The organism is Agrobacterium sp. NPDC090283 (genome assembly GCF_044769685.1).
Classification (GTDB): domain Bacteria; phylum Pseudomonadota; class Alphaproteobacteria; order Rhizobiales; family Rhizobiaceae; genus Agrobacterium.
In genome coordinates, this window is record NZ_JBIVYG010000023.1 from 1 (window position 1) to 55,532 (window position 55,532).

A 55,532-nucleotide genomic window follows, 5' to 3' on the forward strand; every position below is an offset into this window, starting at 1 on the left:
CAGCTCTTGGTGCAATCATGCGCCACATCATCGTCATCGCAAACGCAAGATTGAAAGAATATCAAAATGAGCAAATACGACTGACTTGATGAGGGTGGAGAGGTGCGTCCTGCGCTCCCCCGGAACACCAAGGCTGCCGCATAAGGCCGTTCCCCTTTTGCGGCAACCTATCTTACGAAAATGCCGCCCGATAAACCGCCGGCGTCACGCCGAATTGCCGCACGAAAACGCGGTTGAGATGGCTCTGGTCGGCAAAACCGGCGGTGAAGGCCGCCTCGGCGGGCGGTGTGCCGCCAGCCAGCGCGTGGCGCGCCAGATGCACGCGACGCTGGAGAAGGTAACTGTGCGGCGTGAGCCCCGTCACCTTGGCGAAGGCCCGCAGGAAGCGGAACTGGCTCATGCCGGCTTCGCTCGCCAGATCGGTGAGGCGGAACGGCCGGGCGGGGTCGTCATCGATGCTGCTTTTCGCCCGCCGTATGTGGTCGGGCACAGCCATGACAGGCGGTTTCGCCGTTGTCTCCATCGCATCCGCCAGAAGCATCAGCAGGGTCTCGTCGCCATGCAGCGTTTCCCCTCGCCGTTCTTTTGCCGTCATCGCCGAAAAAACGGCGTTGAATCGCTGCACCAGCGGTCTTGTGTCGACGGGATAGGCGAATTCAAAAGAGCCGTGATCCTTCTCACGGACATCGGCAATGGCATCGCGGACGATCTCGATGTCGAGATAGAGCATCCGCCAGGCGCGACCGCCTTCTCCGAGCGGAATGCCATCATGCACCTCGCCCGGATTGACGGTAATGACATGGCCCGCGCCGGCCTCCACCATGCCGCGGCCGGAAAGCGATTTCTGTGCGCCGCGATGGATGAGACCGATGCCGAACTGGTCATGCATGTGGCGCGGGAAGGAACGGTCGCTATCCGCCACCACGGCGGCGACGCCGGGCAGAACGGTTTTCGGCATCAGGAACTGGCCTTGGCCCATGAAAGCGCGCGCTCCGCGGATAAGAGCGCGACGCTATCACAGGATGTCCGGTCGCGACAGACGCAGCCCCTTTTACGGATGCATATGGTTGATCATGGCAAAGACCTGATCGAAATTGCCGTTCTGCGCGGCAAAACGCAAAGGCTTGCAGCGTTCCACCACCACTTCCTTCTCATCCGGGCGGTTCTTGAGAATATCCATCACCTCCGAAATGAAGGCCTCGAGCGGCATGGCTCTTTCATCATTGGCCTGCCCCTCGCCCATCAGCGTCGTCTGCACATAGGGCGGCACGATTTCGATGACCTCCACCGGCGTCTCCTTCAATTGCTCGCGCAGGGTGACGGAATAGGCATGGATGGCCGATTTGGTGGCGCTGTAGGTGGGGGTCAGCACCATGGGCACGAAAGCGAGACCGGAGGAAACCGTCAGCACGGTGGCTGCGGGTTGCTTGAGGAAATGCGGCAAAAGCGCCGCCGTCAGGCGGATGGGTGCGAGGAGATTGGTGGCGATGGTTTCTTCGGCCGTGTCCAGATAGTCAGGCGCGGCGGCGATATCTTCCGGCCGCATGATGCCGGCATTGTTGATGACGGCGTTGAGGCTCGGATGGGCCTTCACCAGAGCTTCGGCGAAAGCGCGGATGCCCGCGGCATCCGTCGCGTCCATCACCATCGAAGCCATGCCGGGATTGGCGGCCGTCACCTCGTCCAGCACGCTCTGGCGGCGGCCGGAAATGATGACACTGTTGCCGGCCTGATGAAACGCTTCCGCCAGCGCCCGGCCGATGCCGGAACCGCCACCGGTGATGAGAATGGTATTGCCCGAGATTTTCATGGGAGCATCCTTTGCTTGTTGGCTGAAAGGAAGTTAGCTATGATACTCTCCAATCGAAAGTAGGCACCCAAAAGATTTATACTTACCCAATGGAGAGTGTTAGATGAAACGGCACGCGGCCGATCCGGCCATCGAGAACCGACGCAAGGTTCCGCCACCCACGGATACCGATCCGGTAATAGAGGCGCTGGTTCAGGATATCATCGCCAAGGTGGCGGACAAATGGACGATGCTTATTCTGGAAGTGCTGGAAGAGCACGGCACGCTACGCTTCACGCAGATCGGCAAACATGTGGGCAACATCAGCCAGAAGATGCTGACGAAAACGCTGCGGCAGATGGAAAGCGACGGGCTGGTGCGGCGCACCGTGCACCCCGTCATTCCGCCGCATGTGGATTACGGCCTGACGAACCTCGGCCGGACGCTTGGCAGCGCCTTTTGCGGCGTGTGGATCTGGGCGGAGACGCACCATGCCGAAATAGAAGAGGCGCGGCGGCGGTTCAATGAACAGCCGCCGCGCCCTGCGATGGAGTAAATGCCTTAGTGCGTAAAGCGCACCGCTTCACACGGCACAAAGGGTGGGTGTGCCAGCGCTTCCCTCTCACCCTCATTCCTGTTCCCCGGAACAAGCCCGAGGATGTCACCGGAATCCAGCCGACGCGCGTTTACGCGGCGGGAAGAACCCTTTCAGCCCAAGGACTTAGGCTGGCTGGATCCCTGTGACGAGCACAGGGATGAGGGAGTGGTAGACCCTGCGGTAAACGCCACTACGCACCCTTTGCCGGCGCGCCTCAAGCGAACTGGCTGAGGCCCGGAACCGAGGCGATCACCTGATCGACAACCTCATCGCCCGCATGCTGACGGGCAACGGCGATGGTTTCCTTGGCGAGCGTGGAAATCTCGCTCATGCCGAGGCCCTGGCTCATCAGCTGCTGGCCCAGCCCCATGATGCCGCCGCCGCCGAGCGCGCTCATCAGGCCGCCGAGCAGACCGCCGCCGCCACCGGTGCCTTCGCCATTATACTGGGCAACCAGATCGCTGGCGCCGGGAATGGCTTCGATCATCCGGGCGATCGGGCCGTCTTCCGCCTCGCGCTGGAGAAAACCGAGAATCATGCCAATGGCCTTTTCAGCCAGTTCAGGGTCGATCCCCGCCTTAACGGCGATCTGATCCACGACTTCGTTCATTCTTGCCTCCTGTTGAAAAACGACGCCAACATCGAATAACTGACGTTAACGTCAACGTAAAACAATCTCATGCCGCATTCAAGCGGCCATGAATGGCGCGGCAACTTTCATCAAGCGGTTTTTCTTCATCGCCATCAAGCAGTTGTTGCGCCTTGAAACTGTCCTTATAAGATCATCACAACCAAACTATGAAAAGGCCGCTTTCGCGAGGAACGGTCAAAGCATGCCAGCTACGCTTTAATTCGGACATGACTTTCTGCAAAATCCGCCGCGATTTTAAGGGTCATGCATCAGCCGCAGGAGAAAATGGTCGATGTTGCAGGACGGACAGCTCTATATCGGGACCAGCCGCAACCCGGATGACAGCCTGAACAAGGGCGAATATCTGGAACTGAAATTCGGCAACCGCCACGGCCTCATCACCGGCGCGACCGGCACGGGCAAGACCGTGACCCTGCAGGTTCTCGCCGAAGGTTTTTCCAAGGCCGGCGTGCCGGTTTTCTGCGCCGATATCAAGGGCGACCTTTCCGGCATCGCGGCGCAGGGCGAAGCGAAAGACTGGGTGCAGAAACGCGCCGAACAGATCGGTTTCACCGATTTTGCCTATGGCAAATCGCCCGTCATCTTCTGGGATCTCTATGGTGAAAAAGGCCATCGCGTGCGCGCCACCATCGCCGAGATGGGGCCGCTGCTGCTCGCCCGGCTGATGGATGCCTCGGAAGCGCAGGAAGGCGTGCTCAACATCGCCTTCAAGATCGCCGATCAGGGCGGGCTGCCGCTGCTCGATCTCAAAGACCTACAATCGCTCCTGAACTACATGGGCGAAAATGCGACCGAGCTTTCCAACCAGTTCGGCCTGATTTCCAAGGCCTCGGTGGGTTCGCTGCAGCGCGGGCTGCTGGTTCTCGAACAGCAGGGGGCGGCGAATTTCTTCGGCGAACCGGCGCTGAAGATCGCCGACATCATGCGTGTGGGCACGGATGGGGTTGGCACGATTTCGGTTCTCGCCGCCGACCGGCTGATGATGAACCCGCGCCTTTACGCCACCTTCCTGCTCTGGATGCTTTCCGAACTCTTCGAGGAATTGCCGGAAGTGGGCGATCCGGAAAAGCCGCGTCTGGTGTTCTTCTTCGACGAAGCGCACCTGCTGTTCAACGATGCGCCGCGCGTGCTGGTGGAACGCGTCGAACAGGTGGTGCGGCTGATCCGCTCCAAGGGCGTCGGCGTCTATTTCGTGACGCAGAACCCGCTCGATGTGCCGGAAACCGTTCTCGCCCAGCTCGGCAACCGCGTGCAGCACGCGCTTCGCGCCTATACGCCGCGCGAGCAGAAGGCGGTGCGCACCGCAGCCGACACCTTCCGCCAGAACCCGGCCTTCAACACCGCCGACACCATCACCACGCTCGGCACCGGTGAAGCGCTGATTTCCACCCTGCACGACAAGGGCGCGCCTTCCATCGTCGAGCGCACGCTGGTGCGCCCGCCATCGGGCCGCGTCGGGCCGCTCACCGATGCGGAACGCAAGTCTTTGATCGATGTAAGCCCCGTCGCCGGGCAATATGACAAGGATATCGACCGGGAATCGGCCTTCGAAATCCTCGCCGCCCGCGCCCAGAAGGCCGCCGATGCGGAAGCCGCCAGACGTGCGGAGGAAGAAAACGCCCAAAACCAGTCCGACAACGCCGCCGGCCGCTGGCGCCTGCCCGGCTTTGGTGACGACGAACCCGCCCAGACCAACAATGGCTCGCGCAATGGCGGCGCGCGCAAGACCGGATACCAGCGCGAAACGGTGATCGAGGCGGCGATGAAAAGCGCTGCCCGCTCGGTTGCCACCTCCGTCGGCCGCGCCATCGTGCGCGGGATACTGGGTAGTTTGAAGCGATAGAACAGAGACGCCGCCTGCCCTCGATGGGGCGGGCGGCGCTTTATTGGCGTCACGGTTACTTCTGGCGATGGAAGATCATGCCGCCGTGATAAAGCACATCGTCGACGAATTCGCCGTCGGCGGTGAAGCCGGTATCGTCCCAATAGTCGATGTGGTTTCCCTTCACCTCATACCGCCCCTGATAGGCGCTTTTGCGGTTGCCACGCGCCTCGTCATACCGGCCATTGGGCAGAAGTTCCTGACGAATATGGCCATCGCCGGTGACCCACATGCCGATATAGGGGTGGCTTCGGGTTTGAGCCGTTTCAGTCATGTTCACATCCATGGCGTTGCTCACCTTGCGGGAACCCGTATCGGCGGAAGCCGTTGCGAGCAGAAGCGCAACCGATGTCGAAACAATGTTCATGTCCCGATCCTCCCTATGCAGCGGTGGGCCGGACGACGATTTCGTTGACGTCGACATCGTCGGGCTGCTCGATGGCGTAACGCACCGCGCGGCCGATGGCATCGGGTTTCAGGGCGATGGCCCGGTAGCTCTGCATCAACTCCGCGGCGGCCGGATCGGTGATGGTGTGGGCAAGTTCGCTTTCCACCACGCCGGGATGGATGCAGGTGACGCGCAGGTCGCGATTTTCCTGCCGCAGCCCGTCCGAAATGGCGCGCACCGCAAATTTCGTCGCGCAATAGACGGCAGCCGTCGGCGAAACGGCAAGCGCACCGATGGACGCGATGTTGATGATATGGCCCGAAGCGCGGGCGGTCATCTCGGGCAGGACGGCGGCGACGCCATAAAGCACGCCCTTGATGTTGACGTCGATCATGCGGTCCCATTCATCGACCTTCAGGGACGACATCAGCGATAGCGGCATGATACCGGCATTGTTGACGATGACGTCGACCTGTCCGAAAGCCTTGCGCCCGGCCTCCGCAAAAGCCTCGACGCTCTGTCTTTCCGTAACATTCAGCGGCTGAATGACGACCTCGGCGCCCTTCCCGCGCAATTCTTCGGCAAGCGCCTGCAAGCGGTCCATGCGGCGCGCGCCCAGCACCAGCTTCGCCCCGGCACTCGCGAGCTCCCTTGCGATGCCCTCACCGATCCCGCTCGATGCACCCGTAATGAGAACGACTTTGTTCAATGTCATGGCTTTCTCCTTGGTGTGACGGCTAAGCTTTTTCTGGAAGCGGCCGTTGCGGACAAGATAAAGCTTGGGCATTGTCGTGATAACCGCCTCAATCTTAACCTCAGTGGGTAGAATTTCTAACCAATGAACATCGACCTCAACGCGCTTTCGACATTCTGCATGGTTGCCGAGGAACGCAACTTCCGGGCCGTGGCGGACAGGCTTGGCGTAACCCGCTCAGCCGTCAGCCAGGCCATCCGCAAGCTTGAAGAAACGATGGGCATAGCGCTCGTGCAGCGAACAACACGCAGTGTCAGCCTGACGGAAGCGGGACAGCAGCTTTATGCGGATGTGTCGCCATCCATCGGCAACCTCGTTCAGGCGGCAAATGCCGCTTCCTCCCTGAGCGGTGCGGTGCGCGGACAATTGCGGCTTGCGGTCTCCTCGATAGCCGAGCGTTTTTTATCCGGGCCATTGCTGGCTGCCTTTGCCGAAATACATCCGGAGGTACAGCTCGATATCGTCGTGACGGACGAGGAATTCGATATCGTCGCCGAACATTACGATGCCGGCGTGCGTCTTGGAGAACTGATCGCGCAGGATATGATTGCCGTTCCGGTTTCCGCTCCGCAGCGGCAGCTCGCCGTCTGTTCCCCGCACTATCGGGACCGCTTCGGCCTGCCGGCGCTGCCCCGCGAGTTGATCCATCACCGCTGCATCGGCTGGCGGCCCCGACCGGGCGTTGCGCCATACAGGTGGGAGTTTGCCGAAAACGGTCGCGAATTTGCGGTGGCGGTGGAGCCGGACTTCACCACCAACGACATGCAGCTGATGATCAAGCTGGCCTGCGCCGGCGCCGGCATCACATTCGGCATGGAAGAGACGTTTCGCCCTCATCTGGAAAGCGGAGACCTCGTTTCGATGCTGGAAGACTATTCCCCGAGTTTTGCGGGATTTTATCTCTATTATCCGAGCCGTCGCAATCTCGCGCCAAAGCTGCGCGCCTTTATCGATCACGTCCGCCTGTCGAGAGAGCGGTGATCTGCCGGAGCGGGCTCCGGCAGATGGCAGGTGAAGCAAAAATGGCTATTTCTTCTGCGATACCAGCGAGAAATAGGCGCCCTGCGGATCGACGCAGTTGACGATCCAGCTTTCGCCGGGCACTTCCATCGGGCCGTTGACGACCTTGCCGCCGCCGGTGCTGACACGGGTGATCGCATCATCGATGCCGTCGACATTGAAGTAATAACCCCAATGACAGACCGGTACCTGCGGCATGCGTTTCATCATGCCGCCAACGGCCTTGCCCTTATGGGCGAAGATGCGGTACGGGCCCATCTCGCCCATGTCGAAATCATGGTCCTTGGTCCAGCCGAACACATCGCCGTAAAAGGCCATTGCCTCATCGACATTGTCGGTGAAGAGTTCGTACCAGCCGACATGGCCCTGTTTTTCCTGCGTATCCTCCGGGAAACCGCCGGTTTCCATCGGCTGCGGGGTCATGATGCAGAGCACGGCGCCGAAGGGATCGGCGACCACGGCAAAACGGCCGATTTCGGGAATATCCTGCGGCGGGCGTCTGATTGCGCCGCCCTTGTCGGCGAAAAGTTTCGCCGTCGCGTCGACATCGTCGACATCCACATAGGCGGTCCAGTTCGGGGGGATTCCCTGACCCTTGTGCTCTTCCGTCAGTTCCATGACGCCGCCCATGCCTTTGCCATCGGCCTCCAGCACCAGATAGGGCATTTCCGGCGAACCGAAATCCTTGGTCTGCCAGCCGACGACATGACCATAAAAGCGGGCCGCCGCCTCCATGTCGGGCGTCATCAATTCGACCCAGATGAATTTTCCATGTGTATCGGACATTGTCGTCTCCTCTGGAGATTGGGTGCGTGTGGTGGGTGCCCGCCGCAGCGTGCGGCGGCGCTTGTCGTGCAGGCAGAACCCGGCGCGGCCTATGCCTTGCGCCGGAACTCCGATGTCATGAAGGTCTTGAAGGTGCCGTCCGGCTGCTTGACGCTGCCGGAAAAGCTGCGGTGATTGTCGTCATGCAGCACCAGCACGTCATGATAGGTGGCGGTGCCTCCGGAACCGTCAAAGGCCGGGCCTTCCGCCTCCAGCGTCAGGGTCTTGCCGTCCTCTTCCAGCCAGCCCTTGTAGACCCAGAGATTGGTCATCATCGAGCCTACCCAGGTGCCGACGAAATTGCCCTTGGCGGGGTCGAAGCCGACCGTGATCACGGCCGTCATATCCGTGCCATCGGGCATCTTGCCGCTGCCGTTGCCGACGATCCACAAACCGCCGATGGAGCGGACGCTCTCGGTGTATTGCTGCGACGGGTCGTCGGCATTGTAGTCCTCATGCCCGGAACTGGAGGTCATGACCCAGTCTCCGACGATCCTGTTCAGGAACGCGTGTTCCTTCTGCGGCTTGGCGATTTCCATTTCCATTTTCGTTTCCTCCTCGTCTGTCAATTTTCAGTGGCAGCAGGATGCAACCTTCGGCGCGTCCTCATACTGGTCGTGGCGCCGCACCCAATCCATTACCTCCTCTTCGTTACGGCCTTTTGGCACCAGATCGAGCAGCATCAACGTGCCGAGCGTCTGCTCCGCGCCGCGGGCATAGGTGGAATAGGTGTGATAGATCTTGCCGTCGTCGCCCTTGGCGAAAACGCTGATGCCGTGCAGGTCCTTCAGATCGCCCCAGGGCGCCATGTCACGGTAATTATAGGTGATTTCGCCTTTGGCCATATCCTCGTCGCGGAACGAGGCCTGATAGTCATAGTTGAAATCGGTGCCCTCGGCCGAAACCCACGGGAATTTCCAGCCCATGCGTTTTTTATAGCCTTCGATCTTTTCAAGCGGCGCGCGCGAAACCGCGACAAAACCCGCATCGCCATGTTTGAGGTGGACCAGCGCGCCATCGACATGATCGGCAAAGAAGGAGCACCCGACGCAGCCCTCCTCCCAGTCCGGTGCCAGCATGAAGTGATAAACGATGAGCTGGCTGCAATCGCCGAACAGTTCCTTCAGCGATCTGGGGCCGGAGGGCGCGTCGAAGATATAATCCTTCGTCACCTCCTCCCAGGGTAATGCGCGCCGGGCCTCGTTCAGCCTGTCACGGGCGCGGGTCAGTTCCTTTTCCTTCACCAGCAGATCGCGGCGGGCCGCAAGCCACTCGTCTTTCGAAACGACGGGATGAGACATGATCTTTCCTCCTTGGATCCGTCTTTCACCACGGCACCGCTCCGCTCCACCGGTGGGCACCGCTTATTTCTGTGTTGAAAGGCAATAAACAGTCTGCGGAGCATCAAGTTCCGCTTGACTAATTAGGTTGATATCAACATATTTACCCCATGTCAAACGCCAGCGTGATTCCTTTTTCGACAACTCTTTTCGTGCGGGACGCCTGTCTCTGCCTGCATGCGCAGCGTGCGGCGCGGGCCTTGGCGCGGCTATTCGACAATGCGCTGAAACCCATCGGCATCAACAATGGACAATTTTCGCTGCTGATGTCGCTCAACCGACCGGAGCCGCCGCCGATGGGTCCCGTCGCCCATCTTCTGGCCATGGACCGCACGACGCTGACGGCGGCGCTGAAGCCGTTGGAGCGGCGCGGGCTGGTCAGCATCGAGCAGGACCCGAAGGACAAACGCGGCAAGCGGCTGCGGCTGACGGCCGATGGCATGGCCGTTCTCGCTGCGGCCTTCCCCATCTGGCAGGAGACTCACGCCGAAGTCGAAGCGCGTATCGGCAGTGGCGACCCCGACCGGCTGCGCCGCGATCTCATCGACCTCGGCTGACGGGATGGCGCCACTTTTATCGGCAAGAATGTCATCCGGCCGTCGCGCCGGGGAGCGAAACTACGAAGAAAGCGCAATCAAGGAGGAATGATCATGCGTGCAATCGTTTTTGTAAAAGCCACCAAGAGCAGCGAAGATGGCGTCATGCCCACGACCGAACTCATGGAGGCCATGGGAAAATTCAACGAGGAACTGGTCAATGCCGGCATCATGCAGTCCGGCGACGGCCTGCACCCTTCCTCAAAGGGCAAGAGGGTGGTCTTCGACGGCGACAGCCGCACCGTCGTCGACGGCCCCTTCCCCCATACCAACGAGCTGGTCGCCGGTTTCTGGATCTGGAACGTGAAGGACATGGACGAGGCCGTGGAATGGGTGAAGCGCTGCCCGAACCCGATGCTGGAGAAAAGCGAGATCGAAATCCGCCCGATGTTCGAAATGGAGGATTTCGGCGATGCGGTGACGCCTGAAATCGCCGCGCATGTCGAGGAACTGCGCGCGCGTGTGGGCAAGCAGTAGAGCCGCCCGGGTTAGGACCACATGGAAACGGGAGGGTGCGGCCTGCCGCATTCTCCAGAGCATTTCCAGTCGGTGCGCCGGCTACAAAGCTCGCTGTTTTGTCGTGCGCTCTCCTTCCCTCATCTCTGTTCCCCGGAGCCCGAGGACGTCACAGAGATCCAGCCAGCCCAAGTCTTTGGGCTGAAAGGACGTTCTCTCGCCGCGCAGACGCGCGTCGGCTGGATTCCTGTGACATCCTCGGACTTGTTCCGGGGAACAGGAATGAGGTTGAGGGGACGCCTCAACACAAAAAACCCCGTGTCGTGTACCATGAATTCGTTCAAACAGGATTTGCTCTGGCACGACCTCCCACTCCAAAAGCTATTGCCTCGGACAGCCGCCGCTGTTAATCAAGGAGCGGTTCAACCGTTTTCAAGAAAGGAGGCTTCGCATGGATATTTCCTGCTTCTGGCGCAATCGTCAGCTCTGCCACCTTTTTGCCCTGCGGACACGTTTGCAGGGCTGACCGGAACACCCACACTCTGGTTTGCCTAAAAGGCCGCGCAGGACGCAGTTTGTCTGCCATTGCGCATATTTTCACGACGGATCACCGCGAACCGAAACCGATCCTGCACGCGCAGACAACGGTTCGGGTCCGTCCTGCCAGAGACGACTTCATGACCATCATCACGCTTCGAAACCTCGGAATCATTCTGGGTAAGCCGCTTTTCTCCAATCTCAGCCTCACCGTGAATGCGGGAGACCGCATCGGCATCGTTGCGGCCAACGGCTGCGGCAAATCCACCCTGCTCAACTGCCTTGCGGGAGACATGGAGCCCACCAGCGGCGACCTGACCCGGCTGCGCGGGCTGACGCAGTCGATCGTCCACCAGAATCTGCCTTCCGCGCTGATGGACCACACGATGCGGGACGCCGTGCTTTCCGCCCTGCCGGCGGATACGATCGACAGCGAAAGCTGGCGCGCCGACATCATCTTCGACGCCATGCTGGTGCCTGAACCGTTCCGCGAGCGCCGCCTGAAGGAACTGAGCGGCGGCTGGCAAAGGCTTGCCATGCTGGCCAAAGCATGGATCACCGAACCTGACGTGCTGCTGCTCGACGAGCCGACCAACCATCTCGATCTCGAAAAGATCAACGTGCTGGAAAGCTGGCTCGGTGAATTGCCGCGCGATACCGCCGTCATCATCGTCAGCCATGACCGCGCCTTTCTCGACAACGTCACACGGACGACGCTGTTTTTGCGGCCGGAAAATTCGGCGCTGTTCCGCCTGCCCTATGGCCATGCGCGCGCGGCGCTGGAGGAGGAGGATGCCGCCGATGAGCGGCGTTTCCAGCGCGACATGAAAACCGCGCAGCAATTGCGCCGGCAGGCGGCCAAGCTCAACAATATCGGCATCAATTCCGGCAGCGATCTCCTGACCATCAAGACCAAGCAATTGCGTGAGCGTGCGGAAAAAATCGAGGATAAAGCGCGGCCCGCCCATATCGAGCGATCCGCCGGCAAGATCCAGCTCGCCAATCGCGGCACCCATGCCAAGGTTCTCATCACGCTGGAGGACGTGCCGGTCTCGACGCCGGATGGAACAGTGCTGTTTCGCACCGGCCGGCAATTTATCCGCCAGGGCGACCGCATCGTCATTCTCGGCCGTAATGGCGTCGGCAAGACGCGGCTGATGTCGCTGCTGCAGGCGGCGGTGACGGGTGCCGGCCAGATACAGGACGGCATAAAGGCGACGCCATCGCTGGTGGCCGGTTATGTCGACCAGTCGCTGGCCGAAATCGACGATGACAGCACGCCGGCGGCGCTGCTGTCGCGCCGTTTCGACATTGGCGACCAGCGCATCCACGGCCTGCTCGCCGGCGCCGGCATCGACATGGAAATGCAGAAACGCCGCATCGCAAAGTTGTCCGGCGGGCAGAAGGCGCGGCTTGCCATGCTGGCACTGCGGCTGGCGGAGCCGAATTTCTACCTGCTGGACGAACCCACCAACCATCTTGATATAGACGGCCAGGAAACGCTGGAGGCGGAAATCATCAGCCGTGAGGCCAGCTGCGTGCTTGTCTCGCACGACCGGAGTTTCGTGCGGACGGTCGGAACCCGCTTCTGGCTGATCGAAAAGCGCAAGCTGGTGGAAGTCGATGATCCCGAAGCGTTTTTCGCCTCGGCATGATACTGCCGATAATAACGCCTCGTCAGCCAAGCAGGCTGGCGAGGCGTGGATCGTCGGCGAAATCCGAGACCGCGAAACCGGTTCTGCGCATCGGAAATTCGCACAATGCCTGAACGCCCGTCTTCGACAGGCGGATGCGCCAGCTCATCCGTTCCACCGGCGCTTTTTCGGCAAAGGCTTTGGGAGAAAGGATCGCGATGTTGAGGCCAGCGGCGGGATCGCGCACCGAACGGTAGAGGATCGCCTCCACCTTCGCCAGACGCGCCTGCTCGGCCAGCGCCTGGCATGGCTCGTAATTGGTGAGATCGGTCCAGTGCGCCTCGTCGCGGTTCAGTTTGGGTTGCGTGAGGTCAAGTGCCGCATCGGTGGCGATACGGGCGGCAAAGGCGGAATAATCGGCGGGATTGGCCGGCAGCGGCGTGCCGGGGGATTCGGCATAAAACAGCAGCCGGTAAAAGGCCATTTCGGCGAGCGCCGTTTCCACCTTCGCGGCGGCATAATAGACGCCTTCGGTATAACCCGCGCGGCGGAAACGCGAACCATGCGGATAAGCGGCGCCATATCGGAAAGGCGTGGCGAGAAGATAATCGAAACCGGCGCAATCAGGCGGAAACGGCCTTTTGCTCGTCTCCAGAATATCTTCCAGCAGGGATTGCTCCTCCACCGTATCCACCAGCTTCATGGTGGAAACCTGATGCTGCGCTTCCACCAGCCGCCAGTATTTTCCCGATGCGGCGCGTTTTTCAGACAGGAGCGCGTCGGGCGTCCAGATAGGAGAGGACATCGATCAATCCGGTAATGGTGGTGAGCCTTTCGGCAGGCACGGCATCCAGCGCCGTATTGTGATTGCGCAGCCAGTTTTTGGCCACCGCCTCGTCGCCGCCGGTAATGGCATCCAGCGAGCGGAAAACCCGGATCAGCAACACCGCAAGCTCGAAGGACTTGGCGCCCGGCTCCAGGAGGAAATCGAGCCGCTTCATGCGCGAGACCGTTGGCGCGGAGACACCCAGAATATCGGCCGTGCGGGCAGCGTTCAGGCCCAGCCGCTCGGCGGCGGCGATGACGGCCTTGGTGACGACCCTGCCCTGCGATGCGGGATCCATGGCGGTCTTGGCGTGAATATTCATGGCACACATCCTTTCCTTGGAAAGAATATAGCATTTTTCTTTCTGAAAACAAGAAGGCCGGGATGAACCCGGCCCCAAGAGTGACGATCCAGCGCTTTATCAGGCCACCGAGACCGGCACTTCCGTGGAGGTGCGCATGGCGTGGCTATAGGGGCAGACGATGTGTGCGGCCGCAACCAGCTTTTCGGCGACTTCGCGCTCGACACCCGGAATATTGGCCTTCAGCGACACTTCGATGCCGAAACCGCCGCCGTCTTCGCGCGGGCCGATGCCGACCGTTGCCGTCACAGTGGTGTCTTCAGGAATCTTTACCTTTTCCTTGCCGGCGACGAATTTCAACGCACCAAGGAAGCAGGCGGAATAACCGGCCGCGAAAAGCTGTTCCGGATTGGTGCCACGGGCGCCATCGCCGCCCAGTTCCTTCGGAACGGTAAGCGTGACGTCGAGAACGCCGTCTTCCGACTTGGCGTTGCCGGCGCGGCCACCGGTGGCGGATGCTTTGGTCGTGTAGAGAATGGGCATGGCATTTACTCCTTCGGGTTGGTGTTGAGCATCTTATAACGCACAATTAAATTGTGCGCAATATAGTTTTGCACATTGAATGAAGATTTGTTTTTTGCGATAATTTTCACGAAATTTCGCCGCGCATCCATGTGGCAGGAACCGAAAGCGGGGGCTGATTGTTCCCTCCCCGGTTGATTTTGGAGCAGGAAAATGGACGCAGAGGGCAACAAGAAGACAATGGAAAGCCTGCTGAGGCTGGACCAGCAGATATGTTTTGCCCTTTATGGTGCGGCGCATGCCTTCACACGCGCCTATAAACCGCTGCTGGACCCGATCGGGCTGACCTATCCGCAATATCTGGTCATGATGGCGCTTTGGGAAAAGGAGACATCCACCGTCAAGGCGCTCGGCGAAATGCTGGGCCTCGATTCGGGCACGCTGTCGCCTCTTCTCAAGAGGCTGGAGCATGCCGGGCTGATCACCCGCAAGCGTGGAACGGTGGATGAGCGGCAGGTACTGGTGGCGCTGACGAAAAAAGGGGCCGACCTTAAAAAAGAAGGCGTGAAAATCATGGCGGCAATCGGCAATGCCACCGGCTGCGGTCTGGAGGAGCTGGTGCAGATTCGCGACCGGGTGAATGCGCTGAAGGACAGTCTCAGCCGCCCCTAATCCTCCAGCAAATCACGAGGGCTGATAATTTCTCTTCCGTCATGCTCGGGCCTGTCCCGAGCATCTGTTACGTGTCGATTTAACGCGACGCGATTAGATCCTCGGGACGAGCCCGAGGATGGCGCCGAGTATGGAAGCAGGCTTCCTTAAAGGCGGCACAAGACCGCCTTTTTATAGAGAAGCGCTTGGGCTTACTGCCAAACCACCACGCGCGCCTTCTGCGGCACGCGGTCGTAAAGGTCGATGACGTCCTGGTTCATCAGGCGCACGCAGCCGGAGGAGACGGCCTTGCCGATGGAGTTCCATTCCGGCGAGCCGTGCAGGCGGTAAAGCGTGTCCTTGCCGTTCTGGAAGATATAGAGCGCGCGGGCGCCAAGCGGGTTCTTCAGGCCCGGCGGCATGCCGCCGTTCTTGGAGGAATATTTGACCAGTTCCGGCTGACGGGCGACCATTTCGTCCGGCGGGGTCCATTTCGGCCATTTCTGACGCCACTGGATGACGCCCTCGCCCGACCAGGCGAAACCATCACGGCCGATGCCGACGCCGTAACGCATGGCGCTGCCGCCCTGCTCCACGACATAAAGGAAGCGCGAGCGCGTATCGACGACAACGGTGCCGGGACGCTCGCCGGTCGGGTCGACAACCCGCTGGCGGTAATAACGGCGGTCGATTTTCTGATAGGGCACGGCGGGAATGACGTAACCGCCATCCTCGACCGAACCGTACATGACGGCCAGTTCCGCATCGCTGACGCCCGGCGAGAACATCTGCCGGAAATCGCTGCCGATGGCGCTCGCCTGCTGGCGGATGGCGTCTCCCGTGCCCGAGGAGGCACAGCCTGCGAGAAGCGAAGCGGAAGAGAGGCCAAGGAGGGAAAGGAAGGTGCGTCTGGAAAGATCTGTGTCGGTGCTTGTCATAAGGCCGGTTTGTCCCACATTTCGAACGGCTATATCGCCGTTGTACGTCATTTGTTCCGTGTCATGCGTATTGCGAAAATAGTTAACCGACCGCTAAAAGCCAGTCACAAGGCGCTGGCGGAATGGGTCCAATATCTCTTTCTTTTAGAACGTGTTCAGATAACCACAATCTGCGCCCCTTGCGGCACGCGCTCGTAGAGATCGATCACATCCTGATTGAGCATGCGCACGCAGCCGGAGGATGTCGCCTTGCCGACGGACTGCCAGTCCGGCGTGCCATGGACGCGGTAAAGCGTATCCTTGCCATCCTTGAAGATATAAAGCGCGCGTGCCCCGAGCGGATTGTTGAGACCGGGCGTCATGCCGCCATTGGCGGCGGAGATGGAGGCGAGTTCCGGCTGGCGTTTAACCATTTCATCGGGCGGCGTCCAGCGCGGCCATTTCGCCTTCCACTGGATCTTGCCGCGGCCCGACCAGGCATAACCATCACGCCCCAGCCCAACGCCATAACGGATCGCCTTGCCACCGGACTGCACGAGATAAAGGAAATGCTGTCTGGTATCGACGATAATGGTACCAGGCGCTTCCGCCGTCTGGTAGCTGACTTCCTGCCGGAGATAACGCGGATCTATGCGGCCATAGGGAATGGCCGGCAGCGAGCGGTCCTCATCGCGGATCGGACCGTACATGACCCGGTGCAGCGGATTGGAGACAGGCAGGCCATAGGCCATCGTCTGACCCATCGTCTGACCCTGCGGCTGCGACGCGTTAGACCCCTGCACCTGCGGGGCTTGCAGCCCCTGCCCGCGCACCGGCGGACCGTATTCCTGATGGAAGCGGGTTCTGAACAGATCCGGCGGGCGCGTCGAAAGCTGACCCGGCTGCGGCGGCAGTTCCGGCTGGCGATTGGAGCTGACGGAGTTGAAATTGAATACCGGCGCCGTTTCCCTGACGAAAACATCCGGGTCCATCCGGGTCGTATCCGTCACGAAAAGGCAGCCGCTCATGAGAGGCAGCAGGGCAAGCCCCGCCAGAGAGGCCGCCCGGCGACCGTTTTTCAAAAGGAGTGCTATCATCTGAACCGCTTCATGGAATCCAATCTGACGGCATGATGAACCGTGCGGCTGGCGCGAAGCTGGCGTCGGTTTTTCAAAAAAAATCGAAAAACCGCATTTTTGCTCTTGAAGCTCTAGTTGCTAGAGGTGCCAGATTGGCTGTCGACTGGAATTCAGGAGCGGAAACCATGAATATTTCGACAGGCATGAACATCAAGGGCAAAGACGGCGAGCAACTGACCTTCTCCGTTGGCGGCATGGATTGCGGCAGCTGCGCAGCGAAAATCGAAACCGCGCTTTCCCGCCTGCCGGGCGTTGCCGATGTCAAGGTTTCCGTTGCGCGGGAAAGGCTGAACCTTTCGCTGGCCGAAAGCAAAACCTCGGTCGAAAAAATCGAAGACACGCTGCGCAAGCTCGGTTTCAAACCCGCTTTGCTGCCGCAGGAAAAAGTCTCCCACGCAAAAGTCGAGGCAGATCATCGCGGCCACGACCATGATGACCACGATCATTCATCCTGCGGCGGCCATCATGCCGATGCCGGGACGAGCGCCGACAAAAGCAATGCGCTGACTTTTTCAGTCGGCGGCATGGATTGCGGCAGCTGCGCGGCCAAGATCGAGACCGCGCTTTCCCGCCTGCCGGGTGTTGCCGACGTTAAGGTCTCCGTTGCGCGCGAAAGGCTGAATCTCTCGCTCGCCGAGAGCAAAACCCCGGTCGAAAAAATCGAGGACACGCTGCGCAAGCTCGGTTTCAAACCGGCCCTGTTGCCGCAGGAAAAGACCGCACGCGAAAAAGTCGCGGATCACGACCATGACCATGGGTCGTGCAGCGGCCATCACCACGACCACGATCATTCAGATCATGACCATTCGGGGCATGACCATTCCGCACACGATCACGCGTCCTGCAGCGGGCATGATCATGACCACTCCAAGCATGACCATTCTGGCCACGATCATTCCGGTCACGACCACGCAAAACATTCGCATGGTTCTGCACCGGCGGCTGCGGCGCAGAGCGCGGAAGTGGGACATGCCCATGGCGCGGATGAAAAAGGCGCGTGGTGGCGCACTTCAAAGGCGCGCAACACCTTCACCGGCACCATTCTGGTTGCCATCGCCTATGCGGCGGAGCTCACCTTCCCGGCATGGGGCGGTTACGCCTTCATCATCGCCACGCTGGTCACGCTCTTCCCCATCGCGAAGAACGCCTTCAACGCCGCCCGTTTCGGCGCGGTCTTCACCATCGAAATGCTGATGACGATTGCCGCCATCGGCGCGATCATCATCGGCGAAGCGGAAGAGGCGGCCATTGTCGTGCTGCTTTTCTCCGTCGGCGAATTGCTGGAAGGTTTCGCCGCCGCCCGCGCCCGTTCGGGCATCAAGGCGCTCGGCTCGCTGCTGCCAAAAACGGCGCTGGTGGAGGAAAACGGTGCGCTTCGGCAGATCGCGGCCGATCAGGTGCGCATCGGCCAGGTGGTCGTGGCGCGTCCCGGCGACCGCATCGCCGCCGACGGCATTGTCATGGAAGGCCAGTCCAGCGTCGATGAATCGCCGATGACCGGCGAAAGCATTCCCGTCGCCAAGGAGAAGGGTGCGCGCGTCTTTGCCGGCTCGATCAACCATGACGGCTCGCTGCGCATCCGCGTCGACCGCGCGCCGGAAGACAACACCATTGCCCGCATCATCACGCTTGTCGAGGAAGCGCAGGATGCGCGTGCACCGACGGAACGCTTCATCCAGAGCTTCTCGCGTTATTACATGCCGCTGATCGTGGCGATTTCGGTGCTGACCATCATCGTGCCGCCGCTTGTCGGCCTCGGCGACTGGGATACCTGGATTTATCGCGGTCTCGCCCTGCTGCTGATCGGTTGCCCCTGCGCGCTGGTCATCTCGGTTCCCGCGGCCATCGCCTCCAGCCTTTCGGCTGCGGCACGCCACGGCATGCTGGTGAAGGGCGGCGCGGTCATCGAAATGCTCGCACGCACCGAAACCGTCGCCTTCGACAAGACCGGCACGCTGACGCTCGGCGAACCCGTCGTGACCGATGTGGTGGCGCTTGACGGCAACGAAGCCGTGCTGATTGCGCAAGCCGCGACCATCGAGCACGAATCGAGCCATCCGCTCGCCCGCGCCATCGTCAATCATGCCGAAAAACTGGGCGTGAAGCCCCTGCCCGGCTCCAACATCAAGGCGATCTCCGGTCGCGGCATGCAGGGCAATGTCGGCGGGAAAGACCTGTTCATCGGCGCGCCTCGCTTTGCAACTGAGGTCGGCACCCTTTCGAAGGACCTTTCCGATCGCATTTCCGCACTGGAAAGCGAAGGCAAGACGGTGGCCGTCGTGATAGTCGGCGGGGCGGCAAGCGGTCTCTTCGCCATGCGTGACGAGCCGCGCAAGGATGCGGCTGATGGCGTCAAAGCGCTGAAGGAGATGGGCATTTCCTCGCTGATGCTGTCGGGTGACAATGCCCGCACGGCGCGTGCCATCGGCAACAAGCTGGGCCTTGAGGCGCGCGGCGAACTCTTGCCGCAGAACAAGGTCGAGGAAATCCGCAAGCTTGCCGAAAAGAAGACCGTGGTGATGGTGGGCGACGGCATCAACGATGCGCCCGCCCTTGCGGCGGCCAGCGTCGGGGTCGCCATCGGTTCCGGCACCGATGTGGCGATGGAAGCGGCGGATGCGGCGCTGATGCGCAACAATGTCGGCGACGCTGCCCGCCTGATCGGCCTGTCGCGCGCCACCATGAGCAATATCCGCCAGAACGTGACCATCGCGCTCGGTCTGAAGGCGGTGTTCCTTGTCACCACCGTCACCGGCCTTTCCGGCCTGTGGCTCGCCGTTTTCGCCGATACCGGCGCGACGGTTCTGGTCACCGCCAATGCCATGCGGCTGCTCGGCTATTTCAACCGTAACAAGGGCTGATATTCCATTCGCAGACAAGACGGCCGGGCCTCGTCAATCGAGGTCCGGCCGTCTCATTTACGGCATATTGACAAACTAATTGCGTCCAATAAATACCGCGTACCGCCGTTTCCACGCGCGCGACAAACGATTCCACGCGCAGGAGCGCTGAACTTGGCAAAGCATGGCTATAACCGCATCGCGTACCGCGCGATCAAGATCGGTGGAAACATCGCCAAGGTCATTTTTTCCATCGATCTGTTCATCCGGCCCGGCAGAAGAAAAACGCTTCCCGAATGTCAGCCCGCCAGACGCAGCCCGAAGACGGAAAAGGCCATTCCCCGCATCATCTGGCAGACGAATTACTCCAATAGGGTAACCACGCCGATCTATGCGAATTTCCTGTTCAACCGCTGGCTGACGCCGGAATTCGAATATCGCTACCATGATGACGAGGCGTGCCTGGCCTATATCGACCGGCATTTTCCCGGACGTTATGCGGATGCCTTCCGCCGGCTGCAGGTGGGCGCCGCCAAGGCGGATTTCTGGCGTATTCTGGTGCTTCTGCAGGAAGGCGGCATCTATCTCGATATCGATTCCAATTTCGCGGCCCGCCCGGAAGATGTGATCGGACCCGATGAAGAGGCTGTCTTCATCGCCATGAAAAGCGGCGAGATCACAAATTACTTCATGGCCTCCAGGCCCGGTCACCCGGCGCTCAGGCTGATGGCCGATCGTATTTCCCAGAATATCGAAGACGGAACGCTCGCCAGCGTCTACGACATGACCGGCCCGACTGTGGTGCATGCCGTCGTCAAGGAATTGGGGCTGCCGGTCCGCAATTACCGCGAGATGTGCACCCAGGGGCAGTTCACCAACAAGCGCGCCCAATATGCCGACAAAAAAGACGGCGCATGGTGGGCGGAGCAGGCCAAGACGTCCATCGTCAAGAGCTAGGACCGCACGCGTCCCCAAGCACCGCCACAGTATCGCATTTCAGATGAAGGCGTTGAAAAGGCGGATGCTTTCCTCGACGGCATGCGGCACCACGCCGTTATGGGTGCCGGGCAACAGCTTCTTGTCGACCTTGAAGCCGGATGTCAGGGCGCGATCCACGAAAAGCTGGTGATCGGCATCGAAAGGCCGTTCCTCCGTGCCTCGCAGAAGCAGCGCCGGACATTTGAGGCTGGGGCCGAAGCAGACGGAGGAGCGCATGATGAATTCGCGCTCGTCGGTCTCGTCGAAACAGATCTCGTCGCTATAGCGGTTGAAATAACGCCAGGAATTGACGCCGGCGGAGATGGGTGCCGCGGCGCGGAACCGGCGGCTCATGGCGGCCAGAAGCGTCAGCGTGCCGCCATTGGAATGGCCGGCGATGAAGAAACGATTTCTGTCGATGCCGGGAAGGTTTTCCAGATAGGTGGCCGCCGCCAGCGCATCCGCCGTTTCGTCGTAAAAGCCGGAATAATTGCCGCTCTGGCCGTTTTCACCCCGGAAGGACGGCAGAAGCACGACATAACCCGCTTCCCAATAGGGTTTCATCAGCGCCCAATGGCCGTCTCCGGTGGCGTTGCCGCCATGGAGGAAAAGTACGGCGGGCTTCAGCGTTTTTGACGGCTGGTAGTGGGAGAGCCAGGCGACAAGTTCGATGGAACCATCCGGCCCGCCGAGATAGGTGACACGTTCCGCCCCGGGCGGCGTGCCGAGCACCGAGGATTTTTCCGGCGCAGCCATCTTTCGCAGGAGATGGGTGTGGAACCGTTTGCGCGCCTCCGCATAATCCTGCCGTTCCAGCGGCAGCACCTCGGGCGCAGCAATGCCCGCTTTCGCACGGAGCGGTAAAAATGCGATCGCTGACAGCCCCATGGCGCCGGCCAGCAGGCTTCGCCGCGTCAGGCTCGGCAAGATCGTGCCGCTCTCTTCCTGTCCGAAGGCTGAGGAAAGAAAGCGTTTGTCTGCCATATGGTCACCTGAGGAGGATGGTTGTACCAGCAGTTCAGCACTGCGGCGAGAGGCTGTCCAATCACGGATTCGCGAATGACAACAATGTATTCGCAGCCATCATGGCAATTTCTGGACGCGGCGATGTTTCCTGCGTCGCCGTCCCCCTTCTCCGTCATACCGGCCTCAAGCCGGAATGACGGAAGCGCGCAAATTCCGAGGCTGCCGCAGGCCAAGGCGCCGTTGCTCTACCCTTCCACACCGTCGATCATGGCCACCAGCGTCGAGAGCCTGTCGGCCTCCGCCGGCAGCTTGTCGGCGCGAAGTCGCGCAATACGCGGGAAGCGCATGGCGACGCCCGATTTGTGGCGGGTGGAACGGTTGATACCCTCGAAGGCCACCTCCAGCACGAAACCGAAATCCGGCGTGGCGCGCACCGCCCGCACCGGGCCGAAACGCTCGACCGTATTGTCGCGCACGAACTTGTCCAGTACCTCCAGCTCCGCATCGGTGAAGCCGAAATAGGCCTTTCCGACAGGCACCAGCTGCTCGCCATCCTCGCCTTCCGCCCAGACGCCGAAGGTGAAATCGGAATAATAGCTCGACCTTTTGCCGTGGCCGCGCTGCGCATACATCATGACAGCGTCGATATTGTAAGGATCGCGTTTCCACTTGAACCACGGCCCCTTGGCGCGGCCGGCCTGATAGGCGCTGTCGCGGCGCTTGATCATCACCCCCTCGATCACCGGATCGGGCGGGGCGGCACGCAGCGTGTCGAGTTCCTGCCAGCTGGAAAAGCCGATCAGCGGCGAGAGGTCGAAACGGTCATGCGGTGCGTGCTCGATAATATCCGAAAGGCGGCCGCGGCGCTCCAGATAAGTCTGCGCGCGAATATCGCTCTCGCCATCGAACAGCAGGTCATAGGCGCGAATGAAGGCGGGATAATCATCCAGCATCTTCGCTGTCACCGTCTTGCGGTTCAGCCGCTGCTGCAGGTCGGAAAAGGTGCGGGTGAGATTGTTGGAGCGCACTGTGCCGCCAATCAGCAATTCGCCATCCATCACGCCTTCGAAATCGATCGCCTCCAGAACATCGGGAAAGGCGCCGGAAATATCGTCGCCGGAGCGGGAATAGAGTTTTCGCGTCCCGCCGGCGCGGGACAATTGCACGCGAATACCGTCCCATTTCCATTCGGCGGCGTAATCGGCCGGGTCCAGCCCATCGAGATCGCCGTCGGCCACCGGCGTCGCCAGCATGACCGAATGGAAGATGGCGGGCGTGGCCAGTACCGGCCGCTCGGACCTCCCCTCAAGCCATGCGAAAAGCGACGTATAAGGCGGTGTCAGCCCGTGCCAGAGGGTTTCGATTTCGGTGATGTCCTTCCCCGCAAAATCCGCCAGCGCCTGCCGTGCCAACCGCGCCGAAACGCCGATGCGCAGGCTGCCGGTGGCGAGTTTGAGGAAAGCGAAACGCGAGGATGTATCCAGCCGGTCGAGCAGATCGCGCACCGCGCCGCGCACCTCGGTGCGCCCCAGCGAATTCATCAATGTGACGACGTCGCCGAGGCGCGGGTCCTGCGCCTCGGAATCGTCAGCACCACCGATATTGCCCCAGACCAGCGAAATGGTTTCGGCGAGATCGCCGACATAATCATAGGAATAACGGAACAGCACCTCATCCATGCGCTCCAGCACCAGTTCGCGCAGCATGGCGGGTTTGACGCTTTTGAGGTCCAGCGTGCCGGCAATCGCCGCCAGTCCGTAACCCCGGTCAGGATCGGGCGTATCGCGAAAATAATCGGTCAGCAGCTTCAGCTTGCCGTTGCGCGAGGGGGTGAGAACGAGACGGTCGAGGAGCGTGGCGAAGGCTTTCATTTCAATCCCCCTCATCCTCGTAACCGACAAGATGCAGCGGCTTTGCGGCAATGCCCTGCAATTCGCACCAGCGCACCAGCGCCTCCTCACGGCCATGGGTGACCCAGACGGCCTGCGGGCCGATTTCCTTGATCGTCTCGAGAAGTTCCGGCCAGTCGCAATGATCTGATATCACCAGCGGCAGTTCCACGCCGCCCTGCTTCGCCCGCTGCCGCACCATCATCCAGCCGGAGGCGAAGGCGATGAGCGGTTCGTTGAAGCGCCGCGCCCAGCGTTCCTGAAAGGCCGAGGGCGGGCCGACGACGATCGCGCCCTTGAAGGCGGAAGGATCGCTTTTTTCCAGCGTCGCGGGGCGCAGATCGCCGAGATCGATGCCCTGCGAGACATAATAATCGCAAAGCCGCGCAAGCGCACCGTGAATATAGATGGGATCGGCATAACCATTGTCGCGCAATAGCCGGATAACGCGTTGCGCCTTGCCGAGCGAATAGGCCCCGACGAGATGCGTGCGTTCCGAAAACTGCCGGATGGAGGTCAGCAGCTTGCCGATTTCAACACGCGGCAGCGGATGGTGAAATACCGGCAATCCAAACGTGGCCTCGGTGATGAAGACATCGCAGGGAACGGTCTCGAAAGGCGCGCAGGTGGGGTCGACGCCGCGCTTGTAATCGCCAGATGCGACGATGCGCATGCCGTTCATTTCCACCGAGATTTGCGCCGAACCCAGCACATGGCCGGCGGGATGGAAACCGACGGTGACGCCGTTCACCTCCACCGTCTCACCGAATGCGACCGCCTGCTCGCTGCCGCAGAAATCCTCGCCATAACGGATGCGCATGATATCGAGCGTCTGGCGCGTGGCCAGCACCGCGCCATGGCCGGCACGGGCGTGATCGGAATGGCCATGGGTGATGAGCGCCCGCGCCACCGGGCGCACGGGATCGATATAAAAATCGCCCGCCGGACAATAAAGGCCCTTGGGCGTGGAATTCAGGAGCTGTTCCGGCTTCATATTCATTGAGATAGGGCCACCCGCGCGAATGTAAAGTGCTGCGAGCATAACGCGGAACGGGCGTTAAATTTCCAGTGAGGGCATTTTTGTTTTGCCGTCGCTTGAGATGTCGTCATGGCCCATACGCCGGAGGCGTATGACAGAATTATCCAACAAACTCGACGTCATCCTCGGGCTTGACCCGAGGATCCATGGTGACGCCGCTGGTGGATCCTCGGGTCAAGCCCGAGGATGACGGAGAAGAGGCCAGAGGCGGGGTTTGAATACGCGATCCGGCGGCGACCTTCGTTGCAACTTATTCCCCCGCCGCTTCCGCCGGCTTCGCTTCAACCGCCGCCGGCAGGCGCACCGGCTTCAGCATCAGCGCCGCGGCAAGGCCGATGGCTGCGGTTGCGGCAGCCGCAAAGAAGAGCGGCGTAAACGCATCCGAATAGAGCGAGGCGACGGCGGCCTGGGAGGTGGCGGGGAGTTCCGAGAGCATTTTCGGCGTCAGCTCCTCGATCTTGCCGACGCCGGGAATATCGACTGCGACACCTTTCAGACTCGATGACACGATGGCGCCATAGACCGAAATGGCAATGGCAGCACCACCCATGCGGGTCAGCGTCACCGCGCCGCTGGCAGCACCGATATCCGCCTTGGGAGCGGAATTCTGCACACCGATGATCGGCGCCTGCTGGCCGAGACCAACGGCGAAACCCTGCGCCAGCATCAGCAAGGCGATCAGGGGAAGCGGCGTTCCGGCATGCATCTGCGTGAAGAGCAGCATGGCGATGAGGTTGATGGAGAGACCCGCCACCGAGAAGGGCTTGTAGACGCCGGTGATCGAAATCAACCGTCCCGCCGAAAGCGAGCCCATGACGATGCCGCCGGTGACGGCGATGAAGAACAGGCCGGCATGGGAGGGCGAAAGCCCGGTCGTGGTTTGCAGGAACAGGGCATAATAATTGACCATGCCGATGCCGATGCCGCCGCTGGTCAGCGAAACGATCATCAACAGCGGAAAGGTACTGTCCTTGAAGAGACGCAACGGCACGACGGGTTCCGGCGCCCGGCGCTCCACCTGCACCCAGAGGAAAGCGGCAATGACGGCGAAGGCGATGATACCGAGGCTTGGGGCCGCGATCAGCGAACCGAACAATTCGCTGCTATCGGCCCAGAAGACCACGCTCGCAATGGTGGCCGCAAGCAGCACCGCACCGAGATAATCGATCTTCGGCTGGCGTGCAGGACGGCGATAGGGCAGCATCAGTGCCAGGCCTGCAATGACGATAATGCCGAGCGGCAGATTGATGAGGAAGATCGACCGCCAGCCGAAGAGATCGCTCATGGTGCCGCCAAGGATCGGGCCGACGCTGCCCGACGCCATGATGGTGAGGCTGGAATAGCTCTGGTAGCGGGCGCGTTCGCGCGGTTCGAACAAATCCGCATTGACGGAGAAGATCGATACCATGATGCCGCCGCCGCCAAGCCCCTGCAGAACGCGGGCCGCAATCAGCGAGTCCATCGACCATGCCAGGCCGCAGGCGAGCGAGCCGAGCGTGAAGATGACGACCGCCGCGATCATCACATATTTGCGCCCGAAGAGATCGCCGAGCTTGCCATAAACGGGCATGACCGCGCTGGTCGCCAGCAGATAGGCCGAGCCGATCCAGCCGAAACGCTCCAGCGCGCCGAACTCGCCGACGATGGTGGGAAGTGCTGTCGACACGATCTGGTTATCGAGGGTCGCCATGAACATGGCCAGCATCAGAAACAGAAAGACGATGAGCCTGCGCCGGTGATCCGACACAAGCGGCGCCACGGGGGCTGCGGACATATTCATGAAAAATCTCGTTGAGTTCCGGCACGTTTGCTGCGACAATTTGTGTGCTATCAGCACATATATGTCAATGGCAAGTTTTTGACATCTCTGCTATTCGCGCTAGATGTGATCGCAAACCGGCAAGGAAGGAACGGCAAAGCGTGGCGACTGAGGAAAACTGGAACGAGGATTTGCCCGAGGACATCAAGCGGATCGGCAATACGATGACGCGCATGCGCATCATGATTGGCCGCCGCATCATCGGCCGCATGGCGCTTGCCAAGCTCGCTCCAGGTCTTGAACTCTCGCATATCGACGTTCTCGATATTCTGCGCCGGGCGGAAGGCGATGTTACCGTGGGGGCGATTGCCGAGGGCATGCGCATCGATCCTTCCCGTGGCAGCCGGGTTGTGGCCGACATGGTGGGGCGCGGCCTGCTGAAACGCGGTGTTTCCCAGGAAGACGGCCGCCGCAGCATCGTCGAGATCACGCCGCTCGGCACCAGCCTTTTGCAGGAAATGCGCCGGACCAAGATGAGCGTCATCGAGGATGTGATGGATGGATGGCCGGCGGAAGATGTGGAGACATTCGCCCGCCTGTTCGAACGCTTCATCGACCGGTTCGAATATCGGCTGTCGCCGGATACGGACTTCTTCACGGATCAGAAAAAATCATAATTGGCCCGGGGGTCTGCAACTTCACTTTAAAGCGACGAAACCGTAACGTGCGGCGCATCGAACTGGTCAAGGGGTAACTTCGATGTTGACGATCTACGGTGTCTACCGTTCCCGTGCCACGCGCACGCTGTGGCTTGCGGGTGAACTGGGCATAGAATTCAGGCACGTACCTGTGATACAGGCCCGCCGCCTTGCCGATCCGCTGGCAGCGGATGCGCCGCTCAACACGCTGTCGCCCGCCTTTCTCGCCGTCAACCCGATGGGCACCATTCCCTGCATCGAGGATGACGGCATGGTGCTTTACGAATCCATGGCCATCAATCTTTACCTTGCCCGCAAATATGGCGGACCACTCGCGCCCGTCGATCTGAAGGAAGATGCGGCGATGCTGCAATGGTCCTTCTTCGCCGCCACCGAAATCGAGACCAATTCGCTGAAGATTTCCTCCGCCATCGCCGAAGGCCTGTCGGAAAGCGATAGCGGCAAGGCCGTGATCGATGTCGCCGCCCGCCTGCTGAAGCGCCCCTTCCGGGTGCTGGAGCAGCATCTTTCCAGCCATGACTATCTTGTCGGCGACCGTTTCACCGTGGCCGATCTCAACGCGGCGGAAATCGTTCGTTACGCACAGGGCCACAAGCCGCTGTTCGATGCCCATCCGGCGCTGAAATCCTGGCTGGATCGCTGCCAGGCCCGCACGGCGTTCAAGACGATGTGGGATACGCGCGCGGCCGAGGCGGCCTGAGCGGGAGAGCACTCCGCGATCTTGCTTTCTCCACCCTCATTCCTGTTCCCCGGAACAAGCCCGAGGATGTCACAGGAATCCAGCCGACGCGCGTCTGCGCGGCGGAAAGACTCCTTTCAGCCCAAGGACTTGGGCTGGCTGGATCCCTGTGACAAGCACAGGGATGAGGGAGCGCCACAAAACCGAGTTGGAGCCACTCAGCCCCTCTCGCCCGCGAGCGCCCGCTGCACCGCCGGCCGGTCGTTCATGCGGCGGAAGTGGTCGTGTACCCTAGGGAAGCGGGCAATATCCACACCATCGCTTTCCAGCCAGCCGGACATGACGAAAAGATAGGGATCGGCAACCGAATAGGCCGTGCCCAGAACCCATGGGCCGTGCAGCATGCCGTGTTCGATCAGCTCGAAGCACTCGCCCATGGTCTGCGGCACCTTGGCTTTCATATCCGCAAACGAGCTATCCTCATTCGCCCAGCGGCTGCCGCGCCGGCCATGCGCGTGGGCGACATGAACGGTGGAGGAAATGAAGGCATTGAAGGACTGCATCAGCGCAAATTCGAAGGGATCGTCGAGCGGCGCGAGTTTTTTCTCAGGCGCCATCTGGGCGATGAAGGCGAGGATGGCGGGCGTCTCCGTCAGCACGCCGCTTGCGGTGGCGAGTGCCGGCACGCGGCCCTTGGGATTGATCTTTAAAAATGCCTCGGAGCGTTGCTCACCCTCCGCGAAATTGACGCGGTGGGCCTTGTAAGGCAGGCCGGATTCCTCAAGCACGATATGGCTGGCGCGGGAGCAGGAACCGGGGGAGAAGAACAGTGTGAACATGGATATGCGACCTCCAAAGCAATGAAGCGCCCGCCTGTTCCTCATGCGGACGCCGGCCCTTGGCTGGCGGCCGTGAAATGGCCATGACGCGCAAGTGGCACGCCATCATCACGCCCGCCTTCGGCCGCGTCAAAGGTTTTATAGTGATTTACAGACCGACGACTCTGACATCGCCGACGTGAATGCCGTTCCAGTTGCGCATCTGCCGGTTCGCCATGCCGCTCAGCGCCTGCTGCTCGGCGCTGCCTTCATCGAAATAGCGGGCGAGCAATGCCGCGACCATGGCTTCCGCCGCACGCGTCGTGCCGTCTTCGCATTTCACCGCCATGGCAATGCCCTTTTCCGGCAGGGCGGCGACAAAAACGCCCTCCGCGCCGGTCTTTGCGAAGATTTTTCCCGGCGCGATATGCATCAGTTTCGTGCAGGCGCGGCCGGTGCCCGCCACGTAAAAGGGCTCCGCCATGCAGGCCTCGACGAGACGGCGCGAAGCTTTCGCACGGCCCGCTTCCAGCCCCCTGCCCGTCGCCATCTTCGCGAAACCATGCGCCAGCCCTTTGAGCGGTATGGCATAGGTGGGGATGGAGCAGCCATCCACGCCGCAATTGTCCTGACCAAGAGCAGCCCCCGTCAGACTTGCCATCGTCGCGCGGATTTCCCGCTGCAGCGGATGATCGTAACCGACATAACCCTTCGGTTCCGTGCCGGTATGGCAGCAGGCGCAGATGAAGCCGGAATGTTTGCCGGAGCAATTATTGTGAAGCGCCGTCGGCTTTTCCAGCGTGCGGGCCTGATGGATGATGGTTTTCTGATCGGAAGACCAATGCGCGCCGCATTCCAGCGTATCCACATCCCTGCCCGCCTTCGCAAGCATTGAAGCAGCAAGCTCCACATGCGCGTCCTCACCGGAATGCGAAGAGCAGGCGAGTGCGAGTTCGCGGTTGCCGAATTGATAGGCATCCGCAGCACCGCTTTCCACCAGCGGCAGCGCCTGCATGGCCTTGCAGGCGGAACGCGGGAAGATGCCGCGCTCGATATCACCGGCCGAAAACAGCACGCCGCCATCGCCGTCCACCACCACGGCAAGGCCATGATGGCGACTTTCCACGAGGTTGCCGCGGGTGATTTCGACGGTAACGGAATTGTTCATTTTCGCAGCCTCAAAAAATTCTGATTTCATGTGGTTGATACCGCAATTGATTTTTCGATGCACGGGGCTATCGGTGAAATTTGCAAAACGTCTGCTGCTGGCGATAACCGTTATCTACCTGCTACCCGCGCTGGCATCTGCCGGGCTGTGGGCCATGAAGGACCATCCGCGCGGCTGGAACGCCGCAAGATGGTCGTCATCCGGCATGCTGCCGGCCGCGTCCAGCAACGGCGAAGCCGCCATCTATGTCTTTTCCGCCATGACAGGCGGTTTCAAGGGCTCGGTCGCCAGCCATGCCTGGGTGGTGCTGAAAAAGCCCGGTGCCGCGAGCTATGACCGTTATGACAAGGTGGGCTGGGGCACGCCGATCCGCCACAATGGTTATGCGGCGGATGCCTACTGGTATTCCAACATGCCGCGCCAGGTTGTGGCCATTCACGGCGCGGAAGCGGAAAAACTGATCCCGAAGATCGAAAAGGCGATTGCCGATTACCCCTATGGCCGGCCCGGTGGCTACCGCATCTATCCCGGCCCCAACTCCAACACCTTCGTCGCCCATGTGCTGCGCAGCGTGCCGGAACTCGGCGTCGTGCTGCCGCCGGATGCGGTCGGTCGCGATTATCTGCCGGACGGCGCATTTTACCACATCGCCGATGACTGGAAGGATGCGAGCCTTTCGCTCGGCGGCCTGTTCGGCGTTTCGGCGGGTGCGCGCAGCGGTTTCGAGATCAATTTTCTCGGCCTCGTCGCCGGCATCGATTTCGGCCGGCCCGGCGTGAAGATACCGGGGCTGGGTTACTTCGGGGTGGCGGATATCCGAGCTTAAACGGTTACGTTTCGCTGGCCTGAGCGGCGCGCCGGGCGCGGATGCTCTGGGCGATGAAGACCCTGGACAGGCCGTGATAAAGCGGCTCGCGGGAGAAAAGCCGCGAGGTCAGATATCCCAGCATCGATGCGGCCATGATGGGCATGACGCCTTCATGATTGCCGGTCATTTCGAGGATGATGACGAAGGCCGTCATAGGCGCCTGCACCACGCCGGCAAAATAACCCGCCATGCCGACGATTGCGCCAAGGCCGATGCTGGTGCCGAGCAGGCTTGCCATGGTGCTGCCGAAACCCGCACCCACCGACAGCGACGGCGCGAAGATGCCGCCGGGAATGCCCGACATCATGGCAAGGAACGTCGCCGCCAGTTTTTCGATGAAGAAGAATGCCGGTGCGGCCTCGCCCTCGATTGCCGCGCGCGCCTGTTCGTAACCGGTTCCGAAGGTCGCGCCACCCGTTGCGATGCCGAGGACGGCGGAAGCAAGGCCGCAGGCGGCGGCGACCGCCAGCATCCGCTTCAGCGGCATGGTCTGCGCGAAGCGCCGGATGCGGGCAGACAGTCGCAAAGCCCCGGCGCTGAACAGCGCGCCAAACGCGCCGCCGCCGATGCCGCAGACCAGAACCAGCAGCCAGTCCATCGTCGTTTTCGCCATCACCGAACTGGTGCCGAAATAGGTATAGCTGCCGACCATCGCCAGCGAGGCGAGGCCGGACAGGATGACGGCGGTGAGAACGAGGCCATTGGCACGGGATTCATAGGTCTTGCTCATTTCCTCGATGGCGAAGACGATGCCCGCCAGCGGCGTATTGAAAGCCGCTGCGATGCCTGCCGCCGAGCCAGCGAGAATGAGACCCTTCGCCTGCGCCATGCCGCCCCAGCGGGCGGCCTGCAGCATGATCGAGGCGCCAACCTGAACGGTCGGGCCTTCACGGCCAATGGAAGCTCCGGACAAAAGCCCGGCCACCGTCAGCACCACCTTGCCGAAAGCGAGTTTCAGCGACAGAAGCCGCGAACGGTCCGCATCATCGCGCAGGTGCCGCGCGGCGATCGCCTGCGGAATGCCGCTGCCGCCAGCATTGGGGAAAACCGTGATCGCGAGCCAGGCACAGAGCGTGAAGCCGAGCGGCGTGATGATGAGCGGCAGCAGAAAGGCCCATTCACCCGACGAGGTTGCCGAAAAGAAAAGGTACTGGGCGCGATCGGCCGCCCAGGCGAAACCGACGCTGATAAGGCCGACGGCAATCGCGCCGATCCAGAAAACCGCCCTCGGCCTCCACACCCGCCACGAACCCCACACGACGCGGGAACGGCGGAGCATCTTCAGCTTTTTGTAGTCGACGGGCATGGCGGTCCAGATCGGTGATTTCGGTGGAGGCGGGTCGGACGGCCTTTTATCTGCCAGCCCACCCACCTTTGCAAGTTTTGCATTTGACTCTTTTCAAGAGGTGGGAGAAGATTCGCATCGCAAATGCGACGCATGGAGAGACGAGATGAAAACCGCAACATTGCCTTCACTGCGTGTTACCGCCGATTTTCGTGAAGCTGCAGAAAGTGTGCTGAAGGATGGTGAAACGCTGTCGTCCTTCGTTGAAAACTCTGTAAGGCGGGAAGTTGAAATCCGTAAATCGCAGGCGGAGTTCATTGCGCGTGGGCTGGCGTCACTTGAGGAATCCAAACGCACGGGGATTTTTTACTCGGCTGAGGAAGTGCATGCGGAATTGCGCGCTATGCTGGCGGCCAAAAAAGCAGAGCGCAACGGATGACATTCAAGCTCAGGTACACGATTGCAGCCAGAGCAGACATAACAAGACTATATAATTTTCTACTGGAGAAGGATTTTTCGACGGCGGAGAAAGCTGTCGATCGGATTATTGCCACCGTTGAAGGACTGAGTGAGTTTCCCTTCGCCTCACGCAAGGCACCTGGTGAGAACGCGCTCCTACGGGAACTGCTCATTCCGTTCGGATCCTCGGGTTACATCGTCCTCATTCAAATCGAAGATGCTGAAACGGTCTCCATCCTCGCAATCCGCCACCAGCGCGAGGACGATTACCATTGATCCTCACCGGTCGCTGACGGCCGCGCGTGGGTTCACCCACGGTTCCTGATTGGAACGCGGCAGCGGGGTTTTGCCGAGAATATGATCGGCCGCCTTTTCGCCGGTCATGATCGATGGGCCGTTGAGGTTGCCATAGGTCACATGCGGGAAGATCGAGCTGTCGGCGACCCGCAAACCCTCTACCCCGATCACCCGGCATTCGGGATCGACGACGGCCATCGGGTCGTCCCTGTCGCCCATCCGGCAGGTGCCGCAGGGGTGATAGGCGCTTTCCAGATGTTCCCGCAAAAAGGCGTCGATCTCATCGTCGCTCGCCACTTTTTCACCCGGCTGGATTTCCGGCCCGCGAAAATCGTCAAAGGCTTTCTGGCTGAAGATGTCACGCGTCAGGCGCACGCAATGGCGGAATTTTTCCCAGTCTTCCGGGTGGCTCATATAGTTGAAGCGGATGACGGGGTCGTCCTTCGGATCGGCCGAGCGGAGCGTGACGTTGCCGCGCGATTTCGACAGGTTGTAACCGACATGCACCTGAAAACCATGGCTTTTCGCCGCCGCCTTGCCGTCATAGGAAATGGCGACCGGCAGGAAATGATACTGGATATCAGGCTGCTTCAGACCGGGCGCGGAGCGCAGGAAAGCGCAGGCCTCGAACTGGTTGGAGGCACCGAGCCCGCCTTTCGACAGCAGCCATTGCGCACCCGCTACCCCCTGCCAGAACCACGGCAACCAGGAATAAAGCGACACCGGCTTGGTGGAGACCTGCTGGAAATAAAACTCCATATGGTCCTGAAGGTTCTCACCCACACCCGGGCGATCCGCCTTCACCTCGATGCCCATTTTTTGCAGATGGGCGGCAGGCCCGATGCCCGACAACATCAGCAGCTTCGGCGAATTGAAGGAGGATGCCGAGACGATGACCTCGCGATTGGCCGCGATCGTTTCCACCACGCCCTTGCGCTCGATCTCGACGCCAACCGCGCGGCCGTTCTCGATGACGACCTTGCGGGCGAAACCGTTGACCAGCGTGACATTGCCGCGCTTCAGCGCCGGTTTCAGATAGGCATTGGCGGCGGACCAGCGGCGGCCATTGTGGATGGTCTGCTCCATCAGGCCGAAACCCTCCTGCTTGGAGCCGTTATAATCATCCGTCAGCTCGAAGCCGGCCTCAGCGCCCGCCTGAATGAAGGCGTGGAACAGCGGATTGTTGACCGGGCCGCGCTGCACATGCAGCGGCCCATCCGTGCCGCGCCAGCCCTCCTCGCCGCCATGGCTGTGTTCCATGCGCTTGAAGTAGGGCAGCACATCCGCATAGGCCCAGCCATGCGCCCCAAGCTCTTCCCAGCGGTTGAAATCCTCGGCATGGCCGCGGACGTAAACAAGGCCGTTGATGGAGGACGAACCGCCGATGACTTTTCCGCGCGGCGCCGTAATCCTGCGGTTGTCGAGGTTCGGCTCGGGCTCGGAGAGATAACCCCAATTATAGCGCTTCATGCTCATCGGCCATGCGAGTGCGGCCGGCATCTGGATGAAGGGGCCGAAATCCGAACCGCCGGCCTCGATGACGATGACAGAATAACGACCGTCTTCCGACAGGCGGTAGGCAATGGCGGAACCTGCGGAACCCGAACCGACGATGACGTAATCTGCTTGCATGATCTGCTCTCTCCGATGAGCGTTGGTTCCGATTGATTGCTGGCGGGTGGGGCTTACCCCCCTCTGCCCTGCCGGGCATCTCCCCCTCAAGGGGGGAGATCATCAAGCGGCACTACCACCGCTTCATTCGCTGACATTGAGATGGGCGCGACCTCGCCGCAGATCGATCTCCCCCCTTGTGGGGGAGATGCCCGGCAGGGCAGAGGGGGGTGCGCCCCACGCACCACCCGTCAATAAGGCGCGTCCACCTTCCCCGTGCTCACATAAACCGTCTTCAACTCGCTATAATGCTCCAGCGCCGCCGCCGAATTCTCCCGCCCGAAGCCGGACTGCTTGGAGCCGCCGAAGGGGATTTCCACCGGGCAGAGATTATAGGTGTTGATCCACAACGTGCCCGCCTCCAACTGATCGACCACGCGATGGGCGCGGGCGAGATCGGCGGTGAAGACGCCGCCGGCCAGCCCGAATTCGGTGGCGTTGGCGCGGGCGAGAACCTCGTCCTCATCCTCGAAATCCAGCACGCACATGACCGGCCCGAAGATTTCCTCACGGGCGATGGTCATCCCGTCCGTTACATCCGCAAAAACGGTCGGCTGCACATAGGCGCCCTCACCCGAAACATTGTTGGGAATACCGCCGCCGGTCACCAGCGTCGCACCCTCCGCCTTGCCCTTTTCGATATAGGCAAGAACCTTCTCCTGCTGGGCCTTGGAGACCAGCGGGCCGAGATGGGTGGCGTAGTCGAGCGGATCGCCAAGGATCATCGCCTCGGTGCGGCGCTTCAGGTTTTCGAGGAAACGGTCCTTGGCCTTTTTCTGCACGAAAACCCGGGTGCCGTTGGAGCAGACCTGACCGGAGGAATAGAAGTTGCCGAGCATGGCCCCGCCGACAGCGCTTTCGATATCCGCATCGTCGAAGACGATCAGCGGCGACTTGCCGCCGAGTTCCATCGTCACATGCTTCAGATGCCCGGCAGCGGCAGCGGCCACCTTGCGGCCGGTCGGGACTGAGCCGGTAAGCGAGACCTTCGCCACATCCGGGTGATTGACGAGCAGCGGCCCGGTATCGCGATCACCCTGAATGACGTTGAACAGGCCCTTCGGCAGGCCGGCCTGGATGAGGATTTCGGCGATCTTCAAGGCGCCGAGCGGGGTGTTTTCCGAGGGCTTGAACACCATGGCATTGCCGGCGACCAGCGCGGGTGCCGCCTTCCAGCAGGCGATCTGCTGCGGATAGTTCCACGCGCCGATGCCGACGCAGACACCGAGCGGCACGCGCTTGGTATAGGCGAAATCGCCGCCAAGCGGGATGTAATCGCCGTTCAAAGCCGAAGGCGCGATGCCGCCGAAAAATTCGAAGGCATCCGCGCCTGATGTCGGGTCGGCGACGATGGTTTCCTGAATGGGCTTGCCGGTGTCCAGCGTTTCCAGCGTCGAAAGCGCATCGTTGCGCTCGCGCATGATATCGGCGGCGCGTTTGAGGATGCGCCCGCGCGCCATGGGGCTCATCGCCGCCCATTCCTTCTGGGCACGCCTGGCCGAGGCGATGGCGCGCTCGACGATGGCGGGCGTTGCCGCGTGCAGCCTTGCGATCACCTCGCCGGTGGCCGGGAAAATGCTTTCGAACGGCGTGCCGGCGGTGTCTTCGACATACACCCCGTCGATGAAATGCGAGGCTTTCGGCTGCGCCTTGAGCGTGGTCATGTCGAAGTCTCCTTAAAGAACGCGGATGGACGGCTTTTGGCGCTGTCCATCGGGAAAAGATTTGAGCTGCATGTCGAAATAATCCTCGACAAGCGCCGGTGCGGAGGCAAGGCCGAGCGGCGCCGAGCGCAGGCTGTGCCTGATATAAAGCCCGTCGATCAGGGCCGCGGCCCCTTCCGCGATGCGTGCGGCATCATCGGGCGGGCAAAGCCGGTTGAGGCTCGCCATGAGGTTGGATCTGAGGCGGCGGGAATAAAGTACGAGCAGACGCCGGGTTTCTTCCGAGCGCTGCGCCTCGACATAAAAGGCAAGCCATGCCGCCACCGTTTCGGGCGTGAACTGGTCGCTCTGGAAGGAGACATGCACGATGGCGCTCAGCCTTTCGCGCGGGCCGGAAGCGCGGGTCAAAGCCGCCACCGCATCGCGCCTGAGATCGCGCAGCAGGCTGCGGATGGTTTCCAGCAGAAGCTGCTGCTTGCTGCCGAAATAATGATGCGCGAGGGCCGCCGACACACCCGCTTCCCGGGCGATATCGGACATTGTCACATTCAGCGAACCATGGTGACCTATGGTGCGTAGCGCCGCATCCACCAGCGCCTTGCGGCGCAACGGCTCCATTCCGATTTTGGGCATAGGGGTCTCCTTGATGCCGGGCAAAATATTCTTGATTGATTGATCAATCAATAAAAAACGCGCCATTTTATGTCGCGGATCGGCCTCTTCGCGGCAGGGGAGAAAACTGAAGCGGTTTTCCCGTCTTCCGGCTCATGATCTGGATCAAATCTTCGACAGGCGCATTGCGCTACGGTGCAATCGTGATAGCGTTACCCCGACCATTCAGGGAGACAGCGACATGACGCAGAGTCTCAATGCATCTGGATTTTCACCGCTGAAAGCAAAGTGGGGCTGGCTGCTCGCCCTTGGCCTCGTTCTCCTGGCCTTTGGCATCATCGCGCTCGGCAATATTCTGGTCGCCACCGTCGCCTCGGTCTTTTATGTCGGCGTCATGATGTTGATGGGCGGGGTGCTGCAGCTTTTTCATGCCTTTCAGGTGAAGGGCTGGGAAAGCGCGCTGTTCTGGACACTGAGCGGCCTGCTTTACGCCATTGCCGGCGTCATCGCTTTCCAGAACCCCGATCTGACGGCGGCCGTGCTGACCTTGCTGATGGCAATTTCGCTCATTGTCGCCGGCATTTTCCGCCTCGTCGTCGGCTTCCGGCTGAAACCGGCGACGGGCTGGGGCTGGGTTGCCGTGGCGGGTGCGGTGACGGCGCTGGCGGGTCTGGTGATTGCCGCCGGCTGGCCGGTCAACAGCCTCTGGGTGCTGGGCCTGTTTCTGGCGATAGACCTTATCATGCAGGGTTTTGCAACGATCGCTCTGGCCATGGCCATGCGTGGATAGGGGGAGTGTGCGGCCCCCGTATCGGATCCATGCCGATCGGGGAAAAACTAAACCCCTATATACTGCAAATTGGGTATGGAACGCGTTTCGTGGTAAGATAAGCAATGATACCAATTTCGCTGGGTGCGGCGCCCAGACGAAAGCTCTTAAAAACGACCGCCCATAAAAGACCGCCCCCGCCCCGTCCGTGAAACGGGCATTCATCGGGTTCGCGTGGCGGCCATGGAAAGAAGGGAGTGATATCATGCCAATGGTGACAGTATCGATTTCCCCGGAGCAGGCAGCAAGAATGCGCGAAGCCGTGAATTGCGGCGCTTACGCATCCGGCAGCGAGGTCGTCAGGGCAGCGCTGAGACTATGGGCGGCCTCTGCCGAACATGGCGTGGGCGCGAAGTCCACGGAGCCTGTCGAAGCGGACCGGGAACGCATGAACGTTGCGGAACTTTATGCCGCACATACCGGGCATATCCGCCGGGCATAAGGCCCGGCGCAAACAACCCTGCATGCTGATAGGGTTGTAACAAAACGTTCATCAAAGCTTCACAGTCGTGAAAGCTTTTGTTGACCTGTCATCTGCGATTGTTCACCGCAAAAGAGACGGGTTCCTGATGGCGCATTCCATTACGGCGCGCCACAAAAAGGACCGGCAATAGCGGAGAACAGAGATGCAGGCCGTCACCCTGGAGAACGATGTCGTCAGGCGTTTTGCCTCCGGGCACATGTTTCCCATGGCGAAGCTTGTGCTCGAAACGGCGTTTCAGCCGATTGTCGAGGCGACGACGGGCACGATCTTCGGTTATGAATCGCTGATGCGCGGCCATGACCGGCTCGGTTTTTCCAATCCGCTGGCGCTTCTCGACCAGGCTGCCGCGGATGGCGAGTTGAAGGCCTTCGAGCAGATGCTGGCGAGCCGGGCGCTGGCGAAATTCTCCACCCTGCCCGACTTTTCCTCCGCCACGCTTTTCCTCAATCTGGATGTGCGGCTGATCCCGCATGGCGACGCCATTCTCGACAAACTCGTCGGCCATCTGGCGCGGGCGGGCATTCCGGCCTCTTCCATCTGCTTTGAACTTTCCGAACGTTTCGACAATACCAGCGTGCCGGAATTCACGGCGCTGATCGCCCGCATGCGCAAGGAAGGTTTCAAGCTGGCGATTGACGATTTCGGCGCCGGGCATGGCGAGATGAAGCTGCTCTGCGATTTCCCGCTGGATTACCTGAAGATCGACCGGCATTTCATCACCGGCGTCGACCAATTGCCGCGCAAGCAGCATCTTGTGCGCAACATCGTCAACATCGCCCATGTTCTCGGTGTGCGGGTCATTGCGGAAGGCATCGAAACGGAAGCGGAATTCCTGACCTGCCGCGAATTCGGCGTCGATCTGGTGCAGGGCTGGCTGATCGCGAGGCCCACGGTCTTCACCAGCGAATTGCCGGAGAGCTTTCCCCACATCAACCGCATCGGCGTGGCGCGGCGCAGCAGCCAGACGCTGGATGAAATTCTCATCCGCCGGGAAATAGAGCGCCTTCCGACCGTCTTCGAGCATGACAGCGTCGACAGCGTCTTCGAACTTTTCCGCCGAAATCCGCAGCAGGCGTTTTTCCCGGTTCTCAACGCCAATGGCGAACCGCGCGGCGTCATCAACGAATATCATCTCAAGGAATATATCTATCGGCCCTTCGGCCGCGATCTGCTCAAGAACAAGATCTATGAGCGCACCATTGCCCATTTCGTCGATCCCGCCCCGATTGTCGGTCTCGATGCGGATGCCGACCAGCTGATGAACATGTTTGCCAGCATGGGCGGCAGCGCCTGCATCATCCTGACCGAAAACATGCGTTACGCCGGCATCGTCTCGGCCGCTTCGCTGATCAAGGTCATCAATGAAAAACAGCTCAAGATGGCGCAGGACCAGAACCCGCTGACGGCGCTGCCCGGCAACCGCGCGATTGGCGGCTTCATTGCCGACCGCTGCAGCGATGGCGATGAGACGCGTTTCTTCTGCTATTGCGACTTCGATAATTTCAAACCCTTCAACGACAAATACGGCTTCAACGCCGGCGATCACGCCATCACCCTGTTTTCGGCGCTGATGCGCCGTTATTTCTTTGCCGGTGACTGCTTCCTCGGCCATATCGGTGGCGACGATTTCTTCATCGGCGTACGCGACTGGACGGTGGAAGAACTGACGGAAATCCTGGAGCGGCTGCTCAGCGATTTTCACGACGATGTCGCCGAACTCTATTCGGATGAGGACCGCGCCGCCGGATGCATGAAAGGCCAGGACCGCCACGGCAATGAGCGGGACTTCGCGCTGTTGCGCTGCTCCATCGGTGTCCTCACCCTGCCGAAGGGGCTGATCATCGCCAATCCCGAGCGGATCGGCAGCGAGATCGCCGGTGTGAAGGCGGCTGCGAAGGAAAATGAAGGCGGTCTCGTCGTGCGGGTCTTCGGCGAGACAAATTGACACCAGTGACAAACGGCCTCCTTCCCTAAGCAGCGCATCTGACCTACATCTTCAGGCGACGCCGACACGTGAGGAGTTGCCCCTGACCATGCCAGACACCAAGATCCTGCCCGAACAAATGCGCTTCATCGACCTTCCCTCGCATGGCGGTCCGGAGGTGATGCGCCTTTCGCAAACGCCTTTGCCGAAGCCCGCGAAAGGCGAGATTCTGGTGAAGGTCGAGGCGGCGGGCGTCAACCGCCCCGATGTCGCGCAGCGGCAGGGCACCTATCCGCCGCCAAGGGATGCAAGCCCGATCCTCGGCCTCGAAATCGCCGGCGAGGTGGTTGCGCTGGGCGAAGGCGTGGATGAATTCAAATTGGGCGACCAGGTCTGCGCGCTCGCCAATGGCGGCGGTTATGCGCAATATTGCACCGTGCCGGCCGGGCAGGCCCTGCCCTTCCCCAAGGGATACGACGCCGTCAAAGCCGCCGCTTTGCCGGAAACCTTCTTCACCGTCTGGGCCAATCTCTTCCAGATGGCGGGCCTCACCGAAGGCGAAAGCGTGCTCATCCACGGCGGCACCAGCGGCATCGGCACGACGGCGATCCAGCTTGCCAAAGCCTTTGGCGCGGAAGTCTATGCCACGGCGGGCTCAGCGGAAAAATGCGAGGCCTGCGTGAAGCTCGGCGCCAAGCGCGCGATCAATTACCGCGAGGAGGATTTCGCCACCGTCATCAAGACCGAAACCGGCGGCAAGGGTGTGGATGTGGTTCTCGACATGATCGGTGCGGCCTATTTCGAAAAGAACCTTGCGGCACTCGCCAAGGACGGTTGCCTGTCGATCATCGCCTTTCTGGGCGGAGCCGTGGCCGAGAAGGTCAACCTCACCCCCATCATGGTCAAACGCCTCACCGTCACCGGCTCCACCATGCGCCCCCGCACGGCGGACGAAAAACGCGCCATCCGCGACGATCTTGTCGAACAGGTCTGGCCGCTGATCGAAAGCGGTCAGCTCGCACCGGTTATCAACCGGGTCTTCACGCTGGATGAGGTCGTGGAGGCCCATCGGCTGATGGAAAGCAGCAATCATATCGGCAAGATCGTGATGCGGGTGGCGTGACGTCCTGAGCGGGATCGTTGTTTTCATTGACAACACACTAAACTGTTGTCAAAAATAACAACATGAAGGCTATTCTGCTCGAAAAGACGCGCAAAGTGATCGACGAGACGGCCTTCTTCGAGGTCGTGCTGTGGCATTTGCCCGAGCCTGTTCCCGGAAGTCTCCACCCGTTCAAATATCGGCTGGCGCTGGTGATCAAAGGGGAATGCGTTCTGCGTTATGACAATGAACGCGGCAAAGGCGATCATCGTCATATGGGCGGGCGTGAAGACACCATCACCTTCACCACGCTCGAAGCCCTGTTCGACGCGTTTCAGGCGGATATGGAAAGGATTTTGTCATGACCGTACTCACCGTCCGTCTCAGCACGATCAAGGATATCAAGAATCGCTTTATTGCAGCCGGCAGTCTGGCAATGTCCGGAAAGCCGGTGGAGGCGAAACCATCCGTCGAATTTTCAAGTTATGAGGACCTGCACCGCATTCTCGCGCCGCTTCGCCTTGCCGTCGTCAAGGCTCTCGCTGGACAGGGGCCGCTTTCGATCCGAGAGGTTGCCCGTCGGGTCGGGCGGGATGTGCAGGCGGTTCACCGCGATGTAACGACGCTTCTCCACGCCGGCATTATCGACCGGAACGAGGCCGGCATCGTGTTCTCCTATGACAGCATTCACTTCGAATTCGACGTAACGGCCGCAGATGCGGCATAGGTGCCGGACGTCCGTTAAAAGTAATCCCTCTTGCATTACTGACGAATCGTACTACCTTCTAGTTATGTTCAACGTATCGGAAGGAGGTGATCCAATGTCTAGTGAGATTTCGGTCTCTGGTGCAGGCAATGGAAAGGGTGGTTTTGCGACGGGGCAGCCCTCGGCGTAAACAGCCTTACCTTCGGAACGTTGAGAAACAGTCCCGGGTCTGTAAACAGGACCAAACTCATGGAAGGGTCGCCTCTGGCGGCCCTTTTCCGTTTTTGCGTATTGCTTCGACTATTGGGGAAATCTGCGCCTCGAGTGCCGGTGCGGCTCTCCCGCGATGAGAAGAACTTCTTTCAGCCCAAGTCCTTGGGCTGGCTGGATAACGGCGCGAGGCCGGTATGACGGAGAACTGAAGCACGGCGCATGAATCAGATCACAGTTCACCACAGTTGAAAATCATCGAGTGTGCTGGGTGTCGTTACCCCCCTCTGTCCTGCCGGACATCTCCCCCTCAAGGGGGGAGATCGGCAAGAGGCTTTCTCGCCACTTCTTTCTCGACCGTCGAGAGATGCGAGACCTCGCCACGGAACGATCTCCCCCCTTGAGGGGGAGATGTCCGGCAGGACAGAGGGGGGTAACGACACCCAGCACACTCGATGATTTTCAACTGTGGTGTACTGTGGAATCAGATTAAACGTGACGCGCGTTAGAGAGCGACAAATCATTGACCGTCAATTGCGGTCACGTCTCCCCTACTTCTTCCCGAACACTTTCCACCGCGTCGGCCTGAACCGCAGTTCCGCGCCCACGGAAACGGCGGCGTTGAGCGGCACCTCGATTTCGAGATGATAGGGTTCATGGCCGTTATTGGCGATGTCGATTTCGGCGATGCGGGTGCCCGCGAGGCGGCGACAGGTGGTGACCTTGCCGTAAAGCGCGTCCTTCTCCTGGGTCAACACCACATCTTCCGGACGGAAGAAAAGCTCGCCCTCGCCAGAACCGCTTTCATCGATGCCGATGCTCTCGCCCTGAAACAGCACGTGGCCGTCGCGGATCGTCACCGGCAGGCTGGAGGATTCGCCGATGAAGGAGAAAACGAAGGGGGAGTTGGGCGTGTCGTAGACATCGTCCGCCGTGCCGACCTGCTCGATCTTGCCCTGGCTCATGACGACGACCCGGTCGGCCAGTTCCAGCGCCTCTTCCTGATCGTGGGTAACGAAGACGGTGGTGTGGCCGGTGCGGTCGTGGAATTCGCGCAGCCAGCGGCGCAGTTCCTTGCGCACCTTGGCGTCCAGCGCGCCGAAGGGTTCATCGAGAAGCAGCACTTTCGGCTCGATGGCGACGGCGCGGGCAAGCGCCACGCGCTGGCGCTGGCCGCCGGAAAGCTGTGTGGGATAACGTTTTTCAAGCCCGGTCAGATGCACCATATCGAGAAGTTCGGACACGCGCCTGCGGATTTCCGCCTTTGGCGGCCGTTTGCCGGCGGGGCGCACCTTCAGCCCGAAGGCGATATTGTCGGCCACCGTCATGTGGCGGAACAAAGCGTAGTGCTGGAACACGAAACCGACATTGCGCTCCTGCACCGTGCGGTGCGAGGCATCCTCGTTGCCGAAGAAAATCTGGCCGGTCGTCGGCTGCTCGAGACCGGCGATGAGACGCAGCAGCGTCGTCTTGCCGGAACCGGAAGGACCGAGCAGCGCGATCAGCTCGCCGGAACGAATGTCGAGCGACACGTCGTTCAGCGCCGGAAAGCGGTCGAACTGCTTGGTGATGCCGGAAACTTTCACTTCCATGAAGATGCCTTTCAATGCTTGCCGGCTGCGTTGCCCGCGCCAAAGCGTATTTCGAGAATGGTTTTGAGAATGAGCGTCACGAGCGCCAGACCGGCGAGCAGCGTCGCCACCGCAAAGGCCGCGCCCATATTGTACTCATTGTAGAGTATCTCGACATGCAGCGGCATGGTGTTGGTTTCGCCGCGAATATGGCCCGAGACCACCGAGACGGCGCCGAACTCGCCCATGGCGCGGGCGTTGCAGAGCAGCACCCCGTAAAGCAGGCCCCATTTGATATTCGGCAGCGTGACATACCAGAAGGTCTGCCAGCCCGAAGCACCGAGCGAAATCGCCGCCTCCTCGTCGCCATTGCCCTGATCCTGCATCAGCGGGATCAGTTCGCGCGCGACAAAGGGAAAGGTGACGAAGATGGTGGCGAGCACGATGCCCGGCACGGCGAAGAGGATCTCGATGCCGTAGCTCTTCAGCCATGGCCCGAGCACGCTGTGGGATGAGAACAGGATGACATAAACCAGGCCCGAAATGACCGGCGAGATCGAGAACGGCAGGTCGATCAGCGTGATCAGGAAGGCCTTGCCCTTGAACTCGAATTTCGCGATCGCCCAGGCGGCCGCGACCCCGAAGATGAGGTTGAGCGGCACGGAAATGGCGGCGACGAGCAGCGTGAGGCGGATGGCGGAGAGCGCATCGGGTTCGACGATTGCCTCCCAGAAGGCGTCTGCGCCCTTGCGGAAAGCTTCGAAGAACACCGAGACCAGCGGCAACACGAGGAAGGCCGCAAGAAACAGAAAGGCGACGGCGATCAGCGCCAGTCGCGCAGGCAGGCTTTCGCTGGCGGGATCGCGGAACGGCCGGGGCGAGGTGCGGGAAGCGGTTTCAGACATAACCGTACCTCTTGCGGCTCCAGGCCTGAATGAGATTGATGAGGAACAGCATGGCAAACGAGATGATCAGCATGATGGTGGCGATGCCGGTCGCGGCCGCATAGTTGAACTCCTCCAGCCGGATGACGATGAGGAGCGGTGCGATTTCCGAGACGTAAGGGATATTGCCGGCGATGAAGATGACCGAGCCATATTCCCCGACACCGCGTGCGAAGGCGAGCGCGAAACCCGTGAGGATCGCGGGTGTCAGGCTCGGCAGCAGAACGCGGGTGATGGTCTGGAAACGGTTGGCGCCGAGCGTCGCCGCCACTTCTTCAACCTGCCGGTCGATTTCCTCCATGACCGGCTGCACCGTGCGCACCACGAAGGGCAGGCCGATGAAGATCAGCGCGATGACGATGCCGGTCGGCGTGAAGGCGATCTTGATGCCGAAGGGTTCGAACAGCGAACCGACCCAGCCGCGATTGGCGTAAAGCGTGGTGAGCGCGATACCGGCCACCGCCGTCGGCAGGGCAAAGGGCAGATCGACGATGGCATCGACGAAGCGGCGACCGGGAAAACGGTAACGTGTCAGCACCCAGGCGACGATGACGCCGAAAACCGCGTTGACCAGCGCGGCGAGAAAAGCCGTGCCGAAGCTGACGCGCAGCGCATTCAGCGTGCGGCTATCCGTGGCAATCGCAATGAAATCTGAAAAACCCAGTTTCGCCGTGGACCAGATGAGGCCGCCCAGCGGAATAAGAATGATGAGAAACAGATAGGTCACTGTGTAACCAAGCGTCAGGCCGAAGCCCGGTATGACGCTCGACTGCCGCCATTTCCACCTGTTTCCGGATGTATTATTGCTCATCAAGGCTCCGGATAATCTTTAGTTTGGCGCATTTCCGGACAGGAAACCGGGGTCCGCTTTTCCTGGAAATGCTCTCTGGGAGCCGGTGTTCCCCGGCGTTTATTATAAAGGATCGACCGGCACGGTGTCCGGTCGATCGGTTTTTGTTTTCTGTTGTCCGTGCGGACGCGGGCGATCTCTTTTCAGCCCATCATCCGCTTACTTTGCGGGCTTGTAAATCTGGTCGAAGATGCCGCCGTCACCAAAATGTTCAGGCTGCGCCTTGGCCCAACCGCCAAACTGCGGGTCGTCAATGGTGACGAGCTTGATGTCAGGCAGCTGCTTGAGCAGATCCTTGGAAACCACGGCCGGGTTGGACGGGCGGTAGAAGTGCTTCGCCGCAATATTCTGGCCCTCGTCGGAATAGAGATATTGCAGATAGGCTTCCGCCGCCTTGCGGGTGCCCTTGGCGTCGACATTGGCATCGACAACGGCGACCGGCGGTTCGGCGAGGATCGAGATCGGCGGCACGACGATATCGAAGGCGTCAGCGCCGAATTCCTGACCGGCGAGATAGGCTTCGTTTTCCCAGGCCAGCAGCACGTCGCCGATCTGGCGCTGTGCGAATGTGACCGTGGAGCCACGGGCGCCGGTGTCGAGAACCGGGGCGCGCTTGTAGAGCTCGCCGACATAGGCCTTGATCTTGTCCTTGTCGCCCTTGAACTCTTCATTTGCCCAGGCCCAGGCTGCCAGATAGTTCCAGCGGGCACCGCCGGAGGTCTTGGGGTTCGGCGTCACGATCTGCACGTCGCCCTTCACCAGATCGCCCCAGTTATGGATGCCCTTCGGGTTACCCTTGCGCACCAGGAAAACGATGGTGGAGGTGTAAGGCGAGGAATTGTGCGGCAGACGGGTGCGCCAGTCCTTGTTGATCTTGCCGGAATTCTGGACGATGGCGTCGATATCGCTCTGCAATGCGAGCGTCACGACGTCGGCTTCCAGACCGTCGATGACGGAGCGCGCCTGCTTGCCGGAACCGCCGTGCGACTGCTGGATGGTGACGTCTTCACCGGTATCGGCCTTCCACTTCTTGGCGAAGGCCTCGTTGAAATCCTTGTAGAGCTCACGGGTCGGATCGTAGGAGACATTGAGAAGCTTGGTTTCCGCGAAAGCCGAACCCACGCCCCCCAATGTCAAAGAAAGGCCGAGAGCGACAGCGCTCAAACCGGACAGAAACTTGGACATCGGTATTCCCTCCTGATGAAGATGGCTTAACTCTACCGGTTGAGTAGAGTTGGTCAATGAGGCCGAATACGATCGAAAAAGTGTTTCCCGAGAGCGTTTCCCGGGGCAACAAATACAGCGCAGCATAAGCGAAAGGCGCAACAAGCGTCGTGTAAAACTTTGCTGAATGCAAAAGCGTTTCACATTTTTGACGATTTTTTGCCTCGATGACGAAAAATATTATGGGGTTTTAGACGATTTTTTCGTTTGGGGGACGCAGGGCGACAGCTAAGGGCTCTTCCGCCTGTTTCGTTGTTTGAGCATTCACCACTGCGAAACTCGTGTCACAAGTTGCAGGACCATGTGCCGACAGGCAGGTATGCCCTCTCCCCCGGTCATCCTCGGGCTTGACCCGAGGATCCACAACCCAGTCTGACCATGCACCCTCGGGTCAAGCCCGAGGATGACGGTGGAGTCCTGGGTGGAGGTCGTGGATGGTGCGGTGCTACGCCGTCAAAAGCTCGGGCACTTCGACACCGGCCACCGCATCGGCAATGGTGGTGTTGAAAAGGATGTTGCGCGTCGCATCGGCCACGCGGGCAAAGACGTGGCGGATCTCGCACTGCTTCTCGCCGTCACAATCCTCGCAGCGGCGATAGGCGGTCTGCGACAGGCAGGGCAAGGGGGCGAGCGGCCCGTCGATGAGGCGCAGCACCTCGCCGAAGGTGATGTCCGAAGCCGGGCGCGCCAGAAGATAGCCGCCCTGCTTGCCGCGCCGGCTTTCGACGATCCGCTCCTTCTTCATTTCGAGAAGAATCTGCTCCAGAAATTTTTTCGGAATGGCCTGTTCGCGGGCAATGTCGGAAATCTGCACAGGACAGCCGCCGTCGGCCTTTGCCAGCGAAAGAAGCGCCCTCAGCGCGTATTTTGCCTTCTGCGAAATCATCGTAAAACCAGTAGACCACAAGCCCGGGAACCCGGCAATTCCGGCTTAGCGCAGAAGTTGTCACAATTCAAATCCAAGCTGCAAAGAAGGTGAACGGGTATCTTTTGCTCATACTACGCGCGCGAGAGGCATTTTTGCTCTCAAGTGCAGCGCACAAAGACTGTCATTTCTGTTCCCATAGCCGGATTTCAACAATAATCGGCCATGGAAATCCCGGACGTGACAATGACGATCAATTCAGCAAATGCCTCTGCCGATGCCGCTTCCCTCGACGCCACGCTTGCCGGGCTCGATCTGGCGGGTCGGCTTTCGTTTGTCGCCGGCCTTGGCGGGCGGGCGGTCTTCACCACCAGCCTCGGCATCGAGGATCAGGTCATCACCGCCGCCATCGGCACACATCGCCTGCCGATCGACGTCGTGACGCTGGAGACGGGCCGGCTGTTCAAGGAAACCGTCGATCTCATCGATGAAACCGAAGACCGTTTCGGCATTGAAATTCGCCGCTTCCGCCCGGAGCAGGACGATATCGACGCCTATGCCGCAAAATACGGCCTGAACGGTTTTTACGAGAGTGTCGAAGCCCGTCACGCCTGCTGTCATGTCAGAAAGCTGATCCCGCTCGGCAAGGCGCTGGAGGGTGCAGCTTTCTGGATCACCGGGCTCCGTCGCGGCCAGTCGGGCAATCGCGCCACGACGCCGTTTGCCGAGTTCGATGCGGAGCGCAATCTCATCAAGATCAATCCTTTGGCTGACTGGGATATCGACCTCATCCGGGCGCATGTCGCCCAAGAGAACATTCCCGTCAATCCGTTGCATCAGCGCGGTTACCCCTCCATCGGCTGCGAGCCGTGTACGCGCGCCATCAAGCCCGGTGAGCCTGAGCGCGCCGGACGATGGTGGTGGGAAAACGACGAGAAGCGCGAATGCGGTCTTCACGTCGCCGGTGCGGAGCAGACATCCGCCGTTTCCGCCATCCCGCAACGATAATCATTCAGTACATTCCCGGAGTTCACAATGTCCAACGCAGTCCACGAGACGGACAGCAAGAATACTGTCGCATCCAAGCCGCCGCTCGATCCCCATCTTAAGGCGCTTGAAAACGAAGCCATTCACATCTTCCGCGAAGTCGCCGCCGAATTCGACAAGCCCGTGATGCTCTATTCCATCGGCAAGGATTCGTCCGTGCTGCTGCACCTGGCGCGCAAGGCGTTTTTCCCCGGCCGCATTCCCTTCCCGCTGCTGCATGTCAACACCGGCTGGAAGTTCAAGGAAATGATCGAGTTCCGCGACAATATCGTTAGGGAATACGATCTCGACCTGATTTCCTACACCAACCCGCGCGGTGCGAGCGAAAACGTCACGCCCTTCACCCATGGTTCGGCGCTTTACACCGACATCATGAAGACCGAAGCGCTGCGCCAGGCGCTCGACGCCGGCCAGTTCGATGCGGCCTTCGGCGGCGCACGGCGCGACGAAGAGGCGAGCCGCGCCAAGGAGCGCATCTACTCCTTCCGCACGCCCGATCATAAATGGGACCCGCGCAACCAGCGCCCGGAACTGTGGAACATCTATAACGGCATGGTCCGCAAGGGTGAAAGCGTACGCGCCTTCCCGCTCTCCAACTGGACCGAAGTGGATATCTGGCGTTACATCGAGGCGGAAAACATTCCGCTGGTGCCGCTCTATTACGCCGCCGAGCGCCCCTATGTCGAACGCGACGGCATGATGATCCTTGCCGAAGACGAGCGGCTGGAACTGTTGCCCGGCGAAGAGATCAAGCACGGCTCGATCCGCTTCCGCACGCTCGGCTGCTTCCCGCTGACCGGCGCGATCCGTTCCGAGGCGGCGACGCTTCAGGAGGTCATCGCCGAGCTGGAAATCGCCACCGTTTCCGAACGGCAGGGCCGCGCGATTGACCGCGACCAGTCCGGCTCGATGGAGAAAAAGAAGCGCGAGGGGTATTTCTGATGAGCGCTGCCGCCGCCAACACCCCCTCCTCTTCCGCCACCATCCTGCCCTTCGCCGAACATTCGAAGGCGACGCGCGATACGCGTCCGCTCCGCCTCATCACCTGCGGCAGCGTCGATGACGGCAAATCGACCCTGATCGGCCGTCTTCTCTGGGACACCAAGGCCGTCAAGGAAGACCAGGCCGCCACCCTGCATCGCGACAGCGGCAAGCAGAACGATCTCGGCCTGCCCGATTTCGCGTTGCTGCTCGACGGTCTGCAGGCGGAGCGCGAACAGGGCATCACCATCGATGTCGCCTATCGTTATTTCGCCACCGACCGGCGCGCCTTCATCGTCGCCGACACGCCCGGCCACGAGCAATATACCCGCAATATGGCGACCGGCGCTTCCACGGCCGATCTCGCCGTGCTGCTGGTCGATGCGCGAACCGGCATTCTGGAACAGACGCGCCGCCACGCCACCATCGCCGCGCTGATGGGCATCCGGCAATTCGTGCTGGCGGTGAACAAGATCGACCTGACGAACTACGACAAGGCCGGTTTTGAACTGATCGCCCACGAGTTCCGCGATTTCGCCTCCGATCTCGGCATCAAGCAGATCACCGCCATTCCGATGTCGGCGCTGAAGGGTGAAAACGTCGTGCTGTCAGGCAAGGCCTCCATGCCCTGGTACGAAGGCCCGACACTGGTGGAGACGCTGGAGCTTGCCACCGTCCGCTCCACGCAGTCCGGCGGCTTCCGCCTGCCGGTGCAGCGTGTCTCGCGTCCCGGCGAAAGTTTTCGCGGTTATCAGGGCACGGTTGCCGGCGGTTCGGTTAAGCCGGGCGACAGCGTTGTCGTCCTGCCTTCAGGCATGGTCGCCAATGTCAAGCAGATCGTCACCTTCGATCTGGTGCGCAATGCCGCCGTGGCGGGCGATGCCGTCACGCTCGTGCTCGACCGTCAGGTGGATGTTTCGCGCGGCGACATGATCGTCTCCATCGAGGCGCAGCCGCTCACGGGACTTGCCTTCGATGCACAGATCGTCGCCCTGCAGCCGGGCGGCATCGAGGCCGGCAAGCGCTATTGGCTCAAAAGCGGCAGCCGCCGCCAGCGCGTCAGCGTCCAGCCCGTCAGCCAGCTGAACCTGAAGGAAGGCGAATGGCAGGCGCATGAGACATCGCTGCCGATGAACGCCATCGGCAAGGTGCGCCTCTCTTTCGACGAGACGGCGATCTTCGATCCCTATGAACAGAACCGCGCGACCGGTTCCTTCATCCTGATCGACCCCGACACCAACAATACGGTGGCGGGCGGCATGATATCGGCCAAGCGCAGCACGGGTGCGACAGAGGAACAGGGCGACCGCGTCATCCTCTCCCTGCCCGCCGCTCTTGCCGAAAAGCTGCTGGCCGGAGAACTGCTTGCCAAACACCGCGACGAGATCGACATCCGCCGGACGGATGCTGCGACAGCCTCGCGGCTCATCGGCGATCTCGACTGAAAATGCCGGCATGAACGACAAAAGGCGACCACGATGTGGTCGCCTTTTTTGTTTGGGCCTGTCGTCAGAGACGACTTAGAACACGAACATATAAAGCAGAATGATCACGAAGATCGGAACGCCCATAGCCCACAATGCAATACCCTTCAGCATGTTATCCTCCATCGTTGTTATGGATAGATAACGGCTGAGCGCGCTTTCCGATCCATCCCGTCCCTGATTTTTACGGGTTGTTTCTCGGCCCCGCGGAAAGCGATTTGTTCATTTGACGTTCATGCGCAAAAGGCGAATTTGCATGCGGTCGCTCCGCCAAGCGATCCAACAGAGGCTCGTTGTTCGAGAGAACAGCGGGCCTCTTTTCTGCTCGCGATAAATTGATCGTCACGACGCCCCCGGAAATTCGGGACTAAGGGCGGTGACGGGTAACTTCTTAGGTTGTGGATCGGATTTGACGCTTTTAAGACGTCGGATGTCGCGCGTCCCCTGAAACAAGGCCGCGACATTGAGGCCTGGCGCTTGGCGGAGCGACGGGCCTCTTTCCTTTAAGGTGACGGGCGTCGTCATTTAGCGGTCACTGAAACGGATTTATTCGCCTGTATGGACGGATTTCCAGCCGCGAAGGGGCATCCGATCCAATCGGACGAGGTTTCAAACCGTCCGGTTTCGGTACGAGACTTTGATTTCAGGGATTTTCGGGATAATTTACAAGCCACTGTTTTCGTTGGCTTCAAGCTGGTCGGAGTGAGAGGATTCGAACCTCCGACCCCCACGTCCCGAACGTGGTGCGCTACCAGACTGCGCTACACTCCGTGACCAGCGGCGCTTCTATAGACCAGCCTCCGGCATTCGACAAGCGGCTTATTGCATTTTTTATGACAAGTTTTTTCCATCTGTTGAAACAACCCTGCCAAGCGCCTGTGGCACCGGCTGGAAGGCCTCAAAACGTTACAAAAAAGCAATTGTGGCAGGAAATTTTCATCGGGCCGCACACCTCCCCTGCCCGCCGTCTCCAAATCTGCTAGGGGAACGGAATGACCGGCGGAAAGCCGGACACGGCACAAAGGACATTTCACCATGCTATCTCGCAGCGTAACGCTCGCAGCGTTTGCCATTGCGCTCTCGGCCTGCACCACTTCCACGGGCGGCTCCACTCCCTCATTTACCCAGAAGAGCCCCGTTGAGACCCGCTGGGTCGGCCAGTCCGCAGGCATTTTCTTCGCAAAATTCGGCCCGCCGCTGAGCGATACGGAAACCGGCAGCTCCACCGTCTATAATTGGCGCGGCGGCTACAGGAAGGCCACCATTCCGGCCAAGTTCGAAGAAGGCAAGGACGGCAAGAAGGGGCGTCAGATTTCGCCCGCCCGCACCGCCTCGCTCTCCTGCACGGTGCAGCTCGTCGTTTCCAGCGATTACAAGATTACCGCCGTGCGTACGGTCTCCGACCGCCCCGGCATCAACGGCCCGAGCTATTGCGCGGAATTCCTCGCCGCAGATTGATCTTCGGCCATAAACCGAATGCCCAAGGCCCGCCCGAAACGGCGGGCCTTTTCACTTTTTCGGGATTATTGTCATTTTTCTGAAAAAAATTTTGCCTATAGCCGCACCCTGCGACCCGTAACGCTCCCGAAACAGCGTCATATCCGCCTTTTTGCGATATCCCGTTCGAAGAACCCTTTCAACCGTTTGAAAGCGCCGGCTAATCTTCGCCGTCACAAAAATGACGATCGGCAAAACCGCAAAATTGGCCGTTGCGACCATATGTCCCTGCAAAATTCCTGCAAAACTGCTTGAACTGGAGTGAAAGAGTCCGGGTTGTGCCGGTTTGCGCTTTGCTGTAACGGGGCGAGCGGGAGGAATGTTTTTAACACAAAACAAGAATCAGGTATGGCCGTGACTCCCATCGATCAAGACAAATCCCAGCTCACTGATCTCTCCCAGGACAACTCCCTTTCCCACGCGCTTCCGATGAACCGTCGACAGGTTCTGGGCGGTGCGCTCGCCGGGATTGCCGCAGCGGCGCTGCCCTCTTCTCCGCTTCTCGCCAATACGGCCGCCAAGAAGGTCGACGTGCTTTTGATCGGCGGCGGCATCATGAGCGCGACGCTCGGTGTTTGGCTGCGCGAACTCGAACCCACCTGGTCTATGCAGATGCTGGAGCGGCTGGACGGCGTGGCGCTTGAAAGCTCGAACGGCTGGAACAATGCCGGCACCGGCCACTCGGCGCTTGCCGAACTCAACTACACGCCGGAAGACGACAACGGCAACATCAAGATCAGCCAAGCCGTCAACATCAACGAATCCTTCCAGATTTCCCGGCAGTTCTGGGCATGGCAGGTGCGCAACGGCGTTTTGAAGAACCCGCGCTCCTTCATCAACCACACGCCGCATATGAGCTTCGTCTGGGGTGACGAGAACGTCGCCTATCTGGAAAAGCGCTATCAGGCGCTCAAAACCAGCCCGCTTTTCGCCGGCATGGAATTCTCCACCGATCGCGAGCAGATCAAGAAGTGGGTGCCGCTGATGATGGAAGGCCGCGATCCTTCCCAGAAGATCGGCGCGACCTGGTCGCCGCTCGGCACCGACATGGAATTCGGCGAAATCACCCGCCAATTCGTATCGCATCTGCAGGGCGACCAGAATTTCGACCTGCAGGTCAATAGCGAGGTTTCCGACATCCAGCGCAATGCCGATGGCAGCTGGCGCGTGACCTACACCAACACCAAGACCGATGCCGAACAGGTGGTGGATGCGAAATTCGTATTCATCGGCGCCGGCGGCGGCGCGCTGCATCTGCTGCAGATGTCCGGCATTCCGGAAGCGGACGATTATGCCGGCTTCCCGGTGGGCGGCTCGTTCCTGATCAACGAGAACCCCGATGTGACGATGCAGCATCTGGCCAAGGCCTATGGCAAGGCCTCGGTCGGCTCGCCGCCCATGTCAGTGCCGCACCTCGATACCCGCGTGCTGGGTGGCAAGCGTGTCATCCTGTTCGGGCCTTTCGCCACCTTCTCCACCAAGTTCCTGAAGGAAGGCTCCTATTTCGATCTCGTCTCCTCCGTCACGACCAGCAACGCCTGGCCGATGGTGCGCGTGGGCATCGATGAATATCCACTGGTGGAATATCTCGCCGGCCAGCTGATGATGTCGGATGACGACCGCTTTGCCGCGCTGAAGGAATATTTCCCGAATGCCAAGCAGGGCGAATGGCGCCTGTGGCAGGCCGGCCAGCGCGTACAGATCATCAAGCGCGACGAAGAAAAGGGCGGCGTGCTGCGGCTCGGCACCGAAGTCGTCGCCGCCAAGGACGGCAGCATCGCCGGCCTGCTCGGCGCTTCGCCGGGTGCTTCCACCGCAGCGCCAATCATGCTAAGCGTTCTGGAAAAGGTCTTCAAGGACAAGGTGGCGACGCCGGAATGGCAGGCCAAGATCCGCCAGATCGTGCCGAGCTACGGTACCAAGCTCAATGACGACCCGGAAAAGGTGCGTGAGGAATGGGCCTATACCGCCGAGCACCTGCAGCTGCCGACCCCGCCGCAGATCGATCTTGAGGCGCTGAAGGGTGCCGGTGCGGCGCCAGCGGGTGCACCGGTGAAGAAGGTGCCGGATATCGCGCTTTAAGGCGGTGGAAGCCGGCTATCGCAACAGACGCCGCGTGTCTCCGGACGCGCGGCGTTTTTTCATAGTACATACTGTCGCAGTGGTGACGACACTTCGCGTATTATCAACTCCATTGGTATAGTTGTGCTGGCTGCCTTCCAAAGGTTGCGCAAACTATGAACGGTACTTGTAAATTTCAGGAATCCGTTCGGAGTTGATTTAAACGACGCTGTGATCTGGAACCCGTAGTATCGAGCTTTGGTTGTTCTCTTCATACCAAACGAAACGATAGTCCCTCCTGTTCAATCGCACGTCGAACAGCCTCACGGGAAAGGACACGCTCGGCATGTAAGGACCATTCGGGATAGTCTATTTGCATATTAAAGCCGACCGCACTGCCCCACAGGTAGAAAACAAGAAGAAATGGATCAACACATGAGTAATCGCCACCAACACTCCACATTTTTCCCGTCAATCCATTTTCAATGTGGCGATAGGCCGAAATAATATTTTCTTTTCCTTTGGCAACTATGCTTTCAAACTGCGAGCTGTCATTTGTAAAGCGTTCGGGGCGCCAGAATTGTCCATAGTTTACGGCATGCACGGTACTCGAAAGCCAGTTTAGCCATTCGAGGCAATGGAATCTTTCAAGTTTCGTGGAGGGCAACAGTGCTACTTCTGGGTTCACGTCCGCCAGATAGATGAGAATAGCCGGAGCCTCCGTCAGCAAGCTACCGTCAATCTGCAAAACAGGAACGCGGCCTTTGGGGTTGATGCCCAGGAAGCGAGGCTCCGCAGTTTTTCCCTCAGCGACTGAAACCAGTTCCAGTCGGTACGGCAAGTTCAGTTCTTCGAGAACGATATGAATAGCGAGGGAGCAAGCTCCGGGCGAATAATAAAGGCGAATGCTACTTTCGATATGCGCTCCCGCGCCGTTATCGCGAAGTGATTTCAACATTTAGGTTAGCTCCGTTGCAGATACCGATTGGTTATCGTCCTTGCACGCTACCCTCAGCCAATTTATGTTAAAGAACATATTTAAGGAATCATGAAACCCAATGCCGTATTCCAAAGAACACACACGCAACACGAGGCAGCGTATTCTTGACAGTGCGGTCCTCCTCTTTTGCAAGCACGGATATGAGGGCGTAACACTGGACGACCTCATGCAGGGGGCTGGTCTTACTCGCGGCGCATTCTATGCGCATTTCGACT

General features: G+C 60.3%; 56 protein-coding genes and 1 tRNA gene (1 of these 57 running past the window's edge). 26 read left to right on the top strand and 31 right to left on the bottom strand.

Annotated features, from left to right (window positions below; all coding sequences use genetic code 11):
- Window positions 1–172: 172 nt before the first annotated feature.
- Complete coding sequence (locus ACIQUH_RS24565) at window positions 173–979, bottom strand: AraC family transcriptional regulator (protein ID WP_400820044.1); 807 nt, start codon at window positions 977–979, stop codon at window positions 173–175.
- Window positions 980–1,051: 72 nt separating this feature from the next.
- Window positions 1,052–1,810 carry an SDR family oxidoreductase gene (locus tag ACIQUH_RS24570; RefSeq protein ID WP_400820047.1) on the bottom strand — a complete coding sequence of 253 codons (759 nt, stop codon included), beginning with the start codon at window positions 1,808–1,810 and terminating at the stop codon, window positions 1,052–1,054.
- A gap of 103 nt (window positions 1,811–1,913) precedes the next feature.
- Between ACIQUH_RS24570 and ACIQUH_RS24575 the strand changes: the two genes are divergently transcribed.
- Window positions 1,914–2,345, top strand: coding sequence for a winged helix-turn-helix transcriptional regulator (locus ACIQUH_RS24575; protein ID WP_400820049.1), 432 nt, complete (start codon window positions 1,914–1,916; stop codon window positions 2,343–2,345).
- Between the two features lie 256 nt (window positions 2,346–2,601).
- On the opposite strand, the gene ACIQUH_RS24580 is transcribed toward ACIQUH_RS24575, so the two are convergent.
- Window positions 2,602–2,997, bottom strand: coding sequence for a hypothetical protein (locus ACIQUH_RS24580; protein ID WP_400820051.1), 396 nt, complete (start codon window positions 2,995–2,997; stop codon window positions 2,602–2,604).
- A gap of 313 nt (window positions 2,998–3,310) precedes the next feature.
- Here ACIQUH_RS24580 and ACIQUH_RS24585 point away from each other — a divergent pair, with 313 nt between their 5' ends.
- On the top strand, window positions 3,311–4,882 hold the full coding sequence (locus ACIQUH_RS24585; RefSeq protein WP_400820053.1) for a helicase HerA-like C-terminal domain-containing protein: 1,572 nt from the start codon (window positions 3,311–3,313) through the stop codon (window positions 4,880–4,882).
- A gap of 55 nt (window positions 4,883–4,937) precedes the next feature.
- Here the strand turns inward: ACIQUH_RS24585 and ACIQUH_RS24590 are convergent, their stop codons facing one another.
- Window positions 4,938–5,288 carry an Atu4866 domain-containing protein gene (locus ACIQUH_RS24590; RefSeq protein ID WP_400820056.1) on the bottom strand — a complete coding sequence of 117 codons (351 nt, stop codon included), beginning with the start codon at window positions 5,286–5,288 and terminating at the stop codon, window positions 4,938–4,940.
- Window positions 5,289–5,301: 13 nt separating this feature from the next.
- Entirely contained in the window at window positions 5,302–6,024 is a 723-nt protein-coding gene (locus tag ACIQUH_RS24595) for an SDR family oxidoreductase (RefSeq protein ID WP_400820058.1), read from the bottom strand.
- Between the two features lie 123 nt (window positions 6,025–6,147).
- On the opposite strand from ACIQUH_RS24595, the gene ACIQUH_RS24600 reads away from it, so the two are divergent.
- Window positions 6,148–7,044 carry a LysR family transcriptional regulator gene (locus ACIQUH_RS24600; protein ID WP_400820061.1) on the top strand — a complete coding sequence of 299 codons (897 nt, stop codon included), beginning with the start codon at window positions 6,148–6,150 and terminating at the stop codon, window positions 7,042–7,044.
- A gap of 45 nt (window positions 7,045–7,089) precedes the next feature.
- Here the strand turns inward: ACIQUH_RS24600 and ACIQUH_RS24605 are convergent, their stop codons facing one another.
- The 3 genes from ACIQUH_RS24605 to ACIQUH_RS24615 form a co-directional block, all read right to left on the bottom strand.
- Entirely contained in the window at window positions 7,090–7,869 is a 780-nt protein-coding gene (locus tag ACIQUH_RS24605; RefSeq protein ID WP_400820064.1) for a VOC family protein, read from the bottom strand.
- 89 nt (window positions 7,870–7,958) lie between these two features.
- Window positions 7,959–8,453, bottom strand: a complete 495-nt coding sequence (locus ACIQUH_RS24610) for a DUF1579 domain-containing protein (RefSeq protein WP_400820066.1) — start codon at window positions 8,451–8,453, stop codon at window positions 7,959–7,961.
- A gap of 27 nt (window positions 8,454–8,480) precedes the next feature.
- Window positions 8,481–9,209, bottom strand: a complete 729-nt coding sequence (locus tag ACIQUH_RS24615; protein ID WP_400820068.1) for a DUF899 domain-containing protein — start codon at window positions 9,207–9,209, stop codon at window positions 8,481–8,483.
- A gap of 149 nt (window positions 9,210–9,358) precedes the next feature.
- Here ACIQUH_RS24615 and ACIQUH_RS24620 point away from each other — a divergent pair, with 149 nt between their 5' ends.
- From ACIQUH_RS24620 to ACIQUH_RS24630, 3 genes are all read left to right on the top strand, one after another.
- On the top strand, window positions 9,359–9,805 hold the full coding sequence (locus ACIQUH_RS24620) for a MarR family winged helix-turn-helix transcriptional regulator (protein ID WP_400820070.1): 447 nt from the start codon (window positions 9,359–9,361) through the stop codon (window positions 9,803–9,805).
- 93 nt (window positions 9,806–9,898) lie between these two features.
- Window positions 9,899–10,321: a YciI family protein gene (locus tag ACIQUH_RS24625; RefSeq protein ID WP_400820072.1), complete on the top strand. Its 423-nt coding sequence runs from the start codon at window positions 9,899–9,901 to the stop codon at window positions 10,319–10,321.
- Between the two features lie 656 nt (window positions 10,322–10,977).
- Entirely contained in the window at window positions 10,978–12,492 is a 1,515-nt protein-coding gene (locus ACIQUH_RS24630) for an ABC-F family ATP-binding cassette domain-containing protein (RefSeq protein ID WP_400820075.1), read from the top strand.
- 22 nt (window positions 12,493–12,514) lie between these two features.
- On the opposite strand, the gene ACIQUH_RS24635 is transcribed toward ACIQUH_RS24630, so the two are convergent.
- The 3 genes from ACIQUH_RS24635 to ACIQUH_RS24645 all read right to left on the bottom strand — a co-directional run bounded on the left by ACIQUH_RS24635 (window position 12,515) and on the right by ACIQUH_RS24645 (window position 14,141).
- Entirely contained in the window at window positions 12,515–13,276 is a 762-nt protein-coding gene (locus ACIQUH_RS24635; RefSeq protein ID WP_400820078.1) for an RES family NAD+ phosphorylase, read from the bottom strand.
- On the bottom strand, window positions 13,236–13,619 hold the full coding sequence (locus ACIQUH_RS24640) for an MbcA/ParS/Xre antitoxin family protein (protein ID WP_269344386.1): 384 nt from the start codon (window positions 13,617–13,619) through the stop codon (window positions 13,236–13,238). Before ACIQUH_RS24640 ends, ACIQUH_RS24635 begins: the two co-directional genes overlap by 41 nt.
- A gap of 99 nt (window positions 13,620–13,718) precedes the next feature.
- Complete coding sequence (locus tag ACIQUH_RS24645) at window positions 13,719–14,141, bottom strand: organic hydroperoxide resistance protein (RefSeq protein ID WP_003509379.1); 423 nt, start codon at window positions 14,139–14,141, stop codon at window positions 13,719–13,721.
- Window positions 14,142–14,333: 192 nt separating this feature from the next.
- On the opposite strand from ACIQUH_RS24645, the gene ACIQUH_RS24650 reads away from it, so the two are divergent.
- On the top strand, window positions 14,334–14,792 hold the full coding sequence (locus ACIQUH_RS24650; protein WP_400820081.1) for a MarR family winged helix-turn-helix transcriptional regulator: 459 nt from the start codon (window positions 14,334–14,336) through the stop codon (window positions 14,790–14,792).
- 191 nt (window positions 14,793–14,983) lie between these two features.
- Here ACIQUH_RS24650 and ACIQUH_RS24655 read toward each other — a convergent pair whose 3' ends face one another.
- Both ACIQUH_RS24655 and ACIQUH_RS24660 read right to left on the bottom strand, forming a co-directional pair.
- Window positions 14,984–15,709: a L,D-transpeptidase gene (locus tag ACIQUH_RS24655; RefSeq protein WP_003509381.1), complete on the bottom strand. Its 726-nt coding sequence runs from the start codon at window positions 15,707–15,709 to the stop codon at window positions 14,984–14,986.
- Window positions 15,710–15,864: 155 nt separating this feature from the next.
- Complete coding sequence (locus ACIQUH_RS24660; protein WP_400820085.1) at window positions 15,865–16,785, bottom strand: L,D-transpeptidase; 921 nt, start codon at window positions 16,783–16,785, stop codon at window positions 15,865–15,867.
- A gap of 167 nt (window positions 16,786–16,952) precedes the next feature.
- Between ACIQUH_RS24660 and ACIQUH_RS24665 the strand changes: the two genes are divergently transcribed.
- Entirely contained in the window at window positions 16,953–19,688 is a 2,736-nt protein-coding gene (locus tag ACIQUH_RS24665; protein WP_400820088.1) for a heavy metal translocating P-type ATPase, read from the top strand.
- Between the two features lie 153 nt (window positions 19,689–19,841).
- Complete coding sequence (locus ACIQUH_RS24670; protein ID WP_400820091.1) at window positions 19,842–20,624, top strand: glycosyltransferase family 32 protein; 783 nt, start codon at window positions 19,842–19,844, stop codon at window positions 20,622–20,624.
- A gap of 39 nt (window positions 20,625–20,663) precedes the next feature.
- Here the strand turns inward: ACIQUH_RS24670 and ACIQUH_RS24675 are convergent, their stop codons facing one another.
- From ACIQUH_RS24675 to ACIQUH_RS24690, 4 genes are all read right to left on the bottom strand, one after another.
- Window positions 20,664–21,629, bottom strand: coding sequence for an alpha/beta hydrolase family protein (locus ACIQUH_RS24675; RefSeq protein WP_400820093.1), 966 nt, complete (start codon window positions 21,627–21,629; stop codon window positions 20,664–20,666).
- 227 nt (window positions 21,630–21,856) lie between these two features.
- Entirely contained in the window at window positions 21,857–23,482 is a 1,626-nt protein-coding gene (locus ACIQUH_RS24680; protein WP_400820096.1) for a cisplatin damage response ATP-dependent DNA ligase, read from the bottom strand.
- A 1-nt stretch (window position 23,483) separates the two neighbouring features.
- Window positions 23,484–24,494 (bottom strand): ligase-associated DNA damage response exonuclease, encoded by a 1,011-nt coding sequence (locus ACIQUH_RS24685; RefSeq protein WP_400820206.1) that lies wholly within the window; start codon window positions 24,492–24,494, stop codon window positions 23,484–23,486.
- A 295-nt stretch (window positions 24,495–24,789) separates the two neighbouring features.
- Window positions 24,790–26,319, bottom strand: coding sequence for an MDR family MFS transporter (locus ACIQUH_RS24690; RefSeq protein WP_400820098.1), 1,530 nt, complete (start codon window positions 26,317–26,319; stop codon window positions 24,790–24,792).
- Between the two features lie 140 nt (window positions 26,320–26,459).
- On the opposite strand from ACIQUH_RS24690, the gene ACIQUH_RS24695 reads away from it, so the two are divergent.
- Window positions 26,460–26,975 carry a MarR family winged helix-turn-helix transcriptional regulator gene (locus tag ACIQUH_RS24695; RefSeq protein WP_003522221.1) on the top strand — a complete coding sequence of 172 codons (516 nt, stop codon included), beginning with the start codon at window positions 26,460–26,462 and terminating at the stop codon, window positions 26,973–26,975.
- Window positions 26,976–27,057: 82 nt separating this feature from the next.
- Entirely contained in the window at window positions 27,058–27,717 is a 660-nt protein-coding gene (locus tag ACIQUH_RS24700; RefSeq protein ID WP_400820102.1) for a glutathione S-transferase family protein, read from the top strand.
- 197 nt (window positions 27,718–27,914) lie between these two features.
- Here the strand turns inward: ACIQUH_RS24700 and ACIQUH_RS24705 are convergent, their stop codons facing one another.
- Both ACIQUH_RS24705 and ACIQUH_RS24710 read right to left on the bottom strand, forming a co-directional pair.
- Complete coding sequence (locus tag ACIQUH_RS24705) at window positions 27,915–28,535, bottom strand: glutathione S-transferase family protein (protein ID WP_400820104.1); 621 nt, start codon at window positions 28,533–28,535, stop codon at window positions 27,915–27,917.
- A 148-nt stretch (window positions 28,536–28,683) separates the two neighbouring features.
- Entirely contained in the window at window positions 28,684–29,682 is a 999-nt protein-coding gene (locus tag ACIQUH_RS24710; protein WP_400820106.1) for an asparaginase, read from the bottom strand.
- 73 nt (window positions 29,683–29,755) lie between these two features.
- On the opposite strand from ACIQUH_RS24710, the gene ACIQUH_RS24715 reads away from it, so the two are divergent.
- Window positions 29,756–30,508 (top strand): DUF3750 domain-containing protein, encoded by a 753-nt coding sequence (locus tag ACIQUH_RS24715; RefSeq protein WP_400820109.1) that lies wholly within the window; start codon window positions 29,756–29,758, stop codon window positions 30,506–30,508.
- A gap of 4 nt (window positions 30,509–30,512) precedes the next feature.
- Here the strand turns inward: ACIQUH_RS24715 and ACIQUH_RS24720 are convergent, their stop codons facing one another.
- Window positions 30,513–31,856 (bottom strand): chloride channel protein, encoded by a 1,344-nt coding sequence (locus ACIQUH_RS24720; protein ID WP_400820112.1) that lies wholly within the window; start codon window positions 31,854–31,856, stop codon window positions 30,513–30,515.
- A 145-nt stretch (window positions 31,857–32,001) separates the two neighbouring features.
- On the opposite strand from ACIQUH_RS24720, the gene ACIQUH_RS24725 reads away from it, so the two are divergent.
- Window positions 32,002–32,274: a YlcI/YnfO family protein gene (locus ACIQUH_RS24725; RefSeq protein ID WP_400820209.1), complete on the top strand. Its 273-nt coding sequence runs from the start codon at window positions 32,002–32,004 to the stop codon at window positions 32,272–32,274.
- Window positions 32,271–32,570, top strand: coding sequence for a type II toxin-antitoxin system RelE/ParE family toxin (locus ACIQUH_RS24730; protein ID WP_400820115.1), 300 nt, complete (start codon window positions 32,271–32,273; stop codon window positions 32,568–32,570). The genes ACIQUH_RS24725 and ACIQUH_RS24730 overlap by 4 nt, the downstream gene beginning before the upstream one ends.
- A gap of 3 nt (window positions 32,571–32,573) precedes the next feature.
- Here the strand turns inward: ACIQUH_RS24730 and betA are convergent, their stop codons facing one another.
- The 3 genes from betA to betI form a co-directional block, all read right to left on the bottom strand.
- The gene (gene betA / locus ACIQUH_RS24735) at window positions 32,574–34,223 is read right to left on the bottom strand and encodes a choline dehydrogenase (RefSeq protein WP_400820117.1); all 1,650 of its coding nucleotides are present in this window, start codon (window positions 34,221–34,223) and stop codon (window positions 32,574–32,576) included.
- A 230-nt stretch (window positions 34,224–34,453) separates the two neighbouring features.
- Window positions 34,454–35,926: a betaine-aldehyde dehydrogenase gene (gene betB / locus ACIQUH_RS24740; RefSeq protein WP_400820119.1), complete on the bottom strand. Its 1,473-nt coding sequence runs from the start codon at window positions 35,924–35,926 to the stop codon at window positions 34,454–34,456.
- 12 nt (window positions 35,927–35,938) lie between these two features.
- Window positions 35,939–36,559: a transcriptional regulator BetI gene (betI, locus tag ACIQUH_RS24745; protein ID WP_020812509.1), complete on the bottom strand. Its 621-nt coding sequence runs from the start codon at window positions 36,557–36,559 to the stop codon at window positions 35,939–35,941.
- Between the two features lie 220 nt (window positions 36,560–36,779).
- On the opposite strand from betI, the gene ACIQUH_RS24750 reads away from it, so the two are divergent.
- The 6 genes from ACIQUH_RS24750 (at window position 36,780) to ACIQUH_RS24775 (ending at window position 41,604) form a co-directional block, all read left to right on the top strand.
- Complete coding sequence (locus tag ACIQUH_RS24750; RefSeq protein WP_400820122.1) at window positions 36,780–37,328, top strand: HdeD family acid-resistance protein; 549 nt, start codon at window positions 36,780–36,782, stop codon at window positions 37,326–37,328.
- Between the two features lie 244 nt (window positions 37,329–37,572).
- Window positions 37,573–37,809, top strand: coding sequence for a type II toxin-antitoxin system ParD family antitoxin (locus ACIQUH_RS24755; RefSeq protein WP_400820124.1), 237 nt, complete (start codon window positions 37,573–37,575; stop codon window positions 37,807–37,809).
- A 184-nt stretch (window positions 37,810–37,993) separates the two neighbouring features.
- Complete coding sequence (locus ACIQUH_RS24760) at window positions 37,994–39,796, top strand: GGDEF domain-containing protein (RefSeq protein WP_400820127.1); 1,803 nt, start codon at window positions 37,994–37,996, stop codon at window positions 39,794–39,796.
- 88 nt (window positions 39,797–39,884) lie between these two features.
- Complete coding sequence (locus ACIQUH_RS24765; protein ID WP_400820129.1) at window positions 39,885–40,898, top strand: NAD(P)H-quinone oxidoreductase; 1,014 nt, start codon at window positions 39,885–39,887, stop codon at window positions 40,896–40,898.
- Window positions 40,899–40,960: 62 nt separating this feature from the next.
- A complete protein-coding gene (locus ACIQUH_RS24770; protein ID WP_400820132.1) occupies window positions 40,961–41,242 on the top strand; it encodes a DUF6516 family protein in 282 nt (93 codons plus the stop codon).
- Window positions 41,239–41,604 carry a helix-turn-helix domain-containing protein gene (locus tag ACIQUH_RS24775; RefSeq protein WP_400820134.1) on the top strand — a complete coding sequence of 122 codons (366 nt, stop codon included), beginning with the start codon at window positions 41,239–41,241 and terminating at the stop codon, window positions 41,602–41,604. The genes ACIQUH_RS24770 and ACIQUH_RS24775 overlap by 4 nt, the downstream gene beginning before the upstream one ends.
- Before the next feature lie 740 nt (window positions 41,605–42,344).
- Here ACIQUH_RS24775 and ACIQUH_RS24780 read toward each other — a convergent pair.
- The 5 genes from ACIQUH_RS24780 to ACIQUH_RS24800 form a co-directional block, all read right to left on the bottom strand.
- The gene (locus ACIQUH_RS24780; RefSeq protein WP_400820137.1) at window positions 42,345–43,385 is read right to left on the bottom strand and encodes a sulfate/molybdate ABC transporter ATP-binding protein; all 1,041 of its coding nucleotides are present in this window, start codon (window positions 43,383–43,385) and stop codon (window positions 42,345–42,347) included.
- 11 nt (window positions 43,386–43,396) lie between these two features.
- The gene (cysW, locus tag ACIQUH_RS24785; protein ID WP_400820139.1) at window positions 43,397–44,269 is read right to left on the bottom strand and encodes a sulfate ABC transporter permease subunit CysW; all 873 of its coding nucleotides are present in this window, start codon (window positions 44,267–44,269) and stop codon (window positions 43,397–43,399) included.
- A complete protein-coding gene (cysT, locus tag ACIQUH_RS24790) occupies window positions 44,262–45,119 on the bottom strand; it encodes a sulfate ABC transporter permease subunit CysT (RefSeq protein ID WP_003509001.1) in 858 nt (285 codons plus the stop codon). Before cysT ends, cysW begins: the two co-directional genes overlap by 8 nt.
- Before the next feature lie 198 nt (window positions 45,120–45,317).
- Window positions 45,318–46,343, bottom strand: coding sequence for a sulfate ABC transporter substrate-binding protein (locus ACIQUH_RS24795; protein ID WP_035236788.1), 1,026 nt, complete (start codon window positions 46,341–46,343; stop codon window positions 45,318–45,320).
- A gap of 484 nt (window positions 46,344–46,827) precedes the next feature.
- Window positions 46,828–47,268 (bottom strand): Rrf2 family transcriptional regulator, encoded by a 441-nt coding sequence (locus tag ACIQUH_RS24800; protein WP_111781800.1) that lies wholly within the window; start codon window positions 47,266–47,268, stop codon window positions 46,828–46,830.
- Window positions 47,269–47,472: 204 nt separating this feature from the next.
- Between ACIQUH_RS24800 and ACIQUH_RS24805 the strand changes: the two genes are divergently transcribed.
- Genes ACIQUH_RS24805 through cysN form a run of 3 tightly spaced genes read left to right on the top strand, consistent with a single transcriptional unit; the run spans window position 47,473 to window position 50,720 of the window.
- The gene (locus ACIQUH_RS24805; protein WP_400820146.1) at window positions 47,473–48,255 is read left to right on the top strand and encodes a phosphoadenylyl-sulfate reductase; all 783 of its coding nucleotides are present in this window, start codon (window positions 47,473–47,475) and stop codon (window positions 48,253–48,255) included.
- Between the two features lie 27 nt (window positions 48,256–48,282).
- Complete coding sequence (gene cysD / locus ACIQUH_RS24810; protein ID WP_400820149.1) at window positions 48,283–49,236, top strand: sulfate adenylyltransferase subunit CysD; 954 nt, start codon at window positions 48,283–48,285, stop codon at window positions 49,234–49,236.
- Window positions 49,236–50,720, top strand: a complete 1,485-nt coding sequence (gene cysN / locus ACIQUH_RS24815; protein ID WP_400820152.1) for a sulfate adenylyltransferase subunit CysN — start codon at window positions 49,236–49,238, stop codon at window positions 50,718–50,720. Before cysD ends, cysN begins: the two co-directional genes overlap by 1 nt.
- A 733-nt stretch (window positions 50,721–51,453) precedes the next feature.
- Here cysN and ACIQUH_RS24820 read toward each other — a convergent pair.
- Window positions 51,454–51,530: transfer RNA gene (locus ACIQUH_RS24820), tRNA-Pro, on the bottom strand.
- 264 nt (window positions 51,531–51,794) lie between these two features.
- Between ACIQUH_RS24820 and ACIQUH_RS24825 the strand changes: the two genes are divergently transcribed.
- Window positions 51,795–52,217, top strand: coding sequence for a hypothetical protein (locus ACIQUH_RS24825; RefSeq protein WP_400820154.1), 423 nt, complete (start codon window positions 51,795–51,797; stop codon window positions 52,215–52,217).
- Window positions 52,218–52,268: 51 nt separating this feature from the next.
- Here the strand turns inward: ACIQUH_RS24825 and ACIQUH_RS24830 are convergent, their stop codons facing one another.
- Window positions 52,269–52,478 carry a hypothetical protein gene (locus ACIQUH_RS24830; RefSeq protein ID WP_400820156.1) on the bottom strand — a complete coding sequence of 70 codons (210 nt, stop codon included), beginning with the start codon at window positions 52,476–52,478 and terminating at the stop codon, window positions 52,269–52,271.
- A gap of 126 nt (window positions 52,479–52,604) precedes the next feature.
- Between ACIQUH_RS24830 and mqo the strand changes: the two genes are divergently transcribed.
- Window positions 52,605–54,338 (top strand): malate dehydrogenase (quinone), encoded by a 1,734-nt coding sequence (gene mqo / locus ACIQUH_RS24835; protein ID WP_400820159.1) that lies wholly within the window; start codon window positions 52,605–52,607, stop codon window positions 54,336–54,338.
- A gap of 250 nt (window positions 54,339–54,588) precedes the next feature.
- Here the strand turns inward: mqo and ACIQUH_RS24840 are convergent, their stop codons facing one another.
- On the bottom strand, window positions 54,589–55,275 hold the full coding sequence (locus ACIQUH_RS24840) for a glutathione S-transferase family protein (RefSeq protein WP_400820161.1): 687 nt from the start codon (window positions 55,273–55,275) through the stop codon (window positions 54,589–54,591).
- Between the two features lie 100 nt (window positions 55,276–55,375).
- Between ACIQUH_RS24840 and ACIQUH_RS24845 the strand changes: the two genes are divergently transcribed.
- Window positions 55,376–55,532, top strand: the start of a protein-coding gene (locus ACIQUH_RS24845; RefSeq protein WP_400820164.1) for a TetR/AcrR family transcriptional regulator. It continues 416 nt past the right edge of the window; only the first 157 of its 573 coding nucleotides appear in the window; its start codon is at window positions 55,376–55,378; its stop codon lies off the right edge, out of view.

Coding starts and splice junctions, on each gene's coding strand:
- ACIQUH_RS24605 (WP_400820064.1), bottom strand. CDS start 7,869: ATGTCCGATACACATGGAAAATTCATCTGGGTCGAATTGATGACGCCC.
- ACIQUH_RS24760 (WP_400820127.1), top strand. CDS start 37,994: ATGCAGGCCGTCACCCTGGAGAACGATGTCGTCAGGCGTTTTGCCTCC.
- ACIQUH_RS24830 (WP_400820156.1), bottom strand. CDS start 52,478: ATGGTCGCAACGGCCAATTTTGCGGTTTTGCCGATCGTCATTTTTGTG.
- mqo (WP_400820159.1), top strand. CDS start 52,605: ATGGCCGTGACTCCCATCGATCAAGACAAATCCCAGCTCACTGATCTC.
- ACIQUH_RS24620 (WP_400820070.1), top strand. CDS start 9,359: ATGTCAAACGCCAGCGTGATTCCTTTTTCGACAACTCTTTTCGTGCGG.
- ACIQUH_RS24800 (WP_111781800.1), bottom strand. CDS start 47,268: ATGATTTCGCAGAAGGCAAAATACGCGCTGAGGGCGCTTCTTTCGCTG.
- ACIQUH_RS24770 (WP_400820132.1), top strand. CDS start 40,961: ATGAAGGCTATTCTGCTCGAAAAGACGCGCAAAGTGATCGACGAGACG.
- ACIQUH_RS24700 (WP_400820102.1), top strand. CDS start 27,058: ATGTTGACGATCTACGGTGTCTACCGTTCCCGTGCCACGCGCACGCTG.
- ACIQUH_RS24565 (WP_400820044.1), bottom strand. CDS start 979: ATGGGCCAAGGCCAGTTCCTGATGCCGAAAACCGTTCTGCCCGGCGTC.
- ACIQUH_RS24585 (WP_400820053.1), top strand. CDS start 3,311: ATGTTGCAGGACGGACAGCTCTATATCGGGACCAGCCGCAACCCGGAT.
- ACIQUH_RS24780 (WP_400820137.1), bottom strand. CDS start 43,385: ATGGAAGTGAAAGTTTCCGGCATCACCAAGCAGTTCGACCGCTTTCCG.
- ACIQUH_RS24805 (WP_400820146.1), top strand. CDS start 47,473: ATGGAAATCCCGGACGTGACAATGACGATCAATTCAGCAAATGCCTCT.
- ACIQUH_RS24750 (WP_400820122.1), top strand. CDS start 36,780: ATGACGCAGAGTCTCAATGCATCTGGATTTTCACCGCTGAAAGCAAAG.
- ACIQUH_RS24640 (WP_269344386.1), bottom strand. CDS start 13,619: ATGAATATTCACGCCAAGACCGCCATGGATCCCGCATCGCAGGGCAGG.
- ACIQUH_RS24580 (WP_400820051.1), bottom strand. CDS start 2,997: ATGAACGAAGTCGTGGATCAGATCGCCGTTAAGGCGGGGATCGACCCT.
- ACIQUH_RS24775 (WP_400820134.1), top strand. CDS start 41,239: ATGACCGTACTCACCGTCCGTCTCAGCACGATCAAGGATATCAAGAAT.
- ACIQUH_RS24680 (WP_400820096.1), bottom strand. CDS start 23,482: ATGAAAGCCTTCGCCACGCTCCTCGACCGTCTCGTTCTCACCCCCTCG.
- ACIQUH_RS24600 (WP_400820061.1), top strand. CDS start 6,148: ATGAACATCGACCTCAACGCGCTTTCGACATTCTGCATGGTTGCCGAG.
- ACIQUH_RS24630 (WP_400820075.1), top strand. CDS start 10,978: ATGACCATCATCACGCTTCGAAACCTCGGAATCATTCTGGGTAAGCCG.
- ACIQUH_RS24635 (WP_400820078.1), bottom strand. CDS start 13,276: ATGTCCTCTCCTATCTGGACGCCCGACGCGCTCCTGTCTGAAAAACGC.
- ACIQUH_RS24840 (WP_400820161.1), bottom strand. CDS start 55,275: ATGTTGAAATCACTTCGCGATAACGGCGCGGGAGCGCATATCGAAAGT.
- ACIQUH_RS24690 (WP_400820098.1), bottom strand. CDS start 26,319: ATGAATATGTCCGCAGCCCCCGTGGCGCCGCTTGTGTCGGATCACCGG.
- ACIQUH_RS24825 (WP_400820154.1), top strand. CDS start 51,795: ATGCTATCTCGCAGCGTAACGCTCGCAGCGTTTGCCATTGCGCTCTCG.
- ACIQUH_RS24655 (WP_003509381.1), bottom strand. CDS start 15,709: ATGACAAGCACCGACACAGATCTTTCCAGACGCACCTTCCTTTCCCTC.
- betA (WP_400820117.1), bottom strand. CDS start 34,223: ATGCAAGCAGATTACGTCATCGTCGGTTCGGGTTCCGCAGGTTCCGCC.
- ACIQUH_RS24665 (WP_400820088.1), top strand. CDS start 16,953: ATGAATATTTCGACAGGCATGAACATCAAGGGCAAAGACGGCGAGCAA.
- ACIQUH_RS24795 (WP_035236788.1), bottom strand. CDS start 46,343: ATGTCCAAGTTTCTGTCCGGTTTGAGCGCTGTCGCTCTCGGCCTTTCT.
- ACIQUH_RS24610 (WP_400820066.1), bottom strand. CDS start 8,453: ATGGAAATGGAAATCGCCAAGCCGCAGAAGGAACACGCGTTCCTGAAC.
- ACIQUH_RS24705 (WP_400820104.1), bottom strand. CDS start 28,535: ATGTTCACACTGTTCTTCTCCCCCGGTTCCTGCTCCCGCGCCAGCCAT.
- ACIQUH_RS24595 (WP_400820058.1), bottom strand. CDS start 6,024: ATGACATTGAACAAAGTCGTTCTCATTACGGGTGCATCGAGCGGGATC.
- ACIQUH_RS24590 (WP_400820056.1), bottom strand. CDS start 5,288: ATGAACATTGTTTCGACATCGGTTGCGCTTCTGCTCGCAACGGCTTCC.
- betI (WP_020812509.1), bottom strand. CDS start 36,559: ATGCCCAAAATCGGAATGGAGCCGTTGCGCCGCAAGGCGCTGGTGGAT.
- ACIQUH_RS24575 (WP_400820049.1), top strand. CDS start 1,914: ATGAAACGGCACGCGGCCGATCCGGCCATCGAGAACCGACGCAAGGTT.
- ACIQUH_RS24730 (WP_400820115.1), top strand. CDS start 32,271: ATGACATTCAAGCTCAGGTACACGATTGCAGCCAGAGCAGACATAACA.
- ACIQUH_RS24685 (WP_400820206.1), bottom strand. CDS start 24,494: ATGAAGCCGGAACAGCTCCTGAATTCCACGCCCAAGGGCCTTTATTGT.
- ACIQUH_RS24570 (WP_400820047.1), bottom strand. CDS start 1,810: ATGAAAATCTCGGGCAATACCATTCTCATCACCGGTGGCGGTTCCGGC.
- ACIQUH_RS24720 (WP_400820112.1), bottom strand. CDS start 31,856: ATGCCCGTCGACTACAAAAAGCTGAAGATGCTCCGCCGTTCCCGCGTC.
- cysT (WP_003509001.1), bottom strand. CDS start 45,119: ATGAGCAATAATACATCCGGAAACAGGTGGAAATGGCGGCAGTCGAGC.
- cysD (WP_400820149.1), top strand. CDS start 48,283: ATGTCCAACGCAGTCCACGAGACGGACAGCAAGAATACTGTCGCATCC.
- ACIQUH_RS24725 (WP_400820209.1), top strand. CDS start 32,002: ATGAAAACCGCAACATTGCCTTCACTGCGTGTTACCGCCGATTTTCGT.
- cysN (WP_400820152.1), top strand. CDS start 49,236: ATGAGCGCTGCCGCCGCCAACACCCCCTCCTCTTCCGCCACCATCCTG.
- ACIQUH_RS24660 (WP_400820085.1), bottom strand. CDS start 16,785: ATGATAGCACTCCTTTTGAAAAACGGTCGCCGGGCGGCCTCTCTGGCG.
- ACIQUH_RS24625 (WP_400820072.1), top strand. CDS start 9,899: ATGCGTGCAATCGTTTTTGTAAAAGCCACCAAGAGCAGCGAAGATGGC.
- ACIQUH_RS24615 (WP_400820068.1), bottom strand. CDS start 9,209: ATGTCTCATCCCGTCGTTTCGAAAGACGAGTGGCTTGCGGCCCGCCGC.
- ACIQUH_RS24650 (WP_400820081.1), top strand. CDS start 14,334: ATGGACGCAGAGGGCAACAAGAAGACAATGGAAAGCCTGCTGAGGCTG.
- ACIQUH_RS24675 (WP_400820093.1), bottom strand. CDS start 21,629: ATGGCAGACAAACGCTTTCTTTCCTCAGCCTTCGGACAGGAAGAGAGC.
- cysW (WP_400820139.1), bottom strand. CDS start 44,269: ATGTCTGAAACCGCTTCCCGCACCTCGCCCCGGCCGTTCCGCGATCCC.
- ACIQUH_RS24645 (WP_003509379.1), bottom strand. CDS start 14,141: ATGCCCATTCTCTACACGACCAAAGCATCCGCCACCGGTGGCCGCGCC.
- ACIQUH_RS24755 (WP_400820124.1), top strand. CDS start 37,573: ATGCCAATGGTGACAGTATCGATTTCCCCGGAGCAGGCAGCAAGAATG.
- ACIQUH_RS24765 (WP_400820129.1), top strand. CDS start 39,885: ATGCCAGACACCAAGATCCTGCCCGAACAAATGCGCTTCATCGACCTT.
- ACIQUH_RS24710 (WP_400820106.1), bottom strand. CDS start 29,682: ATGAACAATTCCGTTACCGTCGAAATCACCCGCGGCAACCTCGTGGAA.
- betB (WP_400820119.1), bottom strand. CDS start 35,926: ATGACCACGCTCAAGGCGCAGCCGAAAGCCTCGCATTTCATCGACGGG.